Source organism: Pseudomonas grandcourensis (assembly GCF_039909015.1).
Lineage (GTDB): Bacteria > Pseudomonadota > Gammaproteobacteria > Pseudomonadales > Pseudomonadaceae > Aquipseudomonas > Aquipseudomonas grandcourensis.
Map to the genome: position 1 here is coordinate 1138969 of NZ_CP150919.1, position 57671 is coordinate 1196639.

Sequence of the window (57671 nt, forward strand, 5' to 3'; positions counted from 1 at the left end):
TGAATCCCTGCGTCGTCAGATCGATATCTGGATGTCGACTCAATATAGGAGTATCGATATTATTCGTCAAAACACGAAGGATTGGATGCAGCACTTCGAGCCCGCTGCGGACCTCTCCCCAAAGGTGCTCCCAGTATTGCTACAGCGCATTGGCATATCAAATCATGCATCCAAAAACGCTGCTCTTGCCAAGGTTGGTGTTGAGTCTCTGAGGGACCTCGTTGAAGGGTTAAGGTCGGATGTATTGGCTGCCGAGCCGGTTGCGCCTGAACGATTACACCAAATTTCTCAATACGCATCGACTAAGGGATTCAATCCTACATCTGGAGTATTTCCCCTCCAATTATTTGATGAGGTTAACTTTTGCACCGAACGCCTTAAAGATTTTACTTTAACAATGAGACAGATTCGTAAAGGGGAGTTAACCCTGGTCGAAATGGATCAGCGTGCGTCGAATGAGGACCAATTTTGGTCCGAGACTATGGCGAATAGAGTCGGTGCTGTAGTGCTAAGCGATGTACTGGCTGCGTGTAAGACCCGTGACTTGTTTGTGGTCGACGCTAATACCTATTGGTCTGCCTTGAAAAAAGAAGCAGAGAGAATTATCGAGCGAGGACAATGTCCTATCCTGATTCTCGACAATGCGACACGACCAGAGTGGGTGTGGCAATGGCAGCATTCCGACTTCGGTCGCGATTACCCTAGACCAGATAACTTGCGAGTGCAGCGCTTGGCCGAACGTGGTGATTCCTATATTTGTAATTTCAATGAAATTGAGGTGTTCGTCGCACCAATTAGTTCAGGGAAGTCTCTTCTTTTAGCGAAAGAAGTGTTTGGTGGCGTCTCATTTCAAGAGTTTGATCCTGGACGGTATGTTGATGCGACTTTCGATGTTTGCGTCGACAGTAAATTGTTGGTTGATTTGAAGCTAAAGTTCTCAAGAAAGGTGGCTTTGGGTGTTGACGAAGTTGTAGGGTTGGTTTACGTGTCTGAGTCAAATCTAAAGTATTGAGTTTGTTATCGTTCGTCAAAGGACCAATAAGGGGGTGGATTTATTTACTTGAAAATAAATCTCTCCCCCTTTTCCCGTTTTTTATTGCTTTTAGTTAGCTTTGTAAAAAAATAAAACGCTTGCTCAAAGCTGGAAAGAACTAATAAATGCTAATTTTCTAAGTCGCTGCTTGTGTCGTCTTCTACCGGTGTCAATACGTTTGGTGAGGTAGTTGGTGTTTCATCAAAAACCTCAAGAATTTCAATTAGTTCATGTTTGATGGAGTCAGCGGTGATTAACACTGAATCGTTCAGTTCGGCATCGACGTTATGTACGATGATATCTCTAGAAAGCTGGAGTTTTACCAGTTCCTGAGCAAGTTCGACCGACACTACGTTTTCTTCCACAAGTTTATCAATGATAAGTCTAGTAGAGGTTTTGTTTTTAATGAGCTTGCGCGCTTGCTCATGATGTAATCCGTTCATGGCAATTTCAATAAGCAACTGCTGGATAGAAATCCACATAGCGATAAGCTCAGCGTGGGTGCTATTTACTGTGGTTGCGATGTTTTCAGCCACCTCTTCCTTCTGCTCAGCAGACATGTGGATGCTGTCCAATTTACTGAGCGCTTCTCCAAGCTTCTCTTTGACCTCGCCGGCAATCCTCAAGATGTTATCGTAGTCCTCGTGGCCAATAAAATTGTTATGCGCTACAAGGCATCGCAGTTCGTATAGTTTCGTCCAGCGAGTTTGCAGGTATTCACTCTTGCAGCTAACTATTGGTTGAAAATACCGCTCCCAATTAGAGGTTGGAACTAGCTCTTTGAGTTCCTCGATGTTTATATCGTTGGCTGAAAGCGCTGAGCGAACTTTTTCCATCAGTTTTGAGGAGTTCGCGGTCGAGTAAGGTTTGAATAAAAAATCTGAAAGCTGAATAAAATCCGTCTCAAATAAATAGTTATTGCCTGCAGCGTTTTTCTTGGTCTTGATTGATTCCGAGACTTCCCTGGGTACGGCTTCCTTTGTCCAGCCCAAACCAATCTTTGTAAGCATGAATTTTGTAATAAGCTTGCGCATCATGTTTTCAATTTCATGTATCACGGGGTATGCAGCCGATGAAAGACTGCTGCTGACATCATCCCAGAGTACCTCGACTGGTTTTTCGGCCGCTTTTGCCAAAATAGTTCTTATGGATTTTAGTAGGGATAGAAAAATTGATACCTCGCCTTTGTTTTGACAGCCAAGGCGCACATGAAAGAATACATGACTGTTATTCTGTATTTCTCCTTGTTGAACATCATAGTCAAATCGCACGCCATCAAACATCAATCCTTTGGATTTTATTTCGATACTTCCATACGATTGGATTAGATTGTTGAATGAGGATACTGAATTACAAAATCCCTCCTTGGAGTTGATTATTGCAAGGTATTCGACTTTCAGGTTTTCCATGACCATTTCTTTGCTAAGGTAATGGAGTTCATGATAGCGTTTTGCGATTGCAATGTCATTGTGTAACTCTATGCCGCGATGCGGTACATCGGGCGTTGGGTTGAAGCAGGTGTAAACTATTTCAGGACTAGACAATAAGACGTGGCAACCAACGTCGGGGTCCGGCTAACGGGCGTTCCAGCTTTTTAGGCCGCCCGCCTTGATTCATTGAATATCTTTCAGATAATCCCTGAGCGCGATAAGCGGGGCATCAAGCTGCTCCATCGCCTCTCTACTGGAAAATTCACCTGCCAACCTGCGCAATTCCCGCCCCAACGGCTTTTCCACACCACCAATGGCTTCCAACGCCAATCCCACACACTCATCCACCTTCAGCTGAATCCCCTCAACATCCCCCCGACGCACCAGCAACTCAAACACATCCCGCTGGTAATCGCCCATGACCAGATCGTCACGCAAAATCGGGCTTGAATCTTCCGTCTCGTAAGCCAATTTGAGGGAGAACAGGGCAACGCTTTCCAGCTGCAATTCCATGGGGGGAATCCTTGTGAAATGTTCCGCCGGTTTGGGCAGCGTGGAAGAGCAAGATCAAAAGATCGTCCGAACGCGGCCCGAGCCTTCGGCAGCCCCTACACGGGACGGTGGGGTGTCAGGTGCTTTTCTGCAGACGAAAAAAAAGGCCTTGCAAAGCAAGACCTTTCTTAATTTTGGTGCCCCGAGGGAGACTCGAACTCCCACTCCTTTCGAAAACGGATTTTGAATCCGCCGCGTCTACCAATTCCGCCATCAGGGCTCAATGGCGGCGAAGTATAGAGATGAGATAACCGCTGGTCAATCAGGTACATGGAGAATTTTTGATATTTCCGCTAGACTTCCCGGCCCTGCTAGACGAACCCCATCATGCGCGTTGCTGACTTTACCTTCGAGCTCCCTGATTCGCTGATCGCCCGCCATCCGCTGGCCGAGCGGCGCAATAGTCGCCTGTTGACCCTGGATGGGGTCAGCGGCGCCCTGGCACACCGTCAATTCACTGATTTGCTGGAGCATTTGCGCCCCGGCGACTTGATGGTGTTCAACAATACCCGGGTGATTCCGGCGCGGCTGTTTGGCCAGAAGGCTTCCGGCGGCAAGCTGGAAATCCTGGTGGAGCGGGTGCTCGACAGTCACCGCGTGCTGGCCCATGTGCGTTCCAGCAAGTCGCCCAAGCCTGGGTCGAAGATCCTGATCGATGGCGGTGGCGAGGCCGAGATGCTGGCGCGTCACGATGCGTTGTTCGAGCTCGGGTTCACTGAGGAGGTGTTGCCGCTGCTCGACCGCGTCGGGCACATGCCGCTGCCTCCTTATATAGACCGTCCGGATGAAGGCGCCGACCGCGAGCGTTACCAGACCGTCTACGCCGAGCGTTTGGGCGCGGTGGCGGCGCCGACGGCGGGGCTGCATTTCGATCAGGTGCTGATGGAGGCGATTGCCGCCAAGGGCGTCGAGACTGCGTTCGTGACCTTGCACGTCGGTGCCGGCACGTTCCAGCCGGTGCGCGTGGAGAAGCTTGAAGACCACCACATGCACAGCGAATGGCTGGAAGTCGGCCAGGACGTGGTCGATGCCGTTGCCGCCTGCCGCGCTCGCGGTGGTCGTGTGGTGGCGGTGGGGACCACCAGCGTGCGCTCCCTGGAAAGCGCCGCGCGCGATGGCGTGCTCAAGCCGTTCAGCGGCGATACAGACATTTTCATCTTCCCGGGCCGGCCGTTTCATGTGGTCGATGCCCTGGTCACCAATTTCCATTTGCCCGAATCCACGCTGTTGATGCTGGTTTCGGCGTTCGCCGGTTATCCCGAAACCATGGCCGCCTACAAGGCTGCCGTGGACAACGGTTACCGCTTTTTCAGCTACGGTGATGCGATGTTCATCACGCGTAATCCTGCGCCGACTGCCCCTAAAGAATCGGGCCCAGAGGAAACAGTATGAGTCGCACCTGTCGTATGTCTTTCGAGCTGTTGGCCACTGATGGCAAGGCTCGTCGCGGTCGTTTGACCTTCCCGCGCGGTACCGTCGAGACCCCGGCTTTCATGCCGGTGGGCACCTACGGCACGGTCAAGGGCATGCTGCCACGGGATATCGAGGCGACCGGCGCTGAAATCATTCTGGGCAACACTTTCCACCTGTGGCTGCGCCCGGGCACGGAAGTGATCAAGAAGCACGGCGACCTGCACGATTTCATGCAGTGGAAAGGCCCGATCCTGACTGACTCCGGCGGTTTCCAGGTGTTCAGCCTGGGCGCCATGCGCAAGATCAAGGAGGAGGGCGTGACCTTCGCTTCCCCGGTCGACGGCGCCAAGGTGTTCATGGGCCCGGAAGAGTCGATGCAGGTCCAGCGTGACCTGGGCTCCGACATCGTGATGATTTTCGACGAATGCACGCCGTACCCGGCGGATGAAGACGTCGCGCGTATTTCCATGGAATTGTCCCTGCGTTGGGCCAAGCGTTCGAAAGAAGCCCATGGCGAGAACACGGCGGCGCTGTTCGGCATCGTGCAGGGCGGCATGCACCAGGACCTGCGCATGCGCTCCCTGGAAGGCCTCGACCAGATCGGCTTCGATGGCCTGGCCATTGGCGGCCTGTCGGTGGGCGAGCCCAAGCACGAGATGATCAAGGTGCTGGATTATCTGCCGGGCATGATGCCGGCTGACAAACCTCGTTACCTTATGGGCGTTGGCAAACCGGAAGACTTGGTTGAGGGTGTGCGCCGCGGTGTGGACATGTTCGATTGCGTGATGCCAACCCGTAATGCCCGCAACGGGCATCTGTTCATCGATACCGGCGTGCTGAAGATCCGGAACGCGTTCCATCGCCATGATGATTCGCCGCTCGATCCGACCTGCGATTGCTATACCTGCCAGAACTTCTCCCGCGCTTATCTGCATCACCTGGACAAGTGCGGCGAAATGCTGGGAAGCATGCTCAATACCATCCATAACTTGCGTCATTATCAAGTGCTTATGGCTGGTTTGCGCGAGGCTATTCAACAGGGTACATTGGCCGCCTTTGTCGATGCCTTCTACGCCAAACGCGGGTTACCTGTTCCGCCTTTGGACTGAGTTTTCTGACCCCAAGATTCAACATTTGCAACTGGAGTGCTAAATGAGCTTTTTTATCTCTAATGCCATGGCTGACGCCGCTGCACCTGCTGCGGGCCCAATGGGTGGCGGTTTTGAGTGGATTTTCCTGGTCGGTTTCCTGGTCATCTTCTACCTGATGATCTGGCGTCCACAGGCCAAGCGCGCCAAAGAGCAGAAGAACCTGCTGAGCAGCCTGCAGAAAGGCGACGAAGTTGTGACCACCGGCGGCATTGCCGGCAAGATCACTAAAGTGGCCGACGATTTCGTCGTTCTGGAAGTTTCCGACACTGTCGAAATGAAGTTCCAGAAAGGCGCCATTGCCGCCACGCTGCCAAAAGGCACGCTCAAAGCGATCTGAGTTTCAACTTCATATTCAATCGACGGGGCGCGCAAGGCGCCCCGCGTCATAAACGGGCGGCGTGATGCTGAACAAATATCCTCTGTGGAAATACATTCTGATCCTGGCGGTGCTGGCGGTCGGTCTGATTTATTCCGCTCCCAATCTTTATCCTGATGACCCGGCCATTCAGGTCAGCGGTGCAAGCACTGCACTGCAAGTCAATCAGGCTGATCTGGATCGTGTGAGCGTTGCGCTCAAGGAGTCCGGGATCAACGTCAAGGCTGCCACCCTGGCTGCCAACGGCAAGGGCGGCCTGATTCGCCTGACCAAGGCTGAAGACCAGCTGCCGGCCAAGGACGTTGTACGCAAGGCGTTGGGTGATGACTACGTCGTTGCACTGAACCTGGCACAAACCACCCCGCAATGGCTGCGCAACCTCGCTGCGCACCCGATGAAGCTGGGTCTGGACTTGTCCGGTGGTGTGCACTTCCTGCTGGAAGTGGACATGGATAAGGCCCTCGACGCGCGCCTGAAAGTCTACGAAGGCGATGTAAAGAGCCTGTTGCGTAAAGAGAAACTGCGCTATCGCAGCCTGCCGCAACTCAATGGTGCCATCCAGCTGGGCTTCGCTGATGAAGACAGCCGCGAACAGGCCCGTGTGCTGATCCGCAAGAACTTCAACGATTTCGACATTGTTCCGGCCGACCTCAATGGTCAATCGGTGCTGCGTCTGGCGATGACCCCGGCCAAGCTGGCGGAAATCCGTGAATACTCCATCAAGCAGAACTTGACCACGGTACGTAACCGCGTCAACGAGCTGGGTGTTGCCGAACCGATCGTTCAGCGTCAGGGCGCCAACCGCATCGTGGTTGAGCTGCCGGGCGTGCAGGACACCGCCGAAGCCAAGCGTATCCTCGGCAAGACGGCTAACCTGGAGTTCCGTCTGGCTGCCGAGCCGGGTGCTTCGAAAGCCACTTCCGAGGAATTCGAGTTCCGTGAAGGCAAGCGTCCTCCTGCGTTGATCGAACGTGGCCTGATCATCACCGGTGACCAGGTAACCGACGCCAAGGCTGGCTTCGGCGAGCACGGCACGCCGGAAGTGAACATTCGTCTGGACGGTCACGGCGGCGAGCTGATGAGCCGTGCGACCCGTTCGAACGTCGGTCGCAGCATGGCGGTGATCTTCATCGAGCAGCGTCCGGTTACCACTTACGTCAAGCAAGTGGTCAACGGCGTCGAGAAAGACGTGCCGGTTCAGACTTTCAAGGAAGAGAAGAAGATCATCAGCCTGGCGACCATCCAGTCGCCACTGGGTGCTCAATTCCGCATCACCGGCCTGAACGGCCAGGGCGAGTCGTCCGAACTGGCGCTGCTGTTGCGTGCCGGTGGTCTGGCTGCACCGATGTACTTCGCTGAAGAACGCACCATTGGTCCAAGCCTGGGTGCCGACAACATCACCAAGGGTATCGATGCATCGCTGTGGGGCATGCTGTTTGTCTCGCTGTTCATCATGGCCATCTACCGCTTCTTCGGCCTCATCGCCACCGTCGCGCTGGCGGTGAACATGGTGATGCTGCTGGCCCTGATGTCGCTGCTGGGGGCAACGCTGACCCTGCCGGGTATCGCCGGTATCGTGTTGACCATGGGTATGGCGGTCGACGCCAACGTGCTGATCTTCTCGCGGATCCGTGAAGAGATCGCCGCCGGCATGACCGTGCAGCGCGCAATCAACGAAGGCTTCGGCCGGGCATTCACCGCGATTCTCGACGCCAACCTGACCACCTTGCTGGTCGGCGGCATCCTCTTTGCCATGGGCACCGGCCCGGTCAAGGGCTTCGCAGTGACCATGTCCCTCGGGATCTTTACCTCGATGTTCACGGCCATCATGGTGACCCGCGCGATGGTCAACCTGATCTTCGGCGGTCGTGACTTCAAGAAGTTGTGGATTTAAGGGGCTGCCATGTTACGTACAATCAACTTCATGGGCGTTCGCAACTTTGCGTTCGGCGTCACATTGTTCCTTACCGCGCTGGCAATGTTCAGTGTCTTCCATAAGGGCATGAACTGGGGCCTGGACTTCACCGGCGGTACGCTCATCGAGCTGACCTACGAGCGTCCGGCCGACGTCACCAAGGTGCGTGAGCAACTGGTTACTGCCGGTTATCACGAAGCCATCGTGCAGAACTTCGGTGCAACCACCGATCTGCTGGTGCGTATGCCGGGTGAAGATCCGCAGTTGGGCCATCAGGTAGCGGAAGCGCTGCAGAAAGTCGGCGGCGACAACCCGGCGACGGTCAAGCGTGTCGAGTTCGTCGGCCCGCAGGTAGGTGAAGAGCTGCGCGACCAGGGCGGCCTCGGCATGCTGATGGCGCTGGGCGGTATCCTGATCTACCTGGCTTTCCGCTTTCAGTGGAAGTTTGCGGTCGGTGCGATCGTGTCCTTGATCCACGACGTGATCGTGACCGTCGGTATCCTGTCGTTTTTCCAGATCACCTTCGACCTGACGGTGCTGGCGGCGGTACTGGCGATCATCGGTTACTCGCTCAACGACACCATCGTGGTATTCGACCGGGTTCGTGAGAACTTCCGTGTACTGCGCAAGGCCAGCCTGATCGAGAACATCAACATCTCGACCACGCAGACCCTGCTGCGGACCATGGCGACTTCGATCTCCACCTTGCTGGCGATCGCGGCCCTGCTGTTCTTCGGTGGCGACAACCTGTTCGGCTTCTCCATCGCCCTGTTCATCGGTGTACTGGCGGGTACTTACTCGTCGATCTACATCGCGAACGTGGTGCTGATCTGGCTGAACCTGAGCACGGAAGACCTGATTCCTCCGGTCAATACCGAGAAGGAAGTCGACGACCGTCCTTGAAGGCAAAGTCTTTAAGCGATGTAGTCCAAAAAAGGCGCGAGTTGAACTCGCGCCTTTTTTTGTGCTCCAAGGCAGGGAGAAGCGCGGACATGTTCCGCATTTGATGGTCCAGGAGGTTCATGTGAACAAGTCGATGCTGGTTGGTGCTGTACTGGGTGCTGTCGGTGTAACTGCCGGGGGTGCTGTGGCCACCTACAGCCTGGTTAAAAGCGGCCCGGAGTACGCACAAGTACTCGCCGTTGAGCCGGTCAAGACACAAATCAAGACTCCACGTGAAGTGTGCAAGGATGTAGCGGTCACCCGGCAGGCGCCGGTGAAAGATCAACATCAGATCGCCGGTACGGTGGTCGGTGCATTGGCAGGTGGTTTGCTGGGTAACCAGATCGGTGGCGGCACCGGCAAGAAGATCGCCACGGTCGCGGGTGCTGTCGGTGGTGGCTACGCCGGCAACAAGGTGCAGGAAGGCATGCAAGAGCGTGACACCTACACCACGACCCAGACCCGCTGTAACACCGTTAACGACATCAGTGACAAGGTTGTAGGTTACGACGTGCGTTATTCGCTGGACGGCAAGGAAGGCAAGGTGCGCATGGACCGTGATCCAGGTAACCAGATTCCGGTGGATAAGGAAGGCAAGTTGATCCTGTCGGAGAATCAGACGGCTCATTGATCTGCTGAAACCGGATTAAAAAAGAAGCACCCTGCGGGGTGCTTTTTTGTGCCCGCGATTCAAGCGTCACCCCAAATCCCCTGTAGGAGCGAGCTTGCTCGCGATGACGGTGTCACATTCAGCATATGAGGTGACTGATACACAGCCATCGCGAGCAAGCTCGCTCCCACAGGGTTTTGTAGTGTTTTGAAGGGCGATTTCCAGGCATAAAAATCTATGGTCGCCCCCATTTTTGCAATACTGATTAACGGGTGGTGTGGTTGGCTTGCTTAAATCTATCCGGCGTCTGTTTGGGGCATGCCCCAGCGCCACGATGAGAATCGCGCCTGACGATCCTAAAAAGCCCATCGGCTTCTAAAGCCGATTTTTATGCCAGGATCTTCGCCAGGCCGGTAGGCCGTTCACGTCATCTGTTGTTCAGCTATCGCAAAACCTGAAGGGTGAGTCGTGGTACTGCAACAACCTCAGGGTCAGGCGTTCAAGGCGTCTGGCCCTGCTTCATATTGCGTATGGTGAGTTGCGATCGCCCAGGCGATACGCGCCAGTTTGTTAGCGAGGGCACAGGCCACGACATTCGAATGTCGTCGACTGAGCAAGGCTCGTACCCAGTCAGCCAAGGCCCCTTTCTGGTGCTCCAGCCTCTGCATATAGACCCTGGAGCATTGCACCAACAGTTGTCGCAGGTGCTTGTCACCCCGCTTGCTGATCCCCAGCAAATTTGCCTTACCGCCTGTGCTGTACTGCCTGGGCACCAGTCCCACTGAGGCGGCAAAATCGCGACTGCGCCGGTACTGCTTGGCATCGCCCATTTCCACAGCCAGCAGGCTGGCGGTGATCGGGCCGACACATGGCATGCTCAGTAAGCGACTACCCAGATCATCGTCGGCCAGTTGGCTCGCCAGCTCTTTATCCAGCGCCCTGATTTGCTCATCCAGGTAAACGAAGTGATCGTGCAGACGTTGCAGCAACACCGTCAAACGAATGGGCAATTCGTGCTCGGCCAAGACATTTGTCAAACGCTTCATGATTGCCAGGCCTCTGGGCAGGCTGACGCCAAATTCCAGTAGAAAACCGTGCATCTGATTAGCCGTTTTTGTGCGGTCATGCACCAACGATTCGCGCATCCGATGCAGAACAGACAGGGTTTGCTGGGACTCGGTTTTAGGCGTCACAAAGCGCATAGATGGACGGGAAGCCGCTTCACAGATCGCTTCAGCATCAACGAAATCATTTTTGTTGCCCTTGACGAAGGGCTTAACGAACTGCGGGGAAATCAGCTTGGCCGTGTGTCCCATTGCCGCTAGCTGACGAGCAACAAAATGCGCCCCCGCACAGGCTTCCATCACCACGATACAACTCGGCACGTTGCCGAAAAGCTGCATCATCTGCGTCCGAGAGAGCTTCTTGCGAAACACCTCGTGGCCTGATTTATCCTGGCCGTGAAGGTGGAAATTATGTTTACCGAGATCGATACCGATCAGTGCTGACTGGATCATGATGATGGCCTCCGAAAACAAAACACCCTGCGAAAGCGTAGCCCTCGCAGGGTGTGGGGGTGACCATCTCATTAGCACCCCGCAGGGTGCTTTTTCTGTCGCTGGAAGCTTAGCGCTTCAGCGAGGCCGGCAGGTGCGGCTGGATCGCCGTCAATACTGCCTTGAAGCACTTGGTGTTACCGGCAACGACGTGGCCTTTTTCCAGGAAGTCGTGACCGCCGGTGAAGTCGCTCACCAGACCGCCGGCTTCCTGGATCAGCAGGGCGCCTGCAGCCATGTCCCACTCGGACAGGCCCGACTCCCAGAAGGCGTCGAAACGGCCGGCGGCCACGTAGGCCAGGTCCAGGCTCGCCGAACCTGCGCGGCGGATGCCGGCGGTCTGGCCAACCAGGGCGCGGAACATGCCCAGGTAGTTGTCGAGGTTGTCCATCTGGTCGTCACGGAACGGGAAGCCGGTACCCAGCAGGGCGCCGTCGAGGCTGGTGCGGCCGCTGACGCGCAGGCGACGACCGTTCAGTTGAGCGCCGCGACCACGGCTGGCGGTGAATTCTTCCTGGCGAACCGGGTCCAGAACAACAGCGTGCTCAAGACGACCGCGGTATTTGCAGGCGATGCTGACAGCGAAGTGAGGAATGCCGCGCAGGAAGTTGGTGGTGCCGTCCAGTGGGTCGATGATCCACAGGTACTCTTCGCCTTCGATGCCGGTGCCGGCGTGCATGCCGGTCTCTTCACCCATGATCGAGTGATTCGGGTAGGCCTTGCGCAGGGCGTCGATGATTTTCTGTTCGGCGGCGCGATCCACCTCGGATACGTAATCCTTGGCGTCTTTTTCGTCGACCTTGATGGTATCCAAGCGCTCGATGGAGCGGAAGATCAATTCACTGGCGCTGCGGGCGGCGCGCAGCGCGATATTCAGCATGGGCTGCATGGATGTGTCACCTAAGGTTGTTAAAGAAAGCCGGGCATTCTATCAGAAAGTTTCTACAGGAGAAGGACGACGTTCGCTTTCATGGCTTAACGGTAGCTAGCCCTGTAAGATTCTGCTCCCGATTATTGTGTTCGAGAGCGCCTCCCTTGCTGCAAAACATTCGTGTCGTCCTGGTCAATACCAGCCATCCGGGCAATATCGGCGGGGCTGCGCGTGCCATGAAGAACATGGGGCTGTCGCGGCTGGTGCTGGTCGAGCCTCGTCTGTTCCCGCATCACGAGGCCGATGCCCGTGCCTCCGGTGCCGGTGACATCCTTGAAAACGCGCAAGTCGTCGCCACCTTGGAAGATGCCTTGGTCGGCTGCAACCTGGTGCTCGGTACCAGTGCCCGCGACCGGCGCATTCCCTGGCCGCTGCTCGATCCCCGCGAATGCGGAACGAAGGTGGTCGAGGAAGCCGGGCAGGGCGCGGAAATTGCCCTGGTGTTCGGTCGTGAAGACTCCGGCCTGACCAACGAAGAGCTGCAGCGATGTCATTATCACGTGCACATCCCATCAGACCCTGAGTTCAGTTCGCTGAACCTTGGGGCGGCGGTGCAGGTGTTGGGTTATGAAGTGCGCATGTCCTGGCTGGCGGCCCAAGGTCAGCCGAGCAAGGTCGAGAAGGAAGAGGTGGCTTCGGTCAAAAGCGCGGAGCTGGCGACCATGGACGAGCTGGAACGATTCTATGAGCACCTGGAGCAGACCCTGGTGGCCATCGAATTCCTCGATCCGGAAAAGCCACGGCACTTGATGGCGCGCCTGCGCCGGTTGTACGGACGCAGCTCGGTTAGCCGGGCGGAAATGAATATTTTGCGTGGCATCCTCACGGAAACCCAGAAAGCGGCCCGTGGTGAGCTCCTTAAGCGGAAGGATTAATGATGTTCGAGCGTTTGCGTGAAGATATCCAGAGCGTATTCCACCGAGACCCGGCGGCGCGTAACGCTTTTGAAGTCCTGACCTGCTACCCCGGCATGCATGCCATCTGGATTCACCGTTTGTCGGCGATGCTGTGGCGCGCGGACCTGAAATGGCTGGCGCGGCTGGTGTCGAACTTCGGCCGCTGGTTGACCGGGATCGAGATCCATCCGGGGGCCAAGGTCGGTCGTCGCTTCTTCATTGACCATGGCATGGGCATCGTCATTGGTGAAACCGCCGAGATCGGCGACGACGTGACCATTTATCAGGGCGTGACTCTCGGTGGTACCAGCTGGAATAAAGGCAAGCGCCACCCCACGCTGGGTGATGGTGTGGTTGTCGGTGCCGGCGCCAAGGTGCTCGGTCCGTTCACTGTTGGTGCGGGTGCCAAGGTCGGCTCCAACGCCGTGGTGACCAAAGAGGTGCCGCCGGGCGCCACTGTGGTGGGGATTCCGGGGCGAATTATCGTCAAGCCCGACGAAGAGCAGGACGCCAAGCGCAAGGCCATGGCCGAGAAGATCGGTTTTGATGCCTACGGTGTGACTGAAGACATGCCGGACCCGGTGGCGCGCGCCATTAACCAGTTGCTCGATCACCTGCAGGCGGTCGATGGACGTCTGGAGGGGATGTGCGGGGCGTTGAAGGATCTGGGCAGTAATTACTGTGCGAAAGATCTGCCTGAGCTGCGTGAAGAAGACTTTGCCTGCGTAAAAGACAAAGACGAAAGCAAGGCCGGTTGATGCCACTGTAGGAGCTGCCGAAGGCTGCGATCTTTTGATCTTAAAAGGGCAAGATCAAAAGATCGCAGCCTTCGGCAGCTCCTACGCAGGTCGCAATCAGGTAATGGCAGAGCGCTGACCGGTGTGCCATTAGGCAGCAGACCCTGCTATGATGCGCCCGCTCTTTTGCGGGTAATCCTGACTAAAGTACTAGGTCTAATAGTTGACTTAAATACTCGGGAATTGCATACTCGCCTCATTCCGAACTCCGTGGTAATTGTCCATGCGACTGACTACAAAAGGCCGATACGCCGTGACCGCCATGCTCGATCTGGCGTTGCACGCGCAGCACGGGCCCGTGTCCCTGGCCGATATCTCCGAGCGCCAAGGCATCTCCCTGTCCTACCTCGAACAGCTTTTCGCCAAACTGCGCCGCAGCAATCTGGTGTCCAGCGTGCGTGGTCCGGGTGGTGGCTACCAATTGTCCCGCGACATGCAGGGCATCCAGGTCGCCCAGGTGATCGATGCGGTGAACGAATCGGTCGATGCAACCAAATGCCAAGGGCAGGGTGATTGCCATTCCGGCGACACTTGCCTGACTCACCACTTGTGGTGCGACCTGAGCCTGCAGATCCACGAGTTTCTGAGCGGTATCAGCTTGGCTGACCTTGTGACTCGCCGTGAGGTGCAAGAAGTAGCCCAGCGTCAGGACCAGCGCCGTTGCAACAGCAAGGCGCCACGCCTGGACAAGATTGAAGCGTCCGCCGTCGAATGACAGCCGAAGAGCTAGCGGCACGCCAGCCAGCCTGATTTAGGAGATAGTCCATGAAATTGCCGATTTACCTTGATTACTCTGCGACCACCCCGGTTGATCCGCGTGTTGCGCAAAAAATGAGTGAATGCCTGCTGGTCGACGGAAACTTCGGTAACCCGGCGTCCCGTTCCCACGTGTTCGGCTGGAAAGCCGAAGAGTCCGTCGAAAACGCCCGTCGTCAGGTCGCTGACCTGGTCAACGCCGACCCGCGTGAAATCGTCTGGACCTCCGGTGCCACCGAATCCGACAACCTGGCAATCAAGGGTGCGGCGCATTTCTATGCCACCAAGGGCAAGCACCTGATCACCACCAAGATTGAGCACAAGGCTGTCCTCGACACCATGCGCCAACTGGAGCGTGAAGGTTTCGAAGTGACCTACATCGAGCCTCGTACCGATGGCCTGGTGACCCCTGAGATGATCGAAGCCGAACTGCGCGACGACACCATCCTGGTTTCGGTCATGCACGTGAACAACGAAATCGGCACCGTCAACGACATCGCCGCGATCGGCGAACTGCTCCGTTCCAAGGGCATCCTGTTCCACGTCGACGCCGCTCAGTCCACCGGCAAGGTCGAGATCGACCTTTCGAAGCTGAAAGTCGACATGATGTCGTTCTCCGCCCACAAGACCTACGGTCCTAAAGGCATCGGCGCCCTGTACGTAAGCCGCAAGCCGCGCGTACGTATCGAAGCGACCATGCACGGTGGCGGCCACGAGCGCGGCATGCGTTCCGGCACCCTGGCGACCCACCAGATCGTCGGCATGGGTGAAGCTTTCCGCGTAGCCAAGGAAGACATGGCTGCCGAGAACGCACGCATCAAGGCGTTGAGCGACCGCTTCTACAAGCAGGTCGAGCACCTGGAAGAGCTGTACGTCAACGGCAGCCTGACCGCCCGCGTTCCGCACAACCTGAACCTGAGCTTCAACTACGTTGAAGGCGAGTCGCTGATCATGGCACTCAAGGATCTGGCGGTTTCGTCCGGTTCGGCCTGCACCTCGGCGTCCCTTGAGCCTTCGTACGTACTGCGCGCCCTGGGCCGCAACGACGAACTGGCACACAGCTCGATCCGCTTCACCTTCGGCCGTTTCACCACCGAAGAAGAAATCGACTACGCCGCGCAGAAAGTCTGCGAGGCCGTTACCAAGCTGCGCGCTCTGTCGCCGCTGTGGGACATGTACAAAGACGGCGTCGATATCTCGAAGATCGAGTGGGCGGCACACTAAACAAAGAAGCCGCCGGATACAGATCCTGTAGCAGCGCGGCGGTAAACGCAGCGTAACTACGGGGTCTCAAGAGCGGCCCTGATGAGTGAGGATTGAGAATCATGGCTTACAGCGAAAAGGTCATCGACCACTACGAAAACCCGCGCAACGTCGGCAAGATGGACGCGGAAGATCCTGATGTCGGCACCGGCATGGTCGGCGCTCCGGCGTGCGGCGACGTGATGCGCCTGCAGATCAAGGTCAACGACGCCGGCATCATCGAAGATGCCAAGTTCAAGACTTACGGCTGCGGTTCGGCTATCGCTTCCAGCTCCCTCGCCACCGAGTGGATGAAGGGCAAGACCCTGGACGAAGCGGAAACCATCAAGAACACCCAGCTGGCTGAAGAACTGGCCCTGCCGCCAGTGAAAATCCACTGCTCGGTACTCGCTGAAGACGCCATCAAGGCGGCTGTTCGCGACTACAAGCAGAAGAAAGGCTTGATCTGATTTTCGAGTTTTGGCGACGAGTAAGGAGTCACCGATGGCTATCAGCATGACAGAAGCGGCTGCTCGACACGTGCGGCGCTCCCTCGACGGGCGCGGCAAAGGTGAAGGGATTCGTCTGGGTGTTCGCACCACGGGCTGTTCCGGCCTTGCCTACGTGCTGGAGTTTGTCGACGAGGTGGTTGCAGAGGACCAGGTGTTCGAAAGTCACGGCGAAAAAGTGATCATCGACCCGAAGAGCCTGGCCTACCTGGACGGCACCGAGCTCGATTTCGTCAAGGAAGGGTTGAACGAGGGCTTCAAGTTCAACAACCCCAACGTACGCGGTGAATGTGGCTGCGGCGAAAGCTTCAACATCTGAGGCTTGTCGTGGGTACTCCTTGTCATTTCGCTTTATTTGAGCTGCAACCGAGTTTCGATCTGGACCTCGATCAGCTGGCTACGCGCTACCGTGAGTTGGCGCGCAGTGTTCATCCGGACCGCTTTGCCGACGCTTCCGAGCGTGAGCAGCGGTTGGCGCTGGAGCAATCCGCGAGCCTCAACGAGGCCTACCAGACACTCAAGAACCCACCCAAACGCGCGCGTTACCTGCTCGCCTTGAATGGTGGCGAGCTGCCGCTGGAGGTCACGGTGCATGATCCGGAGTTTCTGCTGCAACAGATGGAGTTGCGCGAAGAGCTCGAAGACCTGCAGGACAGCGCCGACCTCAATGGCGTTGCCGTCTTCAAGCGTCGCCTGAAGGCAGCCCAGGATGAGCTGAACCAAAGCTTCGCAGCTTGCTGGAACGATGCCGCGCACCGTGAACAGGCCGAACGCCTGATGCGGCGCATGCAGTTCCTCGACAAGCTCACCTACGAAGTGCGCCAGTTAGAAGAGCGCCTCGACGATTAACCCAGTGCCGCTCCGGTCGCACGCCTGATATACAGATAAGTCCTGATAACGATGGCCCTACTGCAGATCGCCGAACCCGGCCAAAGTCCTCAACCGCACCAGCGTCGTCTGGCTGTGGGGATCGACTTGGGCACTACCAATTCGCTGGTCGCTGCATTGCGCAGTGGTCTTTCCGAGCCACTTGCCGACGCAGAAGGGCGGGTCATCCTGCCGTCTGCCGTGCGCTACCACGCCGATCGCGTCGAGGTGGGCGAATCCGCCAAGCTGGCCGCCGCCACCGATCCGTTGAACACCGTGCTGTCGGTCAAGCGCTTGATGGGTCGTGGTCTGTCCGACGTCAAGCAGTTGGGTGACCAGTTGCCGTACCGCTTTGTCGGTGGCGAGTCGCACATGCCGTTCATCGACACGATCCAGGGCCCGAAAAGCCCGGTGGAAGTGTCCGCCGATATCCTCAAGGTCCTGCGTCAACGCGCCGAAGCGACCCTGGGTGGTGAGCTGGTGGGTGCGGTGATCACCGTTCCGGCCTATTTCGACGACGCTCAGCGTCAAGCCACCAAGGATGCGGCCAAACTGGCCGGTCTGAACGTGCTGCGCTTGCTCAATGAGCCGACCGCAGCCGCTGTGGCTTATGGTCTGGACCAACACGCCGAAGGCCTGGTCGCGATTTACGACCTGGGCGGCGGCACGTTCGATATTTCGATTCTGCGCCTGACCGGCGGTGTCTTTGAAGTCTTGGCTACCGGTGGCGACAGCGCCTTGGGTGGCGATGACTTCGACCACGCGATCGCTGGCTGGATCATCGAGAGCGCCGGCCTGTCCGCCGATCTCGATCCGGGTGCGCAACGTAACTTGCTGCAAACCGCCTGTGCGGCCAAGGAAGCCCTGACCAATACTGCGGCCGTTGAAGTCGTCCATGGCGACTGGAAAGCCGAGCTGACCCGCGAAGCCTTCAATGCGCTGATCGAGCCGATGGTCGCTCGCAGCCTGAAAGCCTGCCGCCGCGCTGTGCGTGACTCCGGTATCGAACTGGAAGACGTGCATGCCGTGGTCATGGTCGGTGGTTCGACTCGCGTACCTCGCGTTCGCGACGCCGTCGCCGAAGCCTTCGGTCGCCAGCCACTGACTGAAATCGACCCGGATCAAGTGGTAGCCATCGGTGCTGCGATCCAGGCCGATACTTTGGCCGGCAACAAGCGTGACGGCGGCGAACTGTTGTTGCTGGACGTGATTCCGCTGTCCCTGGGGCTGGAAACCATGGGCGGCCTGATGGAGAAGGTGATTCCGCGCAACACCACCATCCCTGTTGCCCGCGCCCAGGACTTCACCACTTATAAAGATGGCCAGTCGGCCATGGCCATCCATGTATTGCAGGGCGAGCGCGAGCTGATCAGTGACTGCCGCTCCCTGGCGCGCTTTGAACTGCGCGGCATTCCGGCGATGGTGGCGGGGGCGGCGAAGATTCGCGTGACCTTCCAGGTCGATGCCGACGGTCTGCTCAGCGTTTCCGCCCGCGAACTGGGTTCGGGCGTTGAGGCCAGCATTCAGGTCAAGCCGTCCTACGGCCTGACCGACGGCGAAATCGCCAAAATGCTCAAGGATTCGTTCCAGCACGCCAATGACGACAAGGTTGCCCGCGTACTGCGCGAGCAGCAGGTCGACGCCCAGCGCCTGATCGAAGCGGTGCAGGCAGCTCTTGAGGTGGATGGCGAGCGCTTGCTCGACGCCGAAGAGCGCATGGTCATCGACATGCAGGTGCAGGAACTGACCGAACTGATGAAAGGTACCGATGGTTACGCCATCGAGCAGCAGACCAAGCGTCTGTCGCAAGTGACCGACGCTTTTGCTGCCCGCCGTATGGATTTGACGGTGAAAGCCGCTCTGTCGGGGCGCAACCTGAATGAAATCGAGGATATCTGATGCCGCAGGTAATTTTTCTGCCACACGAGAAGTTTTGCCCTGAAGGCATGGTTGTTGAAGCTGAGACAGGTATTTCCATCCTCGAACTGGCCCATGAGCACCACATCGAGATGGAAAGCGCTTGCGGCGGCGTCTGCGCCTGTACCACCTGCCACTGCATCATCCGCGAGGGTTTCGACTCGCTGGAAGAGGCTGACGAGCTGGAAGAGGACTACCTTGATAAGGCTTGGGGTCTTGAGCGCGAGTCCCGCCTGGGGTGCCAGGCCAAGGTCGGTACCGAAGACCTGACCGTCGAGATTCCGAAGTACTCGCTCAACCACGCAGCCGAAGCACCGCACTGATTCAAGGAATTGTCATGAAACTCAAGTGGACTGATGTGCTGGAGATCGCGATCCAGCTGGCTGAAAGCAAGCCCGACGTGGACCCTATGTCGGTCAACTTCGTCGATCTGCGTAAATGGGTGATGGAACTGCCCGATTTCGACGACATGCCTGAGCATTGTGGCGAAAAGATCCTGGAGGCCATTCAGGCCCACTGGATCGAAGAACGCGACTGAGCCACGCCGCAGGTTAGGCAATACCCGAGAACCCGCGTATAATTCGCGGGTTTAATTTTTCGTAAATTACCGTTTCTGGAGTTACACCATGGCTGTTCAACGTACTTTCTCCATCATCAAGCCTGACGCCGTTGCTAAAAACGTGATCGGCGAGATCACCACTCGTTTCGAAAAAGCTGGCCTGCGCGTTGTAGCTTCGAAACTGAAGCAACTGTCCAAAGCTGAAGCCGAAGGCTTCTACGCTGAGCACAGCGCTCGTGGTTTCTTCGGTGACCTGGTTGCTTTCATGATCTCCGGTCCGGTTGTCGTTCAGGTTCTGGAAGGCGAAAACGCTATCGCTCTGAACCGTGAGCTGATGGGCGCTACCAACCCTAAAGAAGCTGCTGCCGGCACCATCCGTGCTGACTTCGCTGACTCCATCGACGCCAACGCCGTCCACGGTTCGGACTCCGAAGCCGCTGCCGCTCGCGAAATCTCGTACTTCTTCGCAGCTACTGAAGTAACCACTCGCTAAGCATTGGCTTAAGAGTGAAGGTGAATCCATGACTACATCGACTGTAAAAACTAACCTGCTGGGTCTGACTCAGCTGGAAATGGAAAAATTCTTCGACTCAATCGGGGAGAAGCGTTTCCGTGCCGGTCAGGTAATGAAATGGATTCACCACTTTGGCGTCGATGATTTCGATGCCATGACGAACGTCAGCAAGGTCTTGCGCGAAAAGCTCAAGGCTGTTGCTGATGTCCGTGGTCCGGAAGTGGTCAGCGAGGACATCTCCAGCGACGGCACCCGCAAATGGGTGGTGCGCGTGGCGTCCGGCAGCTGCGTCGAGACCGTGTACATTCCCCAGGGCAAACGCGGCACCTTGTGCGTTTCGTCCCAGGCAGGCTGTGCCCTGGATTGCAGTTTCTGCTCCACCGGCAAGCAAGGCTTCAACAGCAACCTCACCGCCGCCGAAGTCATCGGCCAGGTGTGGATTGCCAACAAATCCTTTGGCAGCGTCCCGGCAACCGTCGACCGTGCCATCACCAACGTGGTGATGATGGGCATGGGTGAGCCGCTGCTGAACTTCGACAACGTCGTCGCGGCCATGCATCTGATGATGGACGACCTGGGCTACGGCATTTCCAAACGCCGTGTGACCCTGTCGACCTCCGGCGTGGTGCCGATGATCGATGAGCTCTCCAAGCACATCGACGTCTCCCTGGCGTTGTCCCTGCACGCACCGAATGACGCATTGCGTAACCAATTGGTGCCGATCAACAAGAAGTATCCGCTTAAGATGCTGCTCGAGTCGTGCCAGCGCTACATGTCGAATCTCGGCGAAAAGCGCGTGCTGACCATCGAATACACCTTGCTCAAAGACATCAATGACAAGGTCGAGCATGCCGTGGAAATGATCGAGCTGCTCAAGAACATCCCGTGCAAGATCAACCTGATCCCGTTCAATCCGTTCCCGCACTCCGGTTACGAGCGCCCGAGCAACAACGCCATTCGTCGTTTCCAGGATCAGCTTCATCATGCCGGCTTCAACGTCACCGTCCGCACCACCCGTGGTGAAGACATCGATGCTGCCTGTGGTCAACTGGTAGGGCAGGTGCTGGATCGCACCCGTCGCAGCGAACGTTATATCGCGGTGCGTGAACTCAACGCCGACAACGATGTAGCGCAAGACGCCGCGAAATAACCGAGAGAGGATCTCTATGTCCCTGCGCTTTGCGCTGCTTTTGCTGTTGGCCAGCCTGTGTGCTGGCTGCGTGCTTTCGGGCGACTACAACCCGATGAAGACCAGCAAGGGCCGTGATGAAGCGCGTGAGGCGTACGTGCAACTCGGTATCGGGTATTTGCAACAAGGCATGACCGAGCGCGCCAAGGTTCCGCTGAAGAAAGCGCTGGAGCTCGATGGCTCCGACCCTGATGCCAACGCGGCGCTGGGGCTGGTGTTCCAGGCCGAGATGGAGCCGGAACTTGCCGACGAGCATTTTCGCAAGGCGCTGGCTTCCCGTCCCGCCGATGCACGAATCCTCAATAACTACGGCAGTTTTTTGTTCGAGCAGAAACGTTACAAGGAAGCCTACGAGCGCTTTGAACAAGCCGCTGCCGATACCCTGTATCCTGAGCGTTCAAGGGTGTTCGAGAACCTGGGCATGACCGCTGCAATGCTCGGTCAGCGCGATCTGGCCCAGCAGCAGCTGGAAAAAGCCCTGCGCCTGAACCACCAACAACCACGTGCATTGCTGGAAATGGCTGAGTTGTCTTACGAAGACAGGCATTATGTGCCCGCGCGTGACTATTACGACCGTTTTAGCCAGCTCTCCGAACAAAATGCACGTAGTCTATTGCTCGGCGTTCGGCTGGCAAAAGTGTTCGAAGACCGCGACAAGGCCGCAAGCAAAGGCCTGCAACTAAAAAGACTCTATCCCGGTACGCCGGAATATCAGCAATACCTGTCGGAGCAATGATGAAAGCGGCGCATCCCGAAGTTGTAGCAGCGAATCGCGTAAACCCCGGTGAGACTTTGCGCCAGGCCCGCGAAAGCAATGGCTGGTCGCTGGCCGAAGTGGCCCTCAAGCTCAACCTCACCACCACTTCCCTGAGCAATCTGGAAGCCGGCGCCTTCGACAAGCTGCCCGGGCATACGTTTGCCCGTGGTTACATTCGCGCCTATGCCAAATTGCTCGGCATGGACCAGGCCGTTCTGGTCCAGCAATTCGATCAATCCACCGGTACTGACTCCCAGGGCAGCAATGTTCACAGCCTGGGTCGTATTGAAGAGCCGGTTCGGGTTTCCCACACCATTTTGCGAATCGTCAGCCTGCTGTTGCTGGTCGCGGTGATTGGTGGCGGTTTCATCTGGTGGCAGGATCAGACCTCGATGCGCACCAAGGACCTGATCGGTCTGGCACCAGAGCACGTTGAAGTCGAAGGCGCCGACGGTACGACACAGATTCACCCGCTGGACGAGCCGGAAGACCAGGCCGTCGCGGAAGGACAGACCGAAGGCGGAACCGCCCTCGCGCTGCCACAGGCCGACGCTCCGGCTGAAGCACCAGAACAGGTTCAGGCGACTGCGCCGGCCGCCCCGGCAGCGCCGACCACGCCAGCCGCACCCGCGCATACCACCGCGCCTGTTGTCGCAGCGCCGGTGACCCCGGCTCCGGCGGCTCCTGCCGTCCCGGCCCCCGCGGTGACTGCACCGGTAGCCCCTGTTGCTCCTGCTCCAGCGGCAGCCACAGTCGCGCCAGTGGCCGGTCAAGGCCAGGTCCAGGTGCAATTCATCTCCGATTGCTGGACACAAGTGACCGACGGTAGCGGCAAGGTGCTGTTCAGCGGTCTCAAACGCAAAGGCGACAGCCTGGCAGTCAATGGCAAGCCACCGTTTGCCGTGCGTCTGGGCTTTGCCCGTGGCGCTCAGGTCAGCTACAACGGCCAGCCGGTTGATGTCGCTCCGTTCACCAGTGGCGAGACTGCTCGCCTGAAGTTGGGTCAATAAGTCATGCACGGCGAATCTCCAATCAAACGTCGCGAATCCCGCAAGATCTGGGTCGGTAACGTGCCTGTTGGCGGCGATGCGCCTATCGCTGTGCAGAGCATGACCAACAGCGACACCAACGATGTCGCGGCCACCGTCGCGCAAATCAATCGCCTGGAAGCGGCCGGCGTCGATATCGTGCGGATCTCCGTACCGGACATGGACGCCGCCGAAGCCTTCGGCAAGATCAAGCAGTTGGTCAAAGTACCTTTGGTTGCCGACATTCATTTCGACTACCGGATCGCTCTGCGCGTAGCCGAACTGGGTGTCGATTGCCTGCGGATCAACCCGGGCAACATCGGTCGCGAAGACCGTGTGCGTGCGGTGGTGGATGCCGCCCGTGACCGCGGGATCCCGATCCGTATCGGCGTGAACGCCGGTTCCCTGGAAAAAGACCTGCAAAAGAAATACGGCGAGCCGACCCCGGCGGCGCTGGTCGAGTCTGCCTTGCGCCACGTCGAGCACCTTGAGCGCCTGAACTTCCAGGACTTCAAGGTCAGCGTGAAAGCTTCCGATGTGTTCATGGCCGTCGAAGCCTACCGCTTGCTGGCCAAGGAAATCGTCCAGCCGCTGCACCTGGGCATCACCGAAGCCGGTGGTTTGCGTTCCGGCACGGTGAAATCTGCCGTGGGCCTCGGTATGCTGCTCGCCGAAGGGATTGGCGATACTATTCGCATCTCGTTGGCGGCCGACCCGGTCGAGGAAGTGAAAGTCGGCTACGACATTCTCAAGTCCCTGCACCTGCGTTCCCGTGGCATCAACTTCATCGCCTGCCCGAGTTGCTCGCGGCAGAACTTCGATGTGGTCAAGACCATGAACGAGCTGGAAGGGCGTCTCGAGGATTTGCTGGTGCCGCTGGATGTCGCGGTGATCGGTTGCGTGGTCAACGGCCCTGGCGAAGCCAAGGAAGCCCACATCGGCTTGACCGGCGGCACACCGAACCTGATTTACATCGACGGCAAGCCGTCGCAGAAGCTGACGAATGACAATCTGGTGGATGAGCTTGAACGCTTGATCCGCCAGAAAGCGGCCGAAAAGGTCGAAGCTGACGCTGCCGTTATTGCGCGCGGCTGAACCTGACTGAAGAGCCGAACGAATTTAAGGATTTAAAGTGAGCAAGTCATTGCAAGCCATTCGTGGCATGAACGACATCCTGCCCGAACAGACTCCCCTGTGGCGTCATTTCGAAGGCACCGTTTCGCGTCTGCTGGATAACTACGGTTACAAGCAGATCCGCATGCCGATCGTCGAGTTCACCGAACTGTTCAAGCGTTCCATCGGTGAAGTGACCGACATCGTCGAAAAAGAGATGTACACCTTCGACGACCGCAACGGCGACTCCCTGACCCTGCGCCCTGAAGGCACGGCGGCCTGTGTGCGCGCAGTGCTCGAGCACGGCATCACCGGCGGCGGCCAGGTTCAGAAACTCTGGTACATCGGCCCGATGTTCCGCCACGAGCGTCCGCAGAAAGGCCGTTATCGCCAGTTCCACCAGATCGGCGTCGAAGTGTTCAACCTCGACGGTCCGGACATCGACGCCGAGCTGATCGTGCTGACCTGGCGTCTGTGGGGCGAACTGGGCATCCGCGATGCGGTCAAGCTCGAGCTCAACAGCCTGGGCACCAGCGAATCCCGTGGCCGCTACCGTGAAGCGCTGGTCGAGTTCCTGTCCGGTCACCTGGACAAACTGGACGAAGACAGCCAGCGTCGCCTGAAGACCAACCCGCTGCGCGTCCTGGACACCAAGAACGCCGAGACACAGGCGATTCTGGTCGATGCACCGAAAATGGCCGACTACCTCGACGAAGAATCCCGTGTGCATTTCGAGGGCCTCAAGGCTCGCCTGGACGCCGCCGGCATTCCTTACGTGATCAACCCGAAGCTGGTGCGCGGGCTGGATTACTACAGCAAGACCGTTTTCGAATGGGTCACCGACAAACTGGGTGCCCAAGGCACCGTGTGTGCCGGCGGTCGTTACGACGGTCTGGTGGAGCAGATGGGCGGCAAGCCTACGGCTGGCGTCGGTTTCGCCATGGGCATCGAGCGTCTGGTGCTGCTGCTGGAAACCCTCGAGCAGATCCCGCAAGAGATCTCCCGTCAGGTCGACGTCTATCTCTGTGCCTTCGGTGAAGCCGCCGAACTGGCCGGCCTGACCCTGGCGGAGCGCGTTCGTGACCAGTTGCCCAACCTGCGCCTGCAAGTGAATGCCGGCGCCGGCAGTTTCAAAAGCCAGTTCAAGAAGGCCGACAAGAGCGGTGCGCTGTACGCGCTGATCCTCGGTGACGACGAAATGGCCCAGCAAGTGGTAGGTTTCAAACCCCTGCGTGGCCAGGGCGAACAACAAAGCATTGCCTGGGATGCGCTTGCTGCACACCTGGCCACCTGCGTCGTGCAGGGTTGAAGCTGTCTTAACAGCCGAATTAGCGATTAAGGAGTATTGGGGTGTCGAGTACCGAAGACGAACATTTGATGGAATTGAAGGAATGGTGGTCACGCAACGGTAAGCCCCTGGTCACTGGCGGCCTGTTGGCGCTGGTCATCGTTTTCGGCTGGCAAGCGTTCCACAAGTATCAGAGCAATCAGTCGCAAGGCGCCTCGATTCTCTATCAGCAATTGCTCGAAACCACGCTGACGCCTGACGGCAAGCCTGATGCGGCCCGTGTTTCGGACCTGGCCGGCAAGCTCAACAGCGAGTTCGGCGGCAGCGCCTACGCGCAGTACGGCAGCCTGTTCGTGGCCAAGGTAGCGGTCGACAGCGGCAAGCTGGACGACGCGGCCACCGAGCTCAAAGCCATTGTCGCCAAACCGGCCAACCCGGCGCTGGGCGAAATCGCCCGTCAGCGTCTGGCCCAGGTACTCGGCGCGCAGAACAAGGCCGATGAAGCACTGAAGTTGCTCGAAGGCGATGCCGAGAAGGCGTTCCTGGCCACTCGTGAAGAGCTCAAGGGCGACCTGCTGGTGCAGTTGGGTCGTACCGACGAGGCGAGCGCGGCGTATCAAAAAGCCAAGGCGGCACTGTCGGATGAAGCGGCGGTCGGTGGCCTGCAAATCAAGCTGGACGACCTGGCCAAAGGGGATGCGTGACGTGATTCGTTGGAAACATGCAGCATTGCTGGCCCTGGCCATTCTGGCCGCGGGTTGCAGCAGCAACAGCAAAAAAGAACTGCCTCCGGCCGAACTGGTCGACTTCAAGGAAGAAGTGGTTCTGCACAAGCAGTGGAGTCGTTCGATCGGTGACGGTCAGGGCGAAACCTACAACATGCTGGTTCCGGCCATCGATGGCGATACCATCTATGCCGCCGACGTCACTGGCGTGTTGATGGCGATGGACCGCAACACCGGCGACGTCAAATGGAAGAAAGACCTCGAACTGCCTGTCTCCGGCGCCGTTGGCGTAGGTTACGGTCTGGTCACCATTGGTACGATCAAGGGTGAAATCGTTGCCCTGGACGCCATCAACGGTGAAGAAAAGTGGCGCGCTCGCGTGTCCAGCGAAGTACTGGCGCCGCCAGCCAACAACGGTGACGTTGTGGTGGTTCAGACCCAGGACGATCGTCTGATCGGCCTGGATGCCTCCACCGGTAACCGTCGCTGGATCTATGACAGCACGCCTGCGGTACTGACCCTGCGGGGTACCAGTGCGCCGATCGTGACCAACCGCCTCGCGGTGGCTGGCCTGTCGACCGGTAAAGTGGTTGCCGTGGACATCTCCAACGGCGTACCGGTGTGGGAGCAGCGCGTAGCGGTCCCGCAAGGTCGTTCGGAGCTGGAGCGCGTGGTCGACATCGACGGTGGCTTGCTGCTGTCGGGCGAGACGCTGTATGTCGCCAGCTATCAGGGGCGCGTTGCCGCTCTGGACCTGCAAAGCGGCCGTCAGCTCTGGCAGCGTGATGCTTCCAGCTATGCCGGTGTCGCCCAGGGTCTGGGCACCGTTTATGTGAGCCTGTCTTCGGGCACCGTTGAAGGCGTCGACGAGCGTTCCACCACAGCCTTGTGGAGCAACGACTCGCTGGCCCGCCGTCAACTGTCGGCTCCGGAAGTGTTCTCCAGCTACGTTGCAGTCGGTGACCTGGAAGGTTACCTGCACCTGATGAGTCAGGTGGACGGTCGTTTCGTCGGCCGCGAGCGCATCGACAGCGACGGCCTGCGTGCCCGTCCGCTGGTGGTGGGTGACACGATTTATGTGTATGGCAACAGCGGCAAACTGGAAGCCCTGACCATCAAGTAACGACTATGCTTGGGGTTTAACCCCCAAGCGGCCCCGGTTTACCGGGGTTTGCAGCGCTTCAAGCGTTGCCCCGAGCACCAGCCGCTGCCTCGCAGCGGCTTTTGTATTTTCTGAAATAACGAAGTGGAGAGCCGCATGGTTCCCGTAATCGCCCTGGTGGGCCGACCGAACGTCGGCAAGTCCACCTTGTTCAACCGCCTGACCAGGACTCGTGACGCCATCGTCGGCGACTTGTCCGGTCTGACCCGTGATCGCCAGTACGGTGAGGCCAAGTGGCAAGGGCGTTCCTACATTCTGATCGACACCGGCGGTATCTCCGGTGACGAGCACGGTATGGACGAAAAGATGGCCGAGCAGTCGCTGCTGGCCATCGAAGAAGCAGATGTCGTTCTGTTCCTGGTAGATGCCAAGGCCGGCTTCACCGCCGCCGACCAGATGATCGCCGAGCATTTGCGCAAACGTAACAAGCGTTCCTACGTGGTTGCCAACAAGGTCGACAACATCGACCCTGAAATGGCCCGCGCCGAATTCGCTCCGTTGGGCATGGGTCATGCGATTCCGATCGCCGGTGCTCACGGTCGTGGCATCACCCAGATGCTGGAAATCGCCCTGAGTGACTTCCCGAAAGACGACGACGAGCTGGAAGAAGGCGAGGAAGAAGACGTCGCCGAAGGCGAGGAAGCCAAGCGCATTCCTGGCCCAAGCGAAAAAGACGGGATCAAGATCGCGATCATCGGCCGTCCGAACGTCGGCAAGTCGACCCTGGTCAACCGCATGCTCGGGGAAGACCGGGTAATCGTCTACGACCAACCCGGCACCACCCGCGACAGCATCTACATCCCGTTCGAGCGTAACGACGAGAAGTACACGCTGATCGACACCGCCGGTGTGCGCAAGCGCGGCAAGATCCACGAAGAAGTCGAAAAGTTCTCCGTGGTCAAAACCCTGCAAGCGATCAAAGACGCCAACGTGGTGATCTTCGTGATGGACGCCCGCGAAGGCGTGGTGGACCACGACCTCAACCTGCTGGGCTTTGCCCTTGAGGCCGGTCGTGCATTGGTCATCGCGATCAACAAGTGGGACGGCATGACGCCGAGCGAGCGCGACTTCGTCAAGATCGAGTTGCAGCGTCGTCTGTTCTTCGTCGAGTTTGCCGATATCCACTTTATCTCGGCATTGCACGGCACCGGCGTGGGCAACCTCTACGCTTCCGTACAGAACTCGTTCAAGTCTGCGGTTACCCGCTGGCCAACCAACCGCCTGACCCAGATTCTGGAAGATGCGGTTGGCGAGCACGCGCCACCGATGGTCAACAACCGCCGGATCAAGCTGCGTTATGCCCACCTCGGTGGCGCGAACCCGCCGATCATCGTGATCCACGGCAACCAGATCGAGAAGGTGCCGAAGTCCTACGTACGTTACCTGGAAAACACGTATCGCCGAGTGCTGAAGCTGGTCGGTACGCCGATCCGCATCGAGTTCAAGGGTGGCGAGAACCCGTACGAAGGCAACAAGAACACGCTCACCGACCGTCAGGTCAACAAGAAGCGTCGCTTGATGACGCACCACAAGAAGGCCGACAAGAAGCGTCGCGACAAGCGCTGATTGGGGTTTTTCCCGTGGGATGGAAAGGGCGCCAATGGCGCCCTTTTTCATGCCTGCCGTTTGGGCTATCCTCGGACTCCCCCGCGCCGCCGTAGAGCCGGGTGTAGAGCAGGGAACCACCGATGATCACCAGCAAGCTGCCGAATGTCGGCATCACTATCTTCACTCAGATGTCTCAGCTCGCGGCACAGACCGGCGCGCTAAATCTGTCCCAGGGCTTTCCCGATTTCGCGGCCCCGCAGGCCTTGTGCGATGCGGTCGGCCGGCATATCGCCAGCGGCCATAATCAATATTCGCCAATGACCGGGCTGCCGGTGTTGCGTCAGCAGATCGCGGCGAAGATCGCCCGCAGTTATGGCGCGCAGGTGGATGTGGATACTGAAGTGACGGTCACCCCCGGCGCGACCGAGGCGATTTTCTGTGCCATTCAGGCGGTTATCCACAGCGGTGACGAAGTCATTGTGTTTGACCCGGCATACGACAGCTACGAGCCTTCGGTAGAGTTGGCCGGCGGTCGTTGCGTGCATGTGCAACTGGGACTGAACGACTTCAGTATCGACTTCGAGAAGCTTGCCCAGGCACTCAGCCCGCGCACGCGGATGATCATTCTCAACACCCCGCACAACCCCAGTGGTGCGTTGATCAGCCGTGCCGAACTCGACCAGTTGGCAGCCTTGATCCGCGATCGCGACATTTATGTGATCAGCGACGAAGTCTACGAGCACCTGGTGTTTGACGGTGTGCCCCACGTTAGCGTGCTGGCCCATGAGGAACTGTATCAGCGTGCATTCGTGGTCAGCTCGTTCGGCAAGACCTACCACGTCACAGGCTGGAAAACCGGCTACGTGGTCGCACCACCGGCCCTGACGGCGGAATTGCGCAAGGTGCACCAGTACGTCAATTTCTGTGGTGTGACGCCGCTGCAATATGCCTTGGCCGATTTTATGGCCGAGCATCCTGAGCACGTCGAAGAGCTGCCGGGTTTCTATCAGGCCAAGCGCGATCTGTTCTGCGATCTGCTGGCGCCGTCGCGTTTCAGTTTCACCCGGGTGACCGGCACCTATTTCCAGTTGGTCGATTACTCGCAGATCCGCCCGGACCTCAATGACGTCGAGATGGCCCTGTGGATGACGCGCGAGCATGGCGTGGCCAGTATCCCGATCTCGGTGTTCTACCAGACGCCGCCAGAAGGCCAGCGCCTGGTGCGGCTGTGCTTTGCCAAACGCGAGGAGACCCTGCGTGAGGCAGCGGAAAAACTATGCGTGATCTGAGTGCATTGCCGAAGCTGACCGTTGCGCTGATCCAGACGTCCCTGGCCTGGCACGACCGCCAGGCCAATCTGGAGCATTTCGAGCCCTTGCTGGAACAGGCTCGCGGCGCCGACCTGATCATTCTGCCGGAGATGTTCACTACCGGTTTCTCCATGGAGTCCGAGACCCTCGCCGAAGCGGAAAACGGTCCCACCAGCAAATGGCTGCGGGTTCAGGCGGCGAAGCTGGATGCGGTGATCACCGGCAGCGTAATCGTCCAGGCCGCCGACGGCAGTCATCGCAATCGCCTGCTGTGGGCACGCCCGGATGGCGAAGTGCTGCATTACGACAAGCGTCACCTGTTCCGCATGGCCGGTGAGCACAACCACTACACTCCGGGCGAGCGTCAGGTGCAGTTCGAGCTCAAGGGCTGGCGAGTGCGACCGTTGATCTGCTACGACCTGCGCTTCCCGGTGTGGAGCCGTGACGCCCAGGACACCGATCTGCTGCTGTACACCGCCAACTGGCCGGGTGCGCGACGCCAGCACTGGAACCGCTTGCTGCCGGCGCGGGCGATCGAGAACCTGTGCTATGTGGCAGCGGTGAACCGCATCGGGACTGATGGCAAGGGCTTTGCCTATACCGGCGACAGTCAGGTCCTGGATTTCCAGGGCGAGACGCTGCTCAGTGCGGGGGAGGCTGACGGGGTGTTCAAGGTGGTGCTGGATGCGGCAGAGCTGGCGGCGTATCGCACGCGGTTTCCGGCGAATCTGGATGCGGATACCTTCGAGTTCACCTGATATTTCGGTGAGTCCAAAAAGATCGCAGCCTTCGGCAGCTCCTACAGGGGATAGCATTCCAATGTAGGAGCTGCCGAAGGCTGCGATCTTTTGATCTTAAAACCGCACAAACAAAAAAGGCCCCGAGGTTCACACCCCGGGGCCTTTTGTATTTCAGCGATGGTTACGCCGCTTTCGCTTCCGGCTGGCTCAGCGAGCGGTTCAGTGCGCTGAACAGGGCCTTGAAGCTGGCGGTGGTGATGTTTTCGTCGATGCCGACGCCATGCACCGCACGTTCGCCGTTCACACGCAGTTCAATGTAGGCCGCAGCCTTGGCATTGGTGCCCGCGCCGATGGCGTGCTCGTTGTAGTCCATGATTTCCACCGGTACCGGCAGGCCGGCCACCAGTGCTTCCAGGGCGCCGTTGCCCTTGCCGCGCCAGTGCAGGTTGGTTTCGCCCTGGCCTTGGCTGGCCACTTCCACTTCAACGGCGCTATGACCGTTTTCTTCTTGCAGGCGATGGCTGACCAGCGCGTACGGGGTGTTGGCCTGCAAGTACTCGCTGTGCAGCAATGCGTGGATCTGCTGGGCGGTCATTTCAAGGCCGAGACGGTCGGTTTCACGCTGTACGACCTGGCTGAACTCGATCTGCATGCGACGCGGCAGGCTGATGCCGTATTCCTGTTCCAGGAGGTAGGCGATGCCGCCCTTGCCCGACTGGCTGTTGACGCGGATGACCGCCTCATAGCTGCGGCCGATGTCGGCCGGGTCGATCGGCAAGTATGGGACTTCCCACAAAGCATCGGATTTCTGCTGGGTAAAGCCCTTGCGGATTGCATCCTGGTGCGAGCCGGAGAACGCGGTGTGCACCAGGTCGCCGACGTACGGGTGACGTGGGTGTACCTGGATCTGGTTGCACTCTTCGACGACTTTGCGCACGCCATCGATGTCGGAGAAATCCAGTTGAGGGTCGAGACCCTGTGTGTACATGTTGAGGGCCACGGTCACAAGGTCAACGTTACCGGTACGCTCGCCGTTGCCGAACAGGCAGCCTTCGACACGGTCGGCGCCGGCCATCAGGCCCAGCTCGGTGGCGGCAACGCCGGTGCCACGGTCGTTGTGGGTGTGCAGGCTGATGATCACGCTGTCACGACGGTTGATGTGACGGCCGAACCATTCGATCTGGTCGGCATAGATGTTCGGCGTCGCGCATTCCACCGTGGCCGGCAGGTTGAGGATCATTTTGTGCTCGGGCGTCGGGTTCCAGACTTCGATCACCGCGTCGCAGACTTCCTTGGCGAACTCCATTTCGGTGGCGCTGAAGGTTTCCGGCGAATATTCGAAGGTCCACTCGGTGTCCGGCTGCATGGCCGCGTATTTGACGAACAGCTTGGCGGCGTTCACGGCGATGGCCTTGACCCCGTCCTTGTCCTGGTTGAAGACAATGCGGCGGAAGGAAGGGGAGGTCGCGTTGTACAGGTGAACGATAGCTTTCTTCGCGCCGCGCAGGGACTCGAAGGTGCGCTCGATCAGGTCTTCACGGCCCTGGGTCAGCACCTGGATGGTGGTGTCGTCCGGGATGTGGTTGCCTTCGATCAGGGTGCGGACGAAGTCGAAGTCGGTTTGCGAGGCGGCCGGGAACGACGCTTCGATTTCCTTCACGCCGACCTGCACCAGGGTTTTCCAGAAGCGCAGCTTCTTGACGGCGTCCATCGGCTCGATCAGCGACTGGTTACCGTCGCGCAGGTCGGAACTGCACCAGATCGGCGCGGCGGTGATGGTTTTCGACGGCCAGGTGCGGTCCGGAATGTCGATGGTCGGGAACGCGCGGTATTTCGAAGACGGGTCTTTGAGCATGCTCATCAGGAAATCCTTATTGTGTTGGCCGAAAAAAGGCGGCCTGCCGGTGGATCAAAAGTTCTTGGAGTACGGCTTGGGACGAGACACCACGATTCAGCCCGGCAGTCGTGCACTGACGAGGCACAGGCTGCGGTGCTGGCGGAGCTGAATGAGGGTGTGAGAGGTTTTCATGCCTTCAACCCTAACCTTGGGGGGGAAGGTTGGCAAGCAGTCGAAAAAAATTGAGAGGAATACTCGTGAGCGGGTATTTATCGAGATTTTATTGCTGTGATTGGCAGTGATTGTTTTGTTGTTTGCGCGAGGTTTGAGTGGTGCGCAATTGGTGTGGGGCGAGGCTGGAGGACTTTCGGTGCCAATGAAATTGCCATCGCGAACAAGCTCGCTCCCACAGGTACAGCGCAATCCCTGTGGGAGCGAGCCTGATCGCGATGAGGCCAGAGGCCTTATTCAGGGCTCAGGGCTGAAACGCACCAATGAAAATAGCCGGATCGACCCGCGCATCGTTCAGGCTGATGTTCCAGTGCATGTGCGGCCCGGTCGCGCGGCCGGTCGCACCGACTTTTCCGACCACGTCACCACGGGTCAGTGGCTGCCCCACCTTCACGTCGATTTTCGACATGTGGCAGAACATGCTGATAAAACCCTGGCCGTGGTCGACGAACACCGTGTTGCCATTGAAGAAGTAGTTGCCGATCAGGATCACCTTGCCGGCGGCCGGGCTCTTGATTGGTGTGCCGGCCGGAACGGCGAAGTCCAGGCCAGCGTGGGGGTTGCGCTCTTCACCGTTGAAAAAGCGGCGCACACCGAACTTGCTCGACAGCGGCCCGTTCACCGGTTTGTCCAGCAGCAGGTTGCTCGGGGTGTTCGGGCTGAACGTGCGGTAAGCAGTAATCTGCTCGGCCAGTTCACGTTCGATGCGCTTGAGGTTTTCCGGGTCCGGATTGACCTGTTGGGTGTTCTTCAGGGTGATGCGCTGTTCCGGGTATGTCTTGTTGCCAACCGTAAAACTCAGATTACGACCGCCGCTGCTGACCGATTGAGCCCCTGGCTTGACCGTCAGCGGTAGGCCGACAATGGCCAGCCAGTTGTTCTGCTCCTTGACCACCAGCACCGGTTTGCCTTGATAAATGGCTTTTGGCGCCTGGGCGGACGTGCCCAGGTCCACCACCGCAACACCGCCCGGCACCGGCTTGTTCAACAGGCGGGTGATGTAGCTGTCGGCTTGGACGTTGAAGGTCAGGAGCAGCAACAGTAGCGGAGCTAAGAAACGCGGCATGGATCAATCCAGTAAAGAAAGGGTGACAGGGGTCAGGTGATTGTCCTCGACCCGCACCTGCAGTTCGCCTTCGCCCAGTTTGGCCTTCAGGCGCTGGCCGTTATGGGTTTGCGCGGCGCTGCGGATCGCGTTGCCGCGCTCGTCCAGCAAGATGCTGTAGCCACGGCCGAGGGTCGCCAAGGGGCTGACCACATGCAGCGTCTGCATCTGGCTGTGTAACTGCAGGCGACGGTTCTTCAGCCCTTCGCGGATCGCGCGCGGCAGGCGTTCGGCCAGGCTGTCGAGGCGCTGGCGCAGCATTGCCAGTTGCCGGCCCGGATGTTGTGCGGCCAGACGGGTTTCCAGGCGGATCAAGCGTTCGCGGCGGGTGTTGAGGCTGCGCTCGAATGCGCGGCGCATGCGCATGTCCAGGTCATCCAGGCGTTGCGCTTGCTGACGCAGGCGCTCGCCGGGATGACGCAGTCGGCGCGAGATACCTTCCAGGCGTAGCCGATCACGCATCAGGCGATCGCGCATGCGCATCACCAATCGTCGGTGCAGGCTTTCGACCCGACGCACCAGATCGCTGGAGTCCGGTGCCAGCAGTTCGGCGGCAGCGGAAGGGGTGGGCGCGCGCACGTCGGCCACGAAGTCGCTGATCGACACGTCGGTTTCATGGCCGACCGCGCTGACAATCGGCGTCACGCAAGCGTCTACGGCGCGGGCCACGGCTTCTTCGTTGAAGCACCAGAGGTCCTCCAGCGAACCGCCGCCCCGGGCCAGGATCAGTGCGTCGAAACCGCGGGCGTCCGCCAGTTTCAGGGCGCGGACAATCTGCGCCGTGGCTTCGCGGCCTTGCACGGCCGTAGGGATCAGCGTCAGTTGTATTTGCGGTGCGCGACGGAGGAACACGCTGATGATGTCGCGGATCACCGCGCCGGTGGGCGAACTGATGATGCCGATGCGTTGCGGATGCGCCGGCAGCGGCACCTTGCGCTCGGCACTGAACAGCCCTTCGGCGCTGAGCTTTTCCTTGAGCGCATCGAAGGCCAGGCGCAAGGCGCCGTCGCCGGCCGGTTCCACGGTGTCGAGGATCAGCTGATAATCACCGCGCCCCTCGAACAGCGAGACCTTGCCACGAACCTTGACCGCCAGGCCGTCCTTCAAGGCCTGGCGAACCCGTGCCGCGTTCTGCCGGAACAACGCGCAACGCACCTGGGCGCCGCTGTCCTTGAGGGTGAAATACACGTGGCCGGACGCCGGGCGGGCGAGGTTGGAGATTTCGCCTTCGACCCAGATGTTGCTGAACACGTCTTCGAGCAAAACCCGCGCGCGGCCGTTGAGCTGGCTGACGGTCAGTACTTCGCGGTCCAGGCCGAGTCTTGCAAAGGGATCTTTAATCATGGGGCGCAGTTTAAAGGCATTTGCCCGGCAATCTCCATGACTGCGCATAAATCCATTGAGGGTGATTTATGTGGGAGCGAGCTTGTTCGCGATGGGGCCAGCAAATTCAGCATTGATGTGCCAGACAGATCGCCATCGCGAGCAAGCTCGCTCCCATAGTAGAGCCTTCACCGCAAGCTGTTCAGTCGTTGTACTGGCTCAACAACCGCTCCAATCGCGCACTGAGGCGACGTTTGATTTCGGTCTCGATGTGCGGGGCGAAATCGTCGATCACGTCTTGCATGATCAACTGCGCGGCGGCGCGCAATTCGCTGTCCAGGTGCAGCAAGTCATCCGGGTTTTTGCTGGCGGCAGGCGCCGGCGTCGTCGTGGTGACGGGTTCAACGATGGGGCCAGGGGTTGTCGGTACGACGGCTGGCGAAGGTTCGCTCACGGCGTCGAACAACATGGGAATCTGTTCCTGGTCACCTTCCTCGACCGTGTCGGTCAGCAGGGGCGGTTGCAGGTTGTCATCGCCGAGCAATTGGCGGATCGACTCAAGGTCGTCCAGCAGGTGCGCGGACTGTTGCAGCGGTTTTGGAGTGTCCATTGGCAGGCTCAGAGTCGCTGTAAACGGTGATCTTGCAGAGGATAGCCCTGTTCGCGGTAGAAACGGAAACTCTCCCGCGCGGCCGCTCTGATCGTCGGATCCTCCACCACCACTTCCGCCACTCGGGCGAACCTGTTGGCGAAGGCCGGGACTTTCAGGTCGAGATTGACCAGCAAATCCTGATGCTGACCGCAGTCATCGCCCAACCCCAAAACAATCAAACCCTCAGGTTCGCTGTCGGCGGGGCCGTGGGGCACGAAGCTTTCGCCCTTGAACGCCCACAGCCGTGCATCGAGATCGTCACGCTGGGCCGCGTCGCTGCAATGCAGGTAGATGCGGTGTCCCATGCGCCAGGCTTTCTCGGTGAGCTTGCAGGCAAAGTCCAGGCGTGCTGAAGGATCGGCGCTGGGCAGGATATAGAAGTCGACTTTGGTCATTGCGGTTCCAGAGCGGCAAGCGGCATCACCGGAAAGTGACGCCGCCGCCCATCAACGGTTTCAGGCTTTGGCGCGGTCCAGCAGGTATTGGGTCAGCAGGGGAACCGGACGGCCAGTGGCGCCCTTGTCCTTGCCGCCACTGGTCCAGGCGGTGCCGGCGATGTCCAGATGCGCCCAGTTCAGGTTCTTGGTGAAGCGCGACAGGAAGCAGGCCGCAGTGATGGTGCCGGCTTTCGGGCCGCCAATGTTGGCGATGTCGGCGAACGGGCTGTCCAGCTGTTCCTGGTACTCATCGAACAGCGGCAGTTGCCAGGCGCGGTCGTCGGCAGCCTTGCCGGCGCTCAGCAGTTGACCGATCAGTTCGTCGTTGTTGCCCAGCAGGCCCGAGGTGTGGGAACCCAGGGCAACCACGCAGGCGCCGGTCAGGGTCGCGATGTCGATGACCGCTTGCGGCTTGAAGCGCTCGGAGTAGGTCAGGGCGTCGCACAGCACCAGACGGCCTTCGGCGTCGGTGTTGAGGATTTCCACGGTCTGGCCGCTCATGGTGGTGACGATGTCGCCCGGGCGCGAAGCGTTACCGCTCGGCATGTTCTCGGCGCAGGCCAGGATGCACACCAGGTTGATCGGCAGCTTCAGCTCGAGCACGGCACGCAGGGTGCCGAACACGCTGGCGGCGCCGCCCATGTCGTACTTCATTTCATCCATGCCTGCGCCCGGCTTGAGGCTGATGCCGCCGGTGTCGAAGGTGATGCCTTTGCCGACCAGCGCGTACGGCTTCTCGGATTTCTTGCCGCCGTTGTATTGCATGACGATCAGGCGCGGAGGCTGGGCGCTGCCCTGGCCGACGGCGTAGAACGAGCCCATGCCCAGGGCCTTGATCTTCTTCTCGTCGAGGACTTCGACTTTGAGGTCCTTGAATTCCTTGCCCAGGTCTTTCGCCTGCTCACCGAGGAAGGTCGGGTGGCAGATGTTCGGCGGCAGGTTACCCAGGTTGCGGGTGAAAGCCATGCCGTTGGCGATGGCGGTGGCGTGGGTCACGGCGCGTTGCACTTCAGCCTGGGCAGCCTTGATGGTCAGCAGGGTGATTTTCTTCAGGGCGCGGGGTTCGGCTTTCTGGCTCTTGAACTGGTCGAAGCTGTACTCGCCGTCCACCAGGGTTTCAGCCAGCAGGCGGGTCTTGCCGTAGCTGTCGCGGCCTTTGACCACGATTTCGTCGAGGGCCAGCACCGCATCGCTGCCACCCAGGCCTTTGAGGGTATTGAGGATGCCAGCGATGATCTTGCGGAACGGGCGGTCACCCAGCTCGTCGTCCTTGCCCACACCCACCAGCAGCACGCGCTCGGCCTTGAGGTTCGGCAGGCTCTGCAGTAGCAGGCTCTGGCCGACCTTGCCGGCCAGGTCGCCGCGCTTGAGCACTGCGCTGATCGCGCCGCCGCTCAGTTCGTCGAGTTGTTTGGCAACAGCGCCGAGCTTGCGGCCTTCGCCAACGGAGACCACGAGAGTGGCGGTTTTCAACGTTTCGGGGTTGACGCTTTTTACAACCAGTTCCATGTCCGGGTCCCTGAATTGATGGTTATCACGCATGCGCCCGACACCTTATGTGCGTCGATTGCTTATAAACAGAAAGGCGCCAGGATCGACCGGCGACAAAGGCCGCAGTTTGAACCTCGCTACCGGCGGCTGACAACCCTCGGTTGTACGATCTTCAATGCTTTGACAGGCTGCTTGAGCTTGCGCAGTGACAGGCGCACCCAATCACAGGATAATGCGCCATCTTTTTTCGGCGGCTCTGCCTTGCGGGCTGTCCGATACGTTTGCTTGTTTGGCCGCCTTAGCCTGACAACCCTGGAGTGTCTGGTTTGATCGTCTTCCGTTATCTATCCCGCGAAGTCCTGTTGACCTTGAGCGCCGTCAGTGCCGTGCTGCTGGTCATCATCATGAGCGGTCGCTTCATCAAATACCTCGCCCAGGCGGCTTCGGGCCTGCTGGATCCGGGTTCGTTGTTCCTGATCATGGGCTATCGCCTGCCGGGTTTCCTCCAGCTGATTCTGCCACTGGGGCTGTTTCTCGGGATCCTGTTGTCCTACGGGCGCCTGTACCTCGAAAGCGAAATGACCGTGCTCTCGGCCACTGGCATGAGCCAGCAGCGGCTGGTTTGCATGACGCTGTTTCCGGCCACCCTCGTTGCGCTCATCGTGGCGTGGCTGAGCCTGAGCCTGGCGCCACAGGGGGCCAATCAGTTTCAGCTGCTGCTGAACAAACAGGATGCCCTGACCGAATTCGATACCCTGGAGCCAGGGCGCTTCCAGGCTTTGCGTGACGGCACCCGGGTCACCTATACCGAGAGCATGTCCGATGACCGCGTCAATCTGGCCGGTGTGTTCATCTCGCAGAAAAACATCAGTTCCAATAACAAGGATCGCGGGATTTCCGTGCTGGTGGCGGAAAAGGGGCGCCAGGAAATTCGTCCGGACGGCAACCGCTACCTGATCCTTGATAACGGCTATCGCTATGACGGTAGCCCGGGGCAGGCCGACTACCGGGCGATCAAGTACGACGAGTACGGCGTATTGCTGCCAAAACCGGAAGTCAGCGACGAAGTCACCGACCGTGACGCGATGCCGACCCGTACATTGATCGGCAGTGACGACATTCGCCTGCGCGCCGAGCTGCAATGGCGTATGTCTCTGCCATTGCTGGTGTTCATCGTGACCTTGATGGCGGTGCCGCTGTCGCGGGTCAACCCGCGTCAGGGCCGATTCCTCAAATTACTGCCGGCGATTCTTCTTTATATGGCTTACCTGACCATTCTGATTGCCGCCCGCGGTGCCCTCGACAAAGGCAAGATCCCCGCGGTGTTTGGCTTGTGGTGGGTGCACGGGATTTTCCTGTCCATCGGCCTGGGCTTGCTCTATTGGGAGCCCTTGCGCTTGAAGAGGGCGAGTCGCCGCAGCGCGCTGGAGGTGGCCCGTGGTTAAGCTGGATCGCTACATTGGTAGCAGTGTGTTCATGGCGATCCTGGCAGTGCTCGGGATCATTCTTGGCCTGGCGACCCTGTTTGCCTTCATCGACGAGATGGGTGAAGTCAGCGATACCTACACTCTGGTCGATGCGCTGAGTTATGTATTGTTGACCGCCCCGCGCCGGATGTACGAACTGCTACCGATGGCTGCGCTGATCGGCTGCCTGATCGGTCTGGGCAGCCTGGCCAGCAACAGTGAGCTGACCATCATGCGCGCCGCCGGTGTGTCGATCGGCCGGATCGTCTGGGCGGTCATGAAACCGATGCTGGTATTGATGCTGGCCGGTGTACTGGTCGGCGAGTACGTCGCTCCGCCCGCTGAAACCACGGCGCAGGCCAATCGCTCGCTGGCCCAGGGCAGCGGTGATGCACAAAGCGCCAAGCACGGCTTGTGGCACCGCCAGGGCGATGAGTTCATTCACGTCAACTCGGTACAACCCGACGGCATCCTGTATGGCGTGACCCGTTATCGCTTCGACAACGAACGGCACATGCTGTCGGCGAGCTTCGCCAAGCGTGCCGACTTCGAAAACGAGCAATGGGTGTTGTCGGACGTCACGACCACGCTGTTCCACGAGCGCAGCACCGAAGTGGTTTCCACCCCGGAAGAGCGCTGGAACATTGCGTTGAGCCCGCAGTTGCTGAATACCGTGGTCATGGTGCCCGAGTCGCTGTCGATCAGCGGTCTGTGGAGTTACATCCACTATCTGGCGGACCAGGGGCTGAACAATGGCCGCTACTGGCTGGCATTTTGGGTCAAGGTGTTGCAGCCGGTGGTGACTGCCGCTCTGGTGTTGATGGCGATTTCCTTCATCTTTGGTCCGCTGCGTTCGGTGACCCTGGGGCAACGGGTGTTCACCGGCGTTCTGGTGGGCTTCACCTTCCGCATCGTTCAGGATCTGCTGGGGCCTTCGAGCCAGGTATTCGGCTTCCCGCCGTTGCTTTCGGTGCTGGTGCCGGCGGGTATTTGTGCGGTGGCGGGGCTCTGGCTCTTGCGTCGAGCAGGCTGATGGCGGGTATTTTCCGACCGCTTTGACGTTAAAAAACGCCCCTGTCGCAAGACCGGGGCGTTTTTGTAGGCACCGTCTGACCTGCGAACGTGACGCTTGCGCCGTGGATCAGGTACAATTCCCGGCTATTTTTCGGCGGGCTATGCCTGCAGCCTTTTTGAGTGTTGATCCGTGAGTGATTTGAGTCATATCCGCAATTTCTCCATCATCGCCCACATTGACCATGGCAAGTCGACGCTGGCCGATCGCTTCATTCAGATGTGTGGCGGCCTCGCCGAGCGCGAAATGGAAGCCCAGGTCCTGGACTCCATGGACCTTGAGCGTGAACGCGGGATCACCATCAAAGCGCACAGCGTCACCCTGTATTACAAGGCTCGCGACGGTATCAACTACCAGCTGAATTTCATTGATACCCCCGGCCACGTTGACTTCACCTATGAGGTGAGCCGTTCGCTGGCCGCCTGTGAAGGCGCGCTGCTGGTGGTCGATGCCGGTCAGGGCGTGGAAGCGCAGTCGGTTGCCAACTGCTACACCGCGATCGAGCAGGGCCTGGAAGTGATGCCGGTGCTGAACAAGATCGACCTGCCACAGGCCGATCCGGACCGCGTCAGGGAAGAAATCGAAAAAATCATCGGTATCGATGCCACCGACGCGGTCACTTGCTCTGCCAAGACCGGTCTGGGCGTCGACGAAGTGCTCGAGCGCCTGGTCGCCACCATTCCTGCACCAACCGGCAACTACGAAGATCCGCTGCAAGCGTTGATCATCGACTCCTGGTTCGACAACTACCTGGGCGTTGTTTCCCTGGTACGCGTGCGCCACGGTCGTGTGAAGAAGGGCGACAAGATCCTGGTCAAGTCCACAGGCAAGATCCACCTGGTAGACAGCGTCGGTGTATTCAACCCGAAGCACACCCCTACCGCTGACCTCAAGGCCGGTGAAGTGGGCTTCATCATCGCCAGCATCAAGGACATTCACGGTGCGCCAGTGGGCGACACCCTGACCTTGAGCTCGACGCCGGACGTTGATGTACTGCCAGGCTTCAAACGTATTCAGCCGCAGGTTTACGCCGGTCTGTTTCCGGTCAGCTCCGACGACTTCGAAGACTTCCGCGAGGCGCTGCAAAAGCTCACCCTGAACGACTCGTCGCTGCAATACACGCCGGAAAGCTCCGATGCACTGGGCTTTGGCTTCCGTTGCGGCTTCCTCGGCATGCTGCACATGGAAATCATCCAGGAGCGCCTGGAGCGCGAGTACAACCTGGACCTGATCACCACGGCGCCGACGGTAATCTTCGAGCTGCTGCTCAAGACCGGCGAAACGATCTACGTCGATAACCCGTCCAAGCTGCCAGACCTGTCGGCCATCGAAGACATGCGCGAGCCGATCGTGCGCGCCAACATTCTTGTGCCGCAAGAACACCTGGGCAACGTCATTACCCTGTGCATCGAAAAACGTGGTGTACAGGTCGACATGCTGTTCCTCGGTTCGCAGGTACAAGTGACCTACGACCTGCCGATGAACGAAGTGGTGCTGGACTTCTTCGACCGCCTGAAATCCACCAGCCGCGGCTATGCTTCGCTGGACTACCATTTCGATCGTTATCAATCGGCTAGTCTGGTGAAACTGGACGTGCTGATCAACGGTGACAAGGTCGATGCCCTGGCGCTGATCGTGCACCGTGACAACTCGCACTACAAAGGTCGCCAGCTGACCGAGAAGATGAAAGAACTGATTCCGCGGCAGATGTTCGACGTGGCAATCCAGGCCGCCATTGGCGGGCAGATTGTGGCGCGGACAACCGTCAAGGCGCTCAGAAAGAACGTATTGGCCAAATGCTACGGTGGTGACGTCAGCCGTAAGAAGAAACTGCTGGAAAAGCAAAAGGCCGGTAAGAAACGCATGAAGCAGGTCGGCAACGTGGAAATTCCACAGGAAGCCTTCCTTGCAGTGCTCAGGTTGGATAGTTAGGTCCTATGTCACTAAATTTCCCGCTGTTGCTGGTCATCGCCGTGTTCGTCTGCGGCCTGTTGGCGTTGCTCGATCTGTTGATCCTGGCCCCGCGCCGGCGTGCCGCCATCGCTTCCTATCAGGGCAGCGTCAGCCAGCCTGACATGGTCGTGGTCGAGAAACTGAACAAGGAGCCGCTGCTGGTTGAATACGGCAAGTCGTTCTTCCCGGTGTTGTTCATCGTGCTGGTGCTGCGTTCGTTCCTGGTGGAACCGTTCCAGATTCCTTCCGGTTCGATGAAGCCAACCCTGGATGTCGGCGACTTCATCCTGGTGAGCAAGTTTTCCTACGGGATCCGCTTGCCGGTGATCGACAAGAAAGTCATCGAAGTCGGTGATCCGCAGCGCGGCGATGTGATGGTGTTCCGCTACCCGAGCGACCCGAACGTCAACTACATCAAGCGTGTGGTTGGTTTGCCGGGCGACACGGTTCGCTACACCGCCGACAAGCGCCTGTTCGTCAACGGTCAATCGATTGCCGAGCAACTGGTCGGCGCCGAGCCGGGCACGCTGGGCAGCGCTGAGCTCTACAAGGAAAAACTCGGCGCGGCCGAGCACATGATCCGCAAGGAAATGAGCCGCTACCGCGCCATGCCGGACCATTCTTGGACCGTGCCGGCCGGGCACTACTTCATGATGGGCGACAACCGCGACAACTCGAACGACAGTCGCTACTGGGATGACCCGAACATTCCCAAGGATCTGCTGGGCATGGTTCCCGACAAGAATATCGTCGGCAAGGCCTTTGCGGTCTGGATGAGCTGGCCGGAACCCAAACTCAGCCACCTGCCGAATTTCTCGCGGGTTGGCCTGATCAAGTAATCAGACACGGCGCTGTGAACACAGCGCCGAATGCATTTCTGGAACCGGCACAATGGGCGCCAGAGGCATGCAAACAATGATATTCAGGACGTTATTTTTGAACACAGCTTTAATTGTCCCAAGCCTGCGCCGCCTCACGGCGATGGCGGTGGAATCCAGCCACGAACTCAGCGTGGGTAAACCGTGAGCGTCTCCTTAAGCCGTCTAGAGCGTCAGCTCGGCTACACCTTCAAGGATCAGGAACTGATGGTCCTGGCCCTGACCCACCGTAGTTTTGCCGGGCGTAACAACGAACGCCTGGAATTCCTCGGTGACGCCATTCTCAACTTCGTCGCCGGCGAGGCGTTGTTCGACCGCTTCCCGCTGGCTCGCGAAGGCCAGTTGTCGCGTTTGCGCGCGCGTCTGGTCAAAGGTGAGACCCTGGCCGTACTGGCCCGTGGTTTCGATCTGGGCGAATACCTGCGCCTGGGCTCGGGCGAGCTGAAAAGCGGCGGTTTCCGTCGCGAGTCGATTCTGGCCGATGCCCTCGAAGCGCTGATCGGTGCGATCTACCTCGATGCCGGCATGGAAATGGCCCGCGAGCGTGTGCTCGCCTGGCTGGCCGGCGAGTTCGAAGGCCTGACGCTGGTCGACACCAACAAAGATCCAAAGACCCGCCTGCAGGAGTTCCTGCAGTCCCGTGGTTGTGAGCTGCCGCGTTACGAAGTGGTGGATATCCAGGGTGAGCCGCATTGCCGGACGTTCTTCGTCGAATGCGAAATCATCTTACTGAATGAAAAAAGCCGAGGTCAGGGTGTGAGTCGTCGTATTGCCGAACAGGTAGCGGCCGCCGCAGCACTGATTGCCCTGGGTGTGGAGAATGGCAATGACTGATACAAACGCAACTCGCTGTGGCTATGTTGCCATCGTCGGCCGTCCGAACGTGGGCAAGTCCACGCTGCTGAACCACATCCTGGGTCAGAAGCTGGCGATCACCTCGCGCAAACCGCAAACCACCCGTCACAACATGCTCGGTATCAAGACCGAGGGCGATGTGCAGGCGATCTACGTCGACACCCCCGGTATGCACAAGGGTGGCGAGAAGGCCCTGAACCGCTACATGAACAAGACCGCTTCGGCGGCGTTGAAAGACGTCGACGTGGTGATTTTCGTGGTCGACCGCACCAAGTGGACCGAAGAAGACCAGATGGTTCTCGAGCGTGTCCAGTACGTGACCGGCCCGCTGATCGTGGCGCTGAACAAGACCGACCGCATCGAAGACAAGGCCGAGCTGATGCCGCACCTTTCCTGGTTGCAGGAGCAGTTGCCGAATGCACAGATCATCCCGATTTCCGCACAGCACGGGCATAACCTCGATGCGCTGGAGCGGGTGATTGCCGAGCACCTGCCGGAAAATGATCACTTCTTCCCGGAAGACCAGATCACCGACCGCAGCAGCCGTTTCCTCGCGGCGGAGCTTGTGCGCGAGAAAATCATGCGCCAGATGGGCGCCGAGCTGCCGTACCAGATCACCGTTGAAATCGAAGAGTTCAAGCAGCAGGGCAAGACCTTGCACATCCATGCCTTGATCCTCGTCGAACGCGATGGCCAGAAGAAAATCATCATTGGCGACAAGGGCGAGCGCATCAAGCGCATCGGCACCGAAGCGCGCAAGGACATGGAGCTGCTGTTCGACTCCAAGATCATGCTCAACCTGTGGGTCAAGGTTAAGGGTGGCTGGTCCGATGACGAGCGTGCGTTGCGTTCGTTGGGTTACGGCGACCTGTAAAGCCGGACCCAAGTGATGTAACTGTAGGAGCGAGCCTGCTCGCGATAGCGGTCTGTCAGTCAACGAGTGTGTTGAATGTTAGTCCCTCATCGCGAGCAGGCTCGCTCCTACAGTGGTTTTGGGGTTGTCAGTAATATCTGCTTCTTCATCGAGATCTGCGATTTCCATGTCCCAACCCATCCCCCAACCCGCCTACGTCCTGCACTCCCGCGCCTACCGTGAAAACAGCGCGCTGGTGGACTTCCTCACGCCGCAAGGTCGGCTGCGGGCGGTGTTGCGCAGTGCGCGGGGCAAGGCCGGGACGCTGGCTCGGCCGTTCGTGCCATTGGAAGTCGAATTCCGGGGCAGGGGCGAGCTGAAGAATGTCGGGCGCATGGAAAGTGCCGGCATCTCCACCTGGCTCAACGGCGAGGCGCTGTTCAGCGGTCTTTACCTCAATGAACTGCTGATTCGCCTGTTGCCCGCCGAAGATCCGCTCCCCTCGGTGTTCGATCATTACGCCGCCACCTTGCTGGCGCTGGCCGAGGGCCGACCACTGGAGCCCTTGCTGCGCTCCTTCGAGTGGCGCTTGCTCGATGACCTCGGCTACGGGTTTTCCCTGACGACTGATATTCATGATCAGCCCATCGCGCCGGACGGCCTCTACCGTCTGCAAGTGGATGCGGGGCTGGAGCGGGTCTATCTGCTGCAGCCTGGCCTGTTCAATGGCGCCGAGCTGTTGGCCATGGCCGAAGCCGACTGGTCCGCCCCCGGCGCTCTGTCTGCCGCCAAGCGCTTGATGCGCCAGGCGTTGGCCGTTCACCTGGGCGGCCGTCCACTTGTCAGTCGCGAGCTGTTTCGCAAGCCCTGATCACACCGTATGCTGTGCACCGAACTTACTCTTCTTCTGGAGCGCTTCCGTGACCACCAGCACCCGTATTCTTCTTGGCGTGAACATCGACCACGTTGCCACCCTGCGTCAGGCCCGGGGCACCCGTTACCCGGACCCGGTCAAGGCGGCACTGGACGCGGAAGAGGCGGGCGCCGACGGCATCACCGTGCACCTGCGTGAAGACCGTCGGCACATTCAGGAACGCGACGTTCTGCTGCTCAAGGACGTGCTGCAAACCCGCATGAACTTCGAAATGGGCGTCACCGAAGAAATGATGCAGTTCGCCGAACGCATCCGCCCTGCGCACATTTGCCTGGTGCCGGAAACCCGTCAGGAACTGACCACCGAAGGCGGCCTGGATGTGGCGGGGCAGGAAGCGCGGATCAAGGCCGCGGTCGAGCGTCTGTCGAAGATCGGCTCCGAAGTGTCGTTGTTCATCGATGCCGATGAGCGCCAGATCGAAGCCTCCCGCCGTGTCGGCGCACCGGCCATCGAACTGCACACCGGGCGTTATGCCGATGCCGAGACGCCGACCGAAGTCGCCGAAGAACTCAAGCGTGTGGCCGATGGCGTGGCGTTTGGTTTGGCCCAGGGCCTGATCGTCAATGCCGGCCATGGCCTGCACTATCACAACGTTGAAGCCGTGGCGGCGATCAAGGGCATCAACGAGCTGAACATCGGCCATGCGCTGGTGGCCCATGCGCTGTTCGTTGGCTTCAAGTCGGCTGTTTCGGAGATGAAGGCGCTGATTCTGGCGGCTGCTGCCAAGGCCTGAAACACAATACAAATCCCACTGTAGGAGCGAGCCTGCTCGCGATAGCGGTCTGACAGACACAGTTGATGTGACTGAAAGGGCCTCATCGCGAGCAGGCTCGCTCCTACAGTGGTTTGGTGGTGGTTTTTAAAGCGGGGCAGGCTCCTGCGCCGGCTTGGTCTTGTCGATCCCCGGAACAAGCAGTTTGCCCTCGGCGACCTGATCGCCCTCAAGTTGCGGCTGCGTAACCCAGGTCAGGATGTCGTAGTAGCGACGGATGTTCGCCACGAAATGCACCGGTTCGCCGCCACGGGCGTAGCCATAACGGGTTTTGCTGTACCACTTCTTTTCCGACAGGCGCGGCAGGATCTTCTTCACGTCCAGCCATTTGTCCGGGTTCAACCCTTCCTTGGCCGCCAGTTTGCGGGCGTCGTCGAGGTGGCCGCTGCCGACGTTGTAGGCTGCCAGGGCAAACCAGGTCCGGTCCGGCTCCTGAATCGAATCGTCGAGTTGGTCTTTCATGTAGGCCAGGTACTTGGCGCCACCCATGATGCTCTGCTTGGGGTCCAGTCGGTTGGACACGCCCATGGCCTGTGCGGTGTTCTGGGTCAGCATCATCAGGCCGCGCACGCCGGTCTTGGATGTGACCGCCGGTTGCCACAACGACTCCTGGTACCCGATGGCCGCGAGCAGGCGCCAGTCGACTTTCTCTTTCTTGGCGTACGACTTGAAGTGCTGTTCGTACTTGGGCAGGCGTTGCTGCAAGTGTTGGGCAAACGTGGTGGCGCCCATGTAGCCGAGGACGTCGACATGCCCGTAGTAGCGGTCCTTGAGGCGTTGCAGGGTGCCGTTCTTCTTGACCTTGTCGAGGTAGTCGTTGATTTCGTTGAGCAGGCTGTTGTCGTCGCCCGGGGCGACGGCCCAGCTCTGGTTGCTGGCGTCACCGAGGTCGAAGGCGACCCGGATGTTGGTGAAATACACCTGGTTCATCGCCACTTCGTTGGAGTCGACCAGTGTCAGGTCGATCTGACCTTCGTCGACCATGCGCAGGAGATCGACGACCTCGACCGCGTCAGATTCTTCGTATTCGATGCCGGGAAATTTCTGTTTCAGCTGCGCGAGTTGTTCGGCGTGGGTGCTGCCCTTGAGCACCATGATCTTCTTGCCCACCAGATCCTTCGCATCGGTCGGCCGGGACTGGCCGTTGCGGTAGATGATCTGCGGGGTGACTTCCAGATAGGAGTGGGAGAAGCGCACCTGCTTCTTGCGCTCTTCGCTGCTGACCAGGCCGGCCGCCGCCAGCACCGGGCCATTGGGCTTGCCGACCTGGTTGAACAGGTCATCGAGGTTGTCGGCGGTCTCGATCTTGAGCTCGACCCCCAGATCGTCGGCGAAGCGCTTCACCAGCTCGTATTCGAAGCCGGTTTCACCGTTGCGATCCTGAAAGTAGGTGGCAGGGCTGTTTCGGGTAACCACCCGCAGCACACCATCCTCCTTTACGCGCTCGAGCGTGTTGGGTTTATCAACACAGCCACCGAGCATCAGGAAGAGTCCGGTTGCGATCAGCCATTTGGCGTACCGCGGACGCAAAGCCGTTGGGAAAAACATCTGCGCAGTATACGCAAAGGACCACGGGCGCCATATCTCGACAGTGAGGGGCTAGTCTGCTAGAGATCACAAAACCGGCCGAAACCCCGCAGGAATGGGCTTTGTCTGCATTTTGTTACAGTAAAAATAAGCTGTATTCACACCCCCAATTAACCTGACTTTAGAGGCAGAAACACAGATCGACACCCGAGTGCAACCGTGCGTAGCGTTTCGGGTGATGTCGCGGGCTGTTTAGGCTAGAATGCACGGCCTCAAAGCACACCCCTTCCCGAGGCTGTCCCGAAGATGTTGATCCTGCGCGGCGCTCCTGCCCTTTCTGCCTTTCGCCACAGCAAGCTCCTTGAGCAACTGAGCCAGAAGGTTCCGGCTGTCAGTGGCCTGTATGCTGAATTCGCTCACTTCGCCGAAGTTACCGGCGTCCTGACCGGCGACGAACAGCAGGTGCTTGCGCGCCTTCTGAAGTACGGTCCAAGCGTTCCGGTACAGGAACCGACCGGTCATCTGTTTCTGGTACTGCCGCGTTTCGGCACCATCTCGCCGTGGTCGAGCAAGGCCAGCGACATCGCTCGCAACTGTGGCCTGGCGAAAATCCTGCGCCTGGAGCGCGGTATCGCGTTCTACGTGGCCGGCCAGTTCAGCGACGCTGAAGCCCAGCTGATCGCCGACGGTCTGCACGACCGCATGACCCAGATCGTCCTGGGCAACCTCGAACAAGCCGCCGGCCTGTTCAGCCACGCCGAACCGAAACCCCTGACCGCCATCGACGTGTTGGGTGGCGGCCGCGCCGCGCTGGAAAAAGCCAACACCGAGCTGGGCCTGGCCCTGGCCGAAGACGAGATCGACTACCTGGTCAACGCCTTCGTCGGCTTGAAGCGCAACCCGCATGACATCGAACTGATGATGTTCGCCCAGGCGAACTCCGAGCACTGCCGTCACAAGATCTTCAACGCCAGTTGGGACATCGACGGCCAGAGCCAGGAAAAAAGCCTGTTCGGCATGATCAAGAACACCTACGTGATGCACAGTGAAGGCGTCCTGTCGGCTTATAAGGACAACGCTTCGGTGATCGTCGGCTCCGTGGCCGGTCGTTTCTTCCCGGACCCTGAAACCCGCCAGTACGGCGCGGTACAGGAACCGGTGCACATCCTGATGAAAGTCGAGACGCACAACCACCCGACCGCGATCGCCCCGTTCCCGGGCGCATCCACCGGTTCCGGTGGCGAAATCCGCGACGAAGGCGCGACCGGCCGTGGCGCCAAGCCGAAGGCTGGCCTGACCGGTTTCACCGTGTCCAACCTGCAGATCCCGGGCTTCGAACAGCCGTGGGAAGTGCCGTACGGCAAGCCTGAGCGCATCGTCACCGCGCTGGACATCATGATCGAAGGCCCGCTGGGCGGCGCTGCGTTCAACAACGAATTCGGTCGTCCGGCCCTGACCGGCTACTTCCGTACCTTCGAACAGTCGATCACCACCCCGCACGGTGACGAAGTTCGTGGCTACCACAAGCCGATCATGCTGGCCGGCGGCATGGGCAACATCCGTGAAGAACACGTCAAGAAAGGCGAGATCCTGGTCGGCTCCAAGCTGATCGTGCTCGGCGGCCCGGCGATGCTGATCGGCCTGGGCGGCGGCGCGGCTTCCTCCATGGCCACCGGCACCAGCTCGGCAGACCTGGACTTCGCATCGGTACAGCGCGAAAACCCTGAAATGGAGCGTCGCTGCCAGGAAGTCATCGACCGTTGCTGGCAACTGGGCGACAAGAACCCGATCAGCTTCATCCACGACGTGGGTGCGGGCGGTCTGTCCAACGCCTTCCCGGAACTGGTCAACGACGGCGACCGCGGTGGCCGTTTCGAACTGCGCAACATTCCGAACGACGAGCCGGGCATGGCCCCGCACGAAATCTGGTCCAACGAATCCCAGGAACGTTACGTTCTGGCGGTCGGCCCGGCTGACTTCGAGCGCTTCAAGGCGATCTGCGAGCGTGAGCGTTGCCCGTTTGCCGTGGTCGGCGAAGCCACTGCCGAACCGCAGTTGACCGTGACCGACAGCCACTTCGGCAACAGCCCGGTGGACATGCCGCTGGAAGTCCTGCTGGGCAAAGCCCCGCGCATGCACCGTTCGGTGGTTCGTGAAAACGAGCTGGGCGACGATTTCGATCCGTCGACCCTCGACATCGCCAACTGCGTCGAGCGCGTCCTGCATCACCCGGCCGTGGCCAGCAAGAGCTTCCTGATCACCATCGGCGACCGCACCATCACCGGCCTCGTGGCCCGTGACCAGATGGTCGGCCCGTGGCAGGTTCCGGTGGCCGACGTTGCCGTCACCGCCACCAGCTTCGACGTCTACACCGGTGAAGCCATGGCCATGGGCGAGCGTACTCCGCTGGCACTGCTGGACGCTCCGGCGTCGGGCCGCATGGCCATCGGCGAAACCCTGACCAACATCGCGGCATCGCGCATCGGCAAGATCTCCGACATCAAGCTGTCGGCGAACTGGATGTCCGCTGCCGGTCACCCGGGTGAAGACGCACGCCTGTACGACACTGTGAAAGCGGTCGGCATGGAACTGTGCCCTGAGCTGGGCATCACCATTCCGGTGGGCAAGGACTCGATGTCCATGGCCACGCGCTGGAACGACAACGGCGAAGACAAATCCGTCACGTCGCCAATGTCCCTGATCGTGACCGGTTTCGCGCCAGTGACTGACATCCGTCAGACCCTGACCCCGCAACTGCGCATGGACAAGGGCACCACCGACCTGATCCTGGTCGATCTGGGTCGTGGTCAGAACCGCATGGGCGCCTCGATCCTGGCTCAGGTTCACGGCAAACTCGGCAGTCAGGCTCCGGACGTCGATGACGCCGAAGACCTTAAAGCTTTCTTCGCGGTGATCCAGGGCCTCAACGCCGATGGCCACCTGCTGGCTTACCACGACCGTTCCGATGGTGGTCTGTTGACCAGCGTCGTGGAAATGGCCTTCGCCGGTCACTGCGGTCTGAGCCTGAATCTCGACGGTCTGGCAGAAACCTCCGCCGACATCGCCGCCATCCTGTTCAACGAAGAACTGGGCGCCGTGATCCAGGTTCGTCAGGACGCGACCCCGGACATCCTCGCGCAGTTCAGCGCTGCTGGTTTGGGCGACTGCGTATCGGTGGTCGGTCAGCCGATGAACAACGGCGAGATCAGCATCACCTTCAACGGCGAAACCGTGTTCGAAGGCCAGCGTCGTCTGCTGCAACGTCAGTGGGCCGAGACCAGCTACCAGATCCAGCGTCTGCGTGACAACGCCGACTGCGCCGAGCAAGAGTTCGACGTTCTGCTGGAAGAAGACAACCCTGGCCTGAGCGTCAAGCTGAGCTACGACATCAACCAGGACATCGCCGCGCCTTACATCAAGAAAGGCATTCGCCCACAGGTTGCCGTACTGCGTGAGCAGGGCGTCAACGGTCAGGTGGAAATGGCGGCTGCGTTCGACCGCGCCGGTTTCAACGCGATCGACGTGCACATGAGCGACATTCTGGCCGGTCGTGTCGACCTGAACGAGTTCAAGGGCATGGTCGCTTGCGGCGGCTTCTCCTACGGCGACGTACTGGGTGCCGGTGAAGGCTGGGCGAAATCCGCGCTGTTCAACAGCCGTGCCCGCGATGCGTTCCAGGGTTTCTTCGAGCGTAACGACAGCTTCACCCTCGGCGTGTGCAACGGTTGCCAGATGATGTCCAACCTGCACGAACTGATCCCGGGCAGCGAGTTCTGGCCGCACTTCGTGCGCAACCGTTCCGAGCAGTTCGAAGCCCGTGTTGCCATGGTGCAGATCCAGGAGTCGAACTCGATCTTCCTGCAAGGCATGGCCGGTTCGCGTATGCCGATCGCCATCGCCCACGGCGAAGGCCATGCCGAGTTCTCCAGCGAAGAAGCACTGCTGGAAGCCGACCTGTCCGGTTGCGTGGCGATGCGTTTCGTCGACAACCACGGCAAGGTCACCGAAAGCTACCCGGCCAACCCGAACGGCTCGCCGCGCGGGATCACCGGTTTGACCAGCCGCGACGGTCGCGTGACCATCATGATGCCGCACCCGGAGCGAGTGTTCCGCGCCGTGCAGAACTCGTGGCGCTCCGATGACTGGAACGAAGATGCACCGCTGATGCGTATGTTCCGTAATGCTCGGGTCTGGGTTAACTGATAGCCGTGTACAAGCTCAGCTTCTTTGTTCCCGACAGTCATGTGGAGCAGGTTAAAAGTGCCGTATTCGCCGTCGGTGGCGGTCGAATCGGTGCTTACGACCACTGTGCATGGCAGGTGTTGGGCCTGGGTCAGTTTCGTCCACTGGATGGCAGTCAGCCATTCATTGGCGAAGCAGGGCAGGTTGAGCAGGTCGAGGAATGGAAGGTTGAGCTGGTGGTGGCCGATGAGTTGATTCGCTCGGTAGTGGCGGCTCTGAAGCAGAGCCATCCCTACGAGACACCGGCTTATGAAGTGTGGCGGTTGGAGGATTTCTGATTCTCTGGCTGCTGAAATGAGAAACCCGCTGAAAGAGATTTCGGCGGGTTTTTTGTTGCCTTGAGTTCCCCTGTAGGAGCTGCCGCAGGCTGCGATCTTTTGATTTTATTTTTAAGATCCAGATCAAAAGATCGCAGCCTTCGGCAGCTCCTACAATATGTACGTCGTAGATCAAACCTTGGCACTCACCTCACTGCGATTGACCAACGCTTCCAGCGCACCACTCAAGCTCGGCGCCTTGTCGCCAACCAACAGATGCCACACGCCACCGTCCAGCTGACTCACACCCTGGCAGCCCAGGGTTTTCAAATCGTACTCCGACAACGCCTTGCCATCCGCCAGTTGCAGGCGAATGCGGGTCATGGCGACGCAATCCAGTTGCAGCACGTTGTCGCCACCGCCGAGGGCGTTCAGCCATTGCTGGGCTTCAGGTGTCGCCACGGCGGCAGCTTTCGGTTCATCGGCCAATGCGGCAGGAGTGGAGACAATGGCCCGACCCAGCGCCGGCATCGCCAGGCGAATCTCATCGGCAATCGCGTCGGCCATCGGCCCGACCACCACCTGCAAACTCCCGCCCTTGCCCGGACGCACCACGGCCATGGCGCCGAGGGCCTTCAAATCGCTATCCGAGGCCTTGTTGCGATCCACCATGTCCAGGCGCAAGCGGGTGGTGCAGGCGCCGACGGTGATCAGGTTTTCGGCACCGCCCAGGGCCTTGATGTAAGCACCGGCACGCTCGTTGTCGGCAACTACAGTCTTCTCGACGGTGGCGGCATCTTCACGCCCCGGGGTTTTCAGGTCGAAGCGGCGGATACAGAAATCAAACACCACGTAATAGATCACCGCATACGCCAGGCCCACCGGGAACACCATCCAGCCGTTGGTGGATTTGCCCCAGCCAAGGATCATGTCGATGAAGCCCCCGGAAAAGGTGAAGCCCAGGTGGATGTTCAGGGCATTGGTGATGGCCATCGACAGGCCGGTCAGCAACGCGTGCAGCAGATACAGCAACGGCGCGAGGAACATGAAGGCGAATTCGATCGGCTCGGTGACGCCGGTCAGGAATGCGGTCAGGGCCATCGACAGGAAGATCCCCCCCATCACCTTGCGCCGTTCCGGCAGGGCGTTGCGGTACATCGCCAGGCAGGCGGCGGGCAGGCCGAAGATCATCATCGGGAACATGCCAGTCATGAACTGGCCACCTTTCGGGTCGCCGGCGAAGTAGCGCGATAGATCGCCGGTCACCAGCGCGCCGGTGGTGGGGTCGGTGAAGTTGCCGAACACGAACCACGCCATGTTGTTGAGGATGTGGTGCAGGCCGGTGACGATCAGCAGGCGGTTAAACACGCCGAAGATGAATGCGCCGAAGCTGCCGCTTTCCATCATCAGCGTGCCGAAGCTGTTGATGCCATGTTGGATCGGCGGCCAGATGTAGCCGAACACCACGCCTAGGCCCACGGCGGCGAACCCGGTGACAATCGGCACAAAGCGCCGGCCGCCGAAGAACGCCAGGTACTCCGGCAGCTTGATGTCCTTGAAGCGGTTGTACAGCGCGCCGGCCATCAGGCCGCTGACGATCCCGGCAAGCATGCCCATGTTGATGCTCGGGTCGAGCACCTTGAGGGTGGAGATCATCACCAGGTAACCGATCACCCCGGCCAGACCCGCCGTACCGTTGTTGTCCTTGGCGAAACCGACGGCGATGCCGATGGAGAAGATCATCGCCAGGTTGGCGAAGATCACCTGGCCGGCGTCGTGGATGATCGCGATGTTCAGCAGGTCGGTATCGCCCAGGCGCAGCAGCAGGCCGGCAATCGGCAGGATCGCGATCGGCAGCATCAGCGCGCGGCCGAGGCGTTGCAGGCCTTCGATGAAAAGTTGGTACATGGCGGTTCTCCGTGGATTTTTGTTCTTCTTTTGTAAAGAGCTAGCTCAGAGGCCAGTGCTGGTGACAGGCGTGACGCACCGCGCCGGCGCTGCTCAGCTTGAGCAGACCCTGGCTGATGCGCCGGCATTCGCTGGCGTCGAGATGCCGCACGCGGTCCTTGATTTCACCGACCTGTACCGGGCTCACCGAAAGCTCACCGACCCCCAGACCGATCAATACCGGCGTCGCCAACGGATCGGACGCCAGTGCGCCGCACACACCCACCCAACGGTTGTGCTGCGCCGCACCGGCGCAAGTCTGGGCGATCAACCGCAGCAGTGCCGGGTGCAGCGCATCGACGCGGGCGGCGAGCCCGGCGTGGTCGCGGTCCATGGCCAGGGTGTATTGCGACAGGTCGTTGGTGCCGATGGACAGGAAGTCCGCGTGTTCGGCCAGTTGCTCGGCCAGCAGCGCGGCGGCCGGAACCTCGATCATGACGCCCAGCTCCGGACGTTGTGTCAGGCCCAGTTCTGTACACAAGGCATCGAGGCGCTGGCGGATGTGCAGCAGCTCATCGACTTCCGTGACCATCGGCAGCAGGATCCGGCAGCGTGACAATGGGCGCAGGTGCAGCAGCGCGCGCAATTGCTGGTCGAGCAGTTCAGGGCGAATCTGGGCCAGGCGAATGCCGCGCAGGCCGAGCACGGGATTGGCCTCGGCGGGCAGTGGCAGGTAGTCCAGTTGCTTGTCGCCGCCGACGTCGATGGTGCGGATGATCACCGACTTGTCGCCCATGGCATCGAGCACCGCTTGATAGGCGTGCTGTTGTTCCTGTTCGTCCGGGGCAGTGTGGCGGTCGACGAAGAGAAACTCGGTGCGCAGCAAGCCGACGCCGTCGGCGCCATTGGCCAGTGCGTCTGCCGCTTCCGTGCTGGACGCCACGTTGGCGGCGACTTCGATGCGCAGGCCATCGGTGGTCAGTGCGGGGGTGTGCGCCTGGGCCTGTTGTTCGGCCCGGCGTTGTTGCTGTTGCTGTTGCTGCTGACGCACGTCGGCCAGACGCTGTGTGCCGGGTGTCAGTTCGAGGCGGCCGCCGTCGGCGTCCAGCACCACCGGTTGCCCCTGTTGCTGATCGAGCAGCGTCGAGCCCAGTGCGACCATGCACGGCAGGCCTTTGCCCCGGGCCAGAATCGCCACGTGGGAGGTCGCGCCGCCTTCGGCCATGCACAGCCCGGCGACGCCTTGCTGGCTCAGTTGCAGTAAATCGGAAGGTGTCAGTTCATGGGCCGCGACGATGGCGCCGGCCGGCACGTCGTAATGCCAGGTATCGCCGAGCAATGCGCGCAGCACCCGTTGCTTGAGGTCGCGCAGGTCATTGGCGCGTTCGGCCAGCAAGGTGCTGCCGGTTTGCTGGAGGACTTGGCATTGCACGTTGATGGCCTGGCTCCAAGCGTGGGTCGCGGCAGTGCCCTGGGCGACGGTTAGACGGGCGGCGTCCAGCAGGGCCGGGTCTTCGAGCAGTGCCAGGTGTGCGGCGAAAATCGCTTCTTCAGCGGTGTCCTTGTGTTTTTTCGCCTGGGCCAGCGTGTGCTCGATTTCGCTGCGCACCTGGTTCAGTGCCGCGTCCAGCACTTGCAGCTGTTGTTGCGGATCATGTTGGCCCGCATCCACCGGCAGGCTGATCGCATTCAGGCGAAACAGCGGCCCGCCGACCAGGCCGGGTGCCGCACAGACGCCGTGCAATACACCGGCTTCGGCGGGGCGATTGCGTTGGGCAATCGTGGCTGGCGCGGCAGCGTGGTGGTCCTCGGCCAGGGCGGTGGATAACGCGGTCAGCAAGGCTTGCAGTGCAGCTTCGGCATCCGGGCCCTGGCAACTGACCTGGACTTCTGCCTGTTCGCCGATGGCCAGCCCCATCAGGCCGATCAGGCTGTCGCAGGTGGCCGACTTGCCGGCGAAATGCAGCTGCGATTTGCTTTTGAAACCTTGCGCGGTCTGACGGATCAACGCAGCCGGCCGCGCGTGCAGACCGCCACGGTGAGCAATGCGCACCAGACCGACAATCTCTTCGCCCGAAAACTCGGTATCAACCGGTGCGCTCGACGTCTGTCGACGAATGATGTGCAGCAGCGGCTCGCCGACCTTGACCGACTTGAGGGTGATGGGCCGTGCCTGAAAGTCCTGGCTGTTGGTGAGGATCAGCAGACTGACCAGGCTCCTGCACTGTTGCGCAACCTTGTCCAGATCGTAGCGCAGCAGCGGTTGGCCGTTGGCGACGCGCGCGCCTTCCTTGACCAGCATCGAGAAGCCCTCGCCCTGCAACTCGACCGTGTCGAGGCCCAGGTGCAGGAGCAATTCCGCGCCGTTGTCGGCACGCAGGGTTACCGCGTGACCGGTGCGGGCGACATGCACCACCACACCGGCGCAGGGGGCGTGGAGCGTGTCGTTGAGCGGATCGATGGCGATGCCATCACCCATGGCGCCGCTGGCAAACACCGGGTCCGGGACTTTGGCGAGCGTGAGCACCGGGCCGCTGAGCGGGGCGCTTAAGGTCAGCTCTTTATTGTTGTTATGCATGGCTCGGTCTCATCAGGAAATCGTTTCGAGTCGGACTCAATGGGTGCGCGTCACTTTGCTCAGGTGTCGCGGCTGGTCCGGGTCCATGCCACGGGCCACAGCCAGGCCGGCGGCCATCACGTAGAAACTCTGGATCGCCAGAATCGGGTCGAGGGCCGGGTGTTCGGCGCGGGTCAGGGTCAGGTCGCGTTCAAGCACGTCATCCGGCGCGGCCAGCAGGACACGGGCGCCGCGCTGGCGCATGTCGGCGGCCAGGCTCAGCAGACCGGCCTGTTCGGCACCCCGTGGGGCAAACACCAGCAGCGGGTAGTTGTCACCGATCAACGCCATCGGACCGTGACGGACCTCCGCGCTGCTAAAGGCTTCGGCCTGGATCGCCGAGGTCTCCTTGAACTTGAGCGCCGCTTCCTGAGCGATGGCGAAACCGGCGCCACGGCCGATCACCATCAGCCGCTGGCAATCGCGCAAGGCCTCGATGGCCGGGCTCCAGTCCTG

The 57671-nt window shown here is 59.6% G+C and carries 52 protein-coding genes and 1 tRNA gene (2 of these 53 only partly in view); 38 read left to right on the forward strand and 15 right to left on the reverse strand.

Annotated elements, in window-relative coordinates; genetic code table 11:
* Positions 1-1012: the final stretch of a hypothetical protein gene (locus AABM52_RS04960; protein WP_347910770.1), read on the forward strand. It extends 2513 nt beyond the left edge of the window; the window shows 1012 of its 3525 coding nt (coding positions 2514-3525); its start codon lies beyond the left edge, outside the window; its stop codon occupies positions 1010-1012.
* A gap of 149 nt (positions 1013-1161) precedes the next feature.
* Here AABM52_RS04960 and AABM52_RS04965 read toward each other — a convergent pair whose 3' ends face one another.
* The 3 genes from AABM52_RS04965 to AABM52_RS04975 form a co-directional block, all read right to left on the reverse strand.
* Entirely contained in the window at positions 1162-2442 is a 1281-nt protein-coding gene (locus AABM52_RS04965) for a hypothetical protein (RefSeq protein ID WP_347910771.1), read from the reverse strand.
* Between the two features lie 204 nt (positions 2443-2646).
* Entirely contained in the window at positions 2647-2976 is a 330-nt protein-coding gene (locus AABM52_RS04970) for a hypothetical protein (RefSeq protein ID WP_347910772.1), read from the reverse strand.
* A 174-nt stretch (positions 2977-3150) separates the two neighbouring features.
* Positions 3151-3235 (reverse strand) — tRNA-Leu (locus AABM52_RS04975).
* Between the two features lie 107 nt (positions 3236-3342).
* On the opposite strand from AABM52_RS04975, the gene queA reads away from it, so the two are divergent.
* From queA to AABM52_RS05005, 6 genes are all read left to right on the forward strand, one after another.
* Entirely contained in the window at positions 3343-4407 is a 1065-nt protein-coding gene (gene queA / locus AABM52_RS04980; protein WP_223516000.1) for a tRNA preQ1(34) S-adenosylmethionine ribosyltransferase-isomerase QueA, read from the forward strand.
* A gap of 14 nt (positions 4408-4421) precedes the next feature.
* Complete coding sequence (gene tgt, locus AABM52_RS04985; RefSeq protein ID WP_160387208.1) at positions 4422-5537, forward strand: tRNA guanosine(34) transglycosylase Tgt; 1116 nt, start codon at positions 4422-4424, stop codon at positions 5535-5537.
* A 43-nt stretch (positions 5538-5580) separates the two neighbouring features.
* Positions 5581-5916, forward strand: coding sequence for a preprotein translocase subunit YajC (gene yajC / locus AABM52_RS04990; RefSeq protein WP_007982729.1), 336 nt, complete (start codon positions 5581-5583; stop codon positions 5914-5916).
* Positions 5917-5980: 64 nt separating this feature from the next.
* Positions 5981-7849 (forward strand): protein translocase subunit SecD, encoded by a 1869-nt coding sequence (gene secD / locus AABM52_RS04995; RefSeq protein WP_347910773.1) that lies wholly within the window; start codon positions 5981-5983, stop codon positions 7847-7849.
* Positions 7850-7858: 9 nt separating this feature from the next.
* Positions 7859-8773, forward strand: a complete 915-nt coding sequence (secF, locus tag AABM52_RS05000; RefSeq protein WP_347910774.1) for a protein translocase subunit SecF — start codon at positions 7859-7861, stop codon at positions 8771-8773.
* A gap of 121 nt (positions 8774-8894) precedes the next feature.
* Positions 8895-9443: a glycine zipper 2TM domain-containing protein gene (locus AABM52_RS05005; protein ID WP_347910775.1), complete on the forward strand. Its 549-nt coding sequence runs from the start codon at positions 8895-8897 to the stop codon at positions 9441-9443.
* 470 nt (positions 9444-9913) lie between these two features.
* Here the strand turns inward: AABM52_RS05005 and AABM52_RS05010 are convergent, their stop codons facing one another.
* Both AABM52_RS05010 and suhB read right to left on the reverse strand, forming a co-directional pair.
* Positions 9914-10939, reverse strand: a complete 1026-nt coding sequence (locus AABM52_RS05010; RefSeq protein ID WP_347906638.1) for an IS110 family transposase — start codon at positions 10937-10939, stop codon at positions 9914-9916.
* 109 nt (positions 10940-11048) lie between these two features.
* On the reverse strand, positions 11049-11867 hold the full coding sequence (gene suhB, locus AABM52_RS05015; RefSeq protein WP_007982736.1) for an inositol-phosphate phosphatase: 819 nt from the start codon (positions 11865-11867) through the stop codon (positions 11049-11051).
* Positions 11868-12013: 146 nt separating this feature from the next.
* Between suhB and trmJ the strand changes: the two genes are divergently transcribed.
* The 21 genes from trmJ (at position 12014) to AABM52_RS05120 (ending at position 30844) form a co-directional block, all read left to right on the forward strand.
* Positions 12014-12784, forward strand: a complete 771-nt coding sequence (gene trmJ / locus AABM52_RS05020) for a tRNA (cytosine(32)/uridine(32)-2'-O)-methyltransferase TrmJ (RefSeq protein ID WP_103394285.1) — start codon at positions 12014-12016, stop codon at positions 12782-12784.
* Positions 12785-12786: 2 nt separating this feature from the next.
* Positions 12787-13563, forward strand: a complete 777-nt coding sequence (cysE, locus tag AABM52_RS05025; RefSeq protein ID WP_108216512.1) for a serine O-acetyltransferase — start codon at positions 12787-12789, stop codon at positions 13561-13563.
* Between the two features lie 262 nt (positions 13564-13825).
* On the forward strand, positions 13826-14317 hold the full coding sequence (gene iscR, locus AABM52_RS05030) for a Fe-S cluster assembly transcriptional regulator IscR (protein ID WP_003227911.1): 492 nt from the start codon (positions 13826-13828) through the stop codon (positions 14315-14317).
* A gap of 50 nt (positions 14318-14367) precedes the next feature.
* Complete coding sequence (locus AABM52_RS05035; RefSeq protein WP_347910776.1) at positions 14368-15582, forward strand: IscS subfamily cysteine desulfurase; 1215 nt, start codon at positions 14368-14370, stop codon at positions 15580-15582.
* Between the two features lie 101 nt (positions 15583-15683).
* Positions 15684-16070 (forward strand): Fe-S cluster assembly scaffold IscU, encoded by a 387-nt coding sequence (iscU, locus tag AABM52_RS05040; protein WP_007974006.1) that lies wholly within the window; start codon positions 15684-15686, stop codon positions 16068-16070.
* Between the two features lie 34 nt (positions 16071-16104).
* Entirely contained in the window at positions 16105-16428 is a 324-nt protein-coding gene (gene iscA, locus AABM52_RS05045) for an iron-sulfur cluster assembly protein IscA (RefSeq protein ID WP_003227904.1), read from the forward strand.
* Between the two features lie 8 nt (positions 16429-16436).
* Complete coding sequence (hscB, locus tag AABM52_RS05050) at positions 16437-16958, forward strand: co-chaperone HscB (protein WP_150726788.1); 522 nt, start codon at positions 16437-16439, stop codon at positions 16956-16958.
* 51 nt (positions 16959-17009) lie between these two features.
* Positions 17010-18875 carry a Fe-S protein assembly chaperone HscA gene (gene hscA / locus AABM52_RS05055; RefSeq protein WP_347910777.1) on the forward strand — a complete coding sequence of 622 codons (1866 nt, stop codon included), beginning with the start codon at positions 17010-17012 and terminating at the stop codon, positions 18873-18875.
* A complete protein-coding gene (gene fdx / locus AABM52_RS05060) occupies positions 18875-19216 on the forward strand; it encodes an ISC system 2Fe-2S type ferredoxin (RefSeq protein WP_007998670.1) in 342 nt (113 codons plus the stop codon). Before hscA ends, fdx begins: the two co-directional genes overlap by 1 nt.
* Before the next feature lie 14 nt (positions 19217-19230).
* Entirely contained in the window at positions 19231-19431 is a 201-nt protein-coding gene (gene iscX, locus AABM52_RS05065) for a Fe-S cluster assembly protein IscX (protein WP_007973999.1), read from the forward strand.
* A gap of 88 nt (positions 19432-19519) precedes the next feature.
* A complete protein-coding gene (ndk, locus tag AABM52_RS05070) occupies positions 19520-19945 on the forward strand; it encodes a nucleoside-diphosphate kinase (RefSeq protein WP_007916882.1) in 426 nt (141 codons plus the stop codon).
* Between the two features lie 28 nt (positions 19946-19973).
* Positions 19974-21116 carry a 23S rRNA (adenine(2503)-C(2))-methyltransferase RlmN gene (rlmN, locus tag AABM52_RS05075; RefSeq protein WP_347910778.1) on the forward strand — a complete coding sequence of 381 codons (1143 nt, stop codon included), beginning with the start codon at positions 19974-19976 and terminating at the stop codon, positions 21114-21116.
* A 16-nt stretch (positions 21117-21132) separates the two neighbouring features.
* Positions 21133-21891, forward strand: coding sequence for a type IV pilus biogenesis/stability protein PilW (pilW, locus tag AABM52_RS05080; RefSeq protein ID WP_347910779.1), 759 nt, complete (start codon positions 21133-21135; stop codon positions 21889-21891).
* A complete protein-coding gene (locus tag AABM52_RS05085) occupies positions 21891-22922 on the forward strand; it encodes a RodZ family helix-turn-helix domain-containing protein (RefSeq protein WP_347910780.1) in 1032 nt (343 codons plus the stop codon). The genes pilW and AABM52_RS05085 overlap by 1 nt, the downstream gene beginning before the upstream one ends.
* Positions 22923-22925: 3 nt before the next feature.
* A complete protein-coding gene (gene ispG / locus AABM52_RS05090; RefSeq protein ID WP_007944259.1) occupies positions 22926-24035 on the forward strand; it encodes a flavodoxin-dependent (E)-4-hydroxy-3-methylbut-2-enyl-diphosphate synthase in 1110 nt (369 codons plus the stop codon).
* Positions 24036-24072: 37 nt separating this feature from the next.
* On the forward strand, positions 24073-25362 hold the full coding sequence (hisS, locus tag AABM52_RS05095; RefSeq protein ID WP_347910781.1) for a histidine--tRNA ligase: 1290 nt from the start codon (positions 24073-24075) through the stop codon (positions 25360-25362).
* Between the two features lie 41 nt (positions 25363-25403).
* The gene (locus AABM52_RS05100) at positions 25404-26045 is read left to right on the forward strand and encodes a tetratricopeptide repeat protein (RefSeq protein WP_347910782.1); all 642 of its coding nucleotides are present in this window, start codon (positions 25404-25406) and stop codon (positions 26043-26045) included.
* Positions 26038-27189, forward strand: coding sequence for an outer membrane protein assembly factor BamB (gene bamB / locus AABM52_RS05105; RefSeq protein ID WP_347910783.1), 1152 nt, complete (start codon positions 26038-26040; stop codon positions 27187-27189). The genes AABM52_RS05100 and bamB overlap by 8 nt, the downstream gene beginning before the upstream one ends.
* A gap of 135 nt (positions 27190-27324) precedes the next feature.
* A complete protein-coding gene (gene der / locus AABM52_RS05110; protein ID WP_347910784.1) occupies positions 27325-28794 on the forward strand; it encodes a ribosome biogenesis GTPase Der in 1470 nt (489 codons plus the stop codon).
* Between the two features lie 122 nt (positions 28795-28916).
* On the forward strand, positions 28917-30065 hold the full coding sequence (locus tag AABM52_RS05115; RefSeq protein WP_347910785.1) for a pyridoxal phosphate-dependent aminotransferase: 1149 nt from the start codon (positions 28917-28919) through the stop codon (positions 30063-30065).
* On the forward strand, positions 30053-30844 hold the full coding sequence (locus AABM52_RS05120; protein ID WP_150726780.1) for an amidohydrolase: 792 nt from the start codon (positions 30053-30055) through the stop codon (positions 30842-30844). The genes AABM52_RS05115 and AABM52_RS05120 overlap by 13 nt, the downstream gene beginning before the upstream one ends.
* Positions 30845-31007: 163 nt before the next feature.
* On the opposite strand, the gene leuA is transcribed toward AABM52_RS05120, so the two are convergent.
* From leuA to AABM52_RS05150, 6 genes are all read right to left on the reverse strand, one after another.
* Positions 31008-32687 carry a 2-isopropylmalate synthase gene (leuA, locus tag AABM52_RS05125; protein ID WP_347910786.1) on the reverse strand — a complete coding sequence of 560 codons (1680 nt, stop codon included), beginning with the start codon at positions 32685-32687 and terminating at the stop codon, positions 31008-31010.
* A gap of 451 nt (positions 32688-33138) precedes the next feature.
* Entirely contained in the window at positions 33139-33960 is an 822-nt protein-coding gene (locus tag AABM52_RS05130) for a peptidoglycan DD-metalloendopeptidase family protein (protein WP_347910787.1), read from the reverse strand.
* A gap of 3 nt (positions 33961-33963) precedes the next feature.
* Positions 33964-35343: an exodeoxyribonuclease VII large subunit gene (gene xseA, locus AABM52_RS05135; protein ID WP_347910788.1), complete on the reverse strand. Its 1380-nt coding sequence runs from the start codon at positions 35341-35343 to the stop codon at positions 33964-33966.
* A gap of 181 nt (positions 35344-35524) precedes the next feature.
* Positions 35525-35932, reverse strand: a complete 408-nt coding sequence (locus tag AABM52_RS05140) for a DNA polymerase III subunit chi (RefSeq protein ID WP_347910789.1) — start codon at positions 35930-35932, stop codon at positions 35525-35527.
* Between the two features lie 8 nt (positions 35933-35940).
* The gene (locus AABM52_RS05145) at positions 35941-36369 is read right to left on the reverse strand and encodes a DNA polymerase III subunit chi (RefSeq protein WP_095945770.1); all 429 of its coding nucleotides are present in this window, start codon (positions 36367-36369) and stop codon (positions 35941-35943) included.
* A gap of 60 nt (positions 36370-36429) precedes the next feature.
* Positions 36430-37920: a leucyl aminopeptidase gene (locus AABM52_RS05150; protein WP_347912584.1), complete on the reverse strand. Its 1491-nt coding sequence runs from the start codon at positions 37918-37920 to the stop codon at positions 36430-36432.
* 308 nt (positions 37921-38228) lie between these two features.
* Between AABM52_RS05150 and lptF the strand changes: the two genes are divergently transcribed.
* From lptF to pdxJ, 8 genes are all read left to right on the forward strand, one after another.
* Complete coding sequence (gene lptF / locus AABM52_RS05155; protein WP_347910790.1) at positions 38229-39347, forward strand: LPS export ABC transporter permease LptF; 1119 nt, start codon at positions 38229-38231, stop codon at positions 39345-39347.
* On the forward strand, positions 39340-40401 hold the full coding sequence (gene lptG / locus AABM52_RS05160) for an LPS export ABC transporter permease LptG (protein ID WP_347910791.1): 1062 nt from the start codon (positions 39340-39342) through the stop codon (positions 40399-40401). Before lptF ends, lptG begins: the two co-directional genes overlap by 8 nt.
* Positions 40402-40572: 171 nt before the next feature.
* Positions 40573-42372 carry a translation elongation factor 4 gene (gene lepA / locus AABM52_RS05165; protein ID WP_347910792.1) on the forward strand — a complete coding sequence of 600 codons (1800 nt, stop codon included), beginning with the start codon at positions 40573-40575 and terminating at the stop codon, positions 42370-42372.
* A gap of 5 nt (positions 42373-42377) precedes the next feature.
* A complete protein-coding gene (gene lepB / locus AABM52_RS05170; RefSeq protein ID WP_046040956.1) occupies positions 42378-43232 on the forward strand; it encodes a signal peptidase I in 855 nt (284 codons plus the stop codon).
* Positions 43233-43415: 183 nt separating this feature from the next.
* Entirely contained in the window at positions 43416-44105 is a 690-nt protein-coding gene (gene rnc / locus AABM52_RS05175) for a ribonuclease III (RefSeq protein WP_347910793.1), read from the forward strand.
* Entirely contained in the window at positions 44098-45000 is a 903-nt protein-coding gene (gene era, locus AABM52_RS05180; protein WP_007973959.1) for a GTPase Era, read from the forward strand. The genes rnc and era overlap by 8 nt, the downstream gene beginning before the upstream one ends.
* Before the next feature lie 166 nt (positions 45001-45166).
* Positions 45167-45850: a DNA repair protein RecO gene (gene recO / locus AABM52_RS05185; RefSeq protein ID WP_347910794.1), complete on the forward strand. Its 684-nt coding sequence runs from the start codon at positions 45167-45169 to the stop codon at positions 45848-45850.
* A 49-nt stretch (positions 45851-45899) separates the two neighbouring features.
* On the forward strand, positions 45900-46646 hold the full coding sequence (gene pdxJ, locus AABM52_RS05190; RefSeq protein WP_008053219.1) for a pyridoxine 5'-phosphate synthase: 747 nt from the start codon (positions 45900-45902) through the stop codon (positions 46644-46646).
* 126 nt (positions 46647-46772) lie between these two features.
* On the opposite strand, the gene mltF is transcribed toward pdxJ, so the two are convergent.
* Positions 46773-48233, reverse strand: a complete 1461-nt coding sequence (mltF, locus tag AABM52_RS05195) for a membrane-bound lytic murein transglycosylase MltF (RefSeq protein WP_347910795.1) — start codon at positions 48231-48233, stop codon at positions 46773-46775.
* Positions 48234-48518: 285 nt separating this feature from the next.
* Here mltF and purL point away from each other — a divergent pair, with 285 nt between their 5' ends.
* Both purL and AABM52_RS05205 read left to right on the forward strand, forming a co-directional pair.
* Positions 48519-52415 (forward strand): phosphoribosylformylglycinamidine synthase, encoded by a 3897-nt coding sequence (gene purL / locus AABM52_RS05200; protein WP_347910796.1) that lies wholly within the window; start codon positions 48519-48521, stop codon positions 52413-52415.
* 5 nt (positions 52416-52420) lie between these two features.
* Entirely contained in the window at positions 52421-52732 is a 312-nt protein-coding gene (locus AABM52_RS05205; protein WP_347910797.1) for a YqfO family protein, read from the forward strand.
* Positions 52733-52903: 171 nt separating this feature from the next.
* Here AABM52_RS05205 and nagE read toward each other — a convergent pair whose 3' ends face one another.
* The 3 genes in view from nagE to AABM52_RS05220 are tightly spaced (at most 40 nt apart) and all read right to left on the reverse strand, a layout consistent with a single transcriptional unit that may run on beyond the window.
* Positions 52904-54619: an N-acetylglucosamine-specific PTS transporter subunit IIBC gene (gene nagE / locus AABM52_RS05210; RefSeq protein WP_347910798.1), complete on the reverse strand. Its 1716-nt coding sequence runs from the start codon at positions 54617-54619 to the stop codon at positions 52904-52906.
* 40 nt (positions 54620-54659) lie between these two features.
* On the reverse strand, positions 54660-57176 hold the full coding sequence (gene ptsP / locus AABM52_RS05215; protein WP_347910799.1) for a phosphoenolpyruvate--protein phosphotransferase: 2517 nt from the start codon (positions 57174-57176) through the stop codon (positions 54660-54662).
* Positions 57177-57212: 36 nt separating this feature from the next.
* Positions 57213-57671, reverse strand: the final stretch of a protein-coding gene (locus AABM52_RS05220; RefSeq protein WP_347910800.1) for an SIS domain-containing protein. 564 nt of this gene lie beyond the right edge of the window; only the last 459 of its 1023 coding nucleotides appear in the window; the start codon falls outside the window, past its right edge; the stop codon is at positions 57213-57215.

Bases quoted from the DNA above. Each gene is read 5' to 3' on its own strand.
- AABM52_RS04965 (WP_347910771.1), bottom strand. From the start codon at position 2,442: ATGGAAAACCTGAAAGTCGAATACCTTGCAATAATCAACTCCAAGGAG.
- AABM52_RS04970 (WP_347910772.1), bottom strand. From the start codon at position 2,976: ATGGAATTGCAGCTGGAAAGCGTTGCCCTGTTCTCCCTCAAATTGGCT.
- queA (WP_223516000.1), top strand. From the start codon at position 3,343: ATGCGCGTTGCTGACTTTACCTTCGAGCTCCCTGATTCGCTGATCGCC.
- tgt (WP_160387208.1), top strand. From the start codon at position 4,422: ATGTCTTTCGAGCTGTTGGCCACTGATGGCAAGGCTCGTCGCGGTCGT.
- yajC (WP_007982729.1), top strand. From the start codon at position 5,581: ATGAGCTTTTTTATCTCTAATGCCATGGCTGACGCCGCTGCACCTGCT.
- secD (WP_347910773.1), top strand. From the start codon at position 5,981: ATGCTGAACAAATATCCTCTGTGGAAATACATTCTGATCCTGGCGGTG.
- secF (WP_347910774.1), top strand. From the start codon at position 7,859: ATGTTACGTACAATCAACTTCATGGGCGTTCGCAACTTTGCGTTCGGC.
- AABM52_RS05010 (WP_347906638.1), bottom strand. From the start codon at position 10,939: ATGATCCAGTCAGCACTGATCGGTATCGATCTCGGTAAACATAATTTC.
- suhB (WP_007982736.1), bottom strand. From the start codon at position 11,867: ATGCAGCCCATGCTGAATATCGCGCTGCGCGCCGCCCGCAGCGCCAGT.
- cysE (WP_108216512.1), top strand. From the start codon at position 12,787: ATGTTCGAGCGTTTGCGTGAAGATATCCAGAGCGTATTCCACCGAGAC.
- iscR (WP_003227911.1), top strand. From the start codon at position 13,826: ATGCGACTGACTACAAAAGGCCGATACGCCGTGACCGCCATGCTCGAT.
- AABM52_RS05035 (WP_347910776.1), top strand. From the start codon at position 14,368: ATGAAATTGCCGATTTACCTTGATTACTCTGCGACCACCCCGGTTGAT.
- iscU (WP_007974006.1), top strand. From the start codon at position 15,684: ATGGCTTACAGCGAAAAGGTCATCGACCACTACGAAAACCCGCGCAAC.
- iscA (WP_003227904.1), top strand. From the start codon at position 16,105: ATGGCTATCAGCATGACAGAAGCGGCTGCTCGACACGTGCGGCGCTCC.
- hscA (WP_347910777.1), top strand. From the start codon at position 17,010: ATGGCCCTACTGCAGATCGCCGAACCCGGCCAAAGTCCTCAACCGCAC.
- fdx (WP_007998670.1), top strand. From the start codon at position 18,875: ATGCCGCAGGTAATTTTTCTGCCACACGAGAAGTTTTGCCCTGAAGGC.
- iscX (WP_007973999.1), top strand. From the start codon at position 19,231: ATGAAACTCAAGTGGACTGATGTGCTGGAGATCGCGATCCAGCTGGCT.
- ndk (WP_007916882.1), top strand. From the start codon at position 19,520: ATGGCTGTTCAACGTACTTTCTCCATCATCAAGCCTGACGCCGTTGCT.
- rlmN (WP_347910778.1), top strand. From the start codon at position 19,974: ATGACTACATCGACTGTAAAAACTAACCTGCTGGGTCTGACTCAGCTG.
- pilW (WP_347910779.1), top strand. From the start codon at position 21,133: ATGTCCCTGCGCTTTGCGCTGCTTTTGCTGTTGGCCAGCCTGTGTGCT.
- AABM52_RS05085 (WP_347910780.1), top strand. From the start codon at position 21,891: ATGAAAGCGGCGCATCCCGAAGTTGTAGCAGCGAATCGCGTAAACCCC.
- ispG (WP_007944259.1), top strand. From the start codon at position 22,926: ATGCACGGCGAATCTCCAATCAAACGTCGCGAATCCCGCAAGATCTGG.
- bamB (WP_347910783.1), top strand. From the start codon at position 26,038: ATGCGTGACGTGATTCGTTGGAAACATGCAGCATTGCTGGCCCTGGCC.
- der (WP_347910784.1), top strand. From the start codon at position 27,325: ATGGTTCCCGTAATCGCCCTGGTGGGCCGACCGAACGTCGGCAAGTCC.
- AABM52_RS05115 (WP_347910785.1), top strand. From the start codon at position 28,917: ATGATCACCAGCAAGCTGCCGAATGTCGGCATCACTATCTTCACTCAG.
- AABM52_RS05120 (WP_150726780.1), top strand. From the start codon at position 30,053: ATGCGTGATCTGAGTGCATTGCCGAAGCTGACCGTTGCGCTGATCCAG.
- leuA (WP_347910786.1), bottom strand. From the start codon at position 32,687: ATGAGCATGCTCAAAGACCCGTCTTCGAAATACCGCGCGTTCCCGACC.
- AABM52_RS05130 (WP_347910787.1), bottom strand. From the start codon at position 33,960: ATGCCGCGTTTCTTAGCTCCGCTACTGTTGCTGCTCCTGACCTTCAAC.
- xseA (WP_347910788.1), bottom strand. From the start codon at position 35,343: ATGATTAAAGATCCCTTTGCAAGACTCGGCCTGGACCGCGAAGTACTG.
- AABM52_RS05140 (WP_347910789.1), bottom strand. From the start codon at position 35,932: ATGGACACTCCAAAACCGCTGCAACAGTCCGCGCACCTGCTGGACGAC.
- AABM52_RS05145 (WP_095945770.1), bottom strand. From the start codon at position 36,369: ATGACCAAAGTCGACTTCTATATCCTGCCCAGCGCCGATCCTTCAGCA.
- AABM52_RS05150 (WP_347912584.1), bottom strand. From the start codon at position 37,920: ATGGAACTGGTTGTAAAAAGCGTCAACCCCGAAACGTTGAAAACCGCC.
- lepB (WP_046040956.1), top strand. From the start codon at position 42,378: ATGTCACTAAATTTCCCGCTGTTGCTGGTCATCGCCGTGTTCGTCTGC.
- era (WP_007973959.1), top strand. From the start codon at position 44,098: ATGACTGATACAAACGCAACTCGCTGTGGCTATGTTGCCATCGTCGGC.
- recO (WP_347910794.1), top strand. From the start codon at position 45,167: ATGTCCCAACCCATCCCCCAACCCGCCTACGTCCTGCACTCCCGCGCC.
- mltF (WP_347910795.1), bottom strand. From the start codon at position 48,233: ATGTTTTTCCCAACGGCTTTGCGTCCGCGGTACGCCAAATGGCTGATC.
- purL (WP_347910796.1), top strand. From the start codon at position 48,519: ATGTTGATCCTGCGCGGCGCTCCTGCCCTTTCTGCCTTTCGCCACAGC.
- nagE (WP_347910798.1), bottom strand. From the start codon at position 54,619: ATGTACCAACTTTTCATCGAAGGCCTGCAACGCCTCGGCCGCGCGCTG.
- ptsP (WP_347910799.1), bottom strand. From the start codon at position 57,176: ATGCATAACAACAATAAAGAGCTGACCTTAAGCGCCCCGCTCAGCGGC.